We start from the raw sequence: 44,004 nt of genomic DNA, 5'->3' as shown, positions 1-44,004 counted from the left end.
CCAGGGCCTCGCCCTCGACGTCCTCGGCGACGATGAACAGCGGCTTGCCGGCCTGGATGACCTTCTCCAGGAGGGGCAGCAGGTCCTTGACGGACGAGATCTTCGACTCGACGAGCAGGATGTACGCGTCCTCGAGGACGGCCTCCTGGCGCTCCGGGTCGGTGACGAAGTACGCCGACAGGAAGCCCTTGTCGAAGCGCATGCCCTCGGTGAGCTCGAGCTCGAGGCCCAGGGCGTTGCTCTCCTCGACGGTGATGACGCCCTCCTTGCCGACCTTGTCGAGGGCCTCGGCGATGAGGTCGCCGATCGCCTGGTCGGCGGCCGAGATCGCGGCCGTGGCGGCGATCTCCTCCTTGGTCTCGACCTCCTTGGCCTGCGCGAGCAGCTGCTCGGTGACGGCCTCGACGGCCTTCTCGATGCCGCGCTTGAGGGCGATCGGGTTGGCGCCGGCGGCAACGTTGCGCAGGCCCTCACGCACGAGCGCCTGGGCCAGGACGGTGGCGGTGGTGGTGCCGTCGCCCGCGACGTCGTCGGTCTTCTTGGCGACCTCCTTGACCAGCTCGGCGCCGATCTTCTCGAACGGGTCGTCGAGCTCGATCTCCTTGGCGATGGAGACGCCGTCGTTCGTGATCGTCGGCGCGCCCCACTTCTTGTCGAGCACGACGTTGCGGCCCTTGGGACCGAGCGTGACCTTGACGGTGTCGGCGAGGATGTTGAGGCCGCGCTCCATGCTGCGGCGGGCCTCCTCGTCGAAGGCGATGATCTTGGCCATGGGTCTGGCGATCCTTTGTCTGGGGTTCAACGGGTGGCCGTTCGGTGCCCGCGACGGACGGATCGCCGCGCGCGGTCATGTCCCGCGCGCGACGGCCCTCACCTGACGGCCGGTGTTTCTGTCACTCTCCTAGGGAGAGTGCTAAGCCAATGGTTAGCACTCACACCCATCGAGTGCAAGCCACATCGACCCTGCCGGGGCCCGCCGATCAGGCGGACGGGTCGCTGCGCAGCACCACGGTGATGCCGCTAGGTGCCTCGGTCGCCGACATCTCCACGGCGTTGACCTTGATGGTCTGCGCGACGAGCTCGGCGGTCGCCTTGAGCGACTCGCTGCCGTAGAACACGGTCGAGGCGGTGGGCGTCGACGATGTGGCGTTCCCGGCCGTCACCTTGGTGAAGCCGGCGGCGGACAGCTGCTCGCCGACCTTCTTGGCCAACCCGGCGATCTTCGAGCCGTTGAGCACGCTGACCGGCGTGCCCAGCTCGACGGGCGGGGCGGCGGTCGTCGTCGGGGCCGCCGGCGCGGTGGCCTGCGCGCTCCCGGTGGGCTGCGCGCCGTCGGTGGGGCCGGTCGCCTGCGCGGTGGAGGTGCCCGCCACGCCGGGGATGTCCGGCAGCTGCCCCCTGCCCGCGAGGTACGTCACGGCTGCCCACGCCACGAGCGGGACGATGACGATGACGGCGACGAACGGCCACCAGCGGCTCCACGCGGATCGCGGCGCGCGGTGCACCCCGCGCGGGGAGTCCGGGTCCGGCGACGCGTCGAACTCGTCGGGCGGGTAGCTGTAGGAGGCCTTGCTCACGGCGGCAAGGCTAGTGGGTGATCCCAGGCGTTCCGCCGCGCGGCACGACGAACCTCAGAGGTCGACGCCGAGCCGGCGGGCGGTGCGCGCCCGCTGCCGGGACGCGCGCATGCGGCGCAGCCGCTTGACGAGCATGGGGTCGAACGCGAGCGCGGCGGGAGTGTCGATGAGCGCGTTGAGCACCTGGTAGTACCGCGTCGCCGACATGTCGAACAGCTCGCGGATCGCCTGCTCCTTCGCGCCCGCGTACTTCCACCACTGCCGCTCGAAGCCGAGGACCTGCTGGTCGCGCTCGGAGAGCCCGACCTCGTCGGCCGCCTCCACCACGCGCATCGCGACGTCCATCGCGCTCCTCCTCCGGCTCGTTGGCGCCCATCGTAGGCCGCGAATCACAGGCATGTCATTCGCCCCGGCGTGCCGCCACGCGCGCCCCACCCCCGTCGAGCGCCACCCTCGTTCGCCGAGCGCCACCCACCTTTCGGCGGCACTCGGTGGACGAGTGCGGCACTCGGCGAAGGGGCGGCGGGGAGAAGGGGGCACGACGAGGCAGCGGGCGCGGCGGTAGCGTGCGCGCGTGAGCCCCAGCCCGGCGCCCCTGGACCAGCTCGTCGCGCCCGACTGGGCGGCGGCCCTCGCACCGGTGGAGCCGCAGATCCGGGCGGCCGGCGACTTCCTGCGCGCCGAGGTGGCCGCAGGGCGCACCTACCTGCCGGCGGGCGACGCCATCTTCACCGCGTTCCGCCGGCCGATGGCGGGGGTGCGCGTGCTCGTCGTCGGCCAGGACCCGTACCCCACCCCCGGCCACCCGATGGGGCTGAGCTTCTCGGTGCAGCCGCACGTGCGGCCGCTGCCCGGATCGCTCGTCAACATCTTCAAGGAGCTCGTCGCGGACCTCGGCGTGCCGGTGCCGACGAACGGCGACCTCACCCCGTGGGCCGATCGCGGCGTCATGCTGCTCAACAGGGTGCTCACCGTCGGCGCGGGCCAGCCGGCGTCCCACCGCGGGAAGGTCTGGGAGCCGGTGACGGACCGGGCCATCGCGGCGCTCGTCGAGCGCGGCGGGCCCCTCGTCGCGGTGCTGTGGGGCCGGGACGCCCAGACGCTGACGCCGGCCCTCGGGCGGGTCCCGATCGTCGCGAGCGCCCACCCGAGCCCGCTCTCGGCGCACGCGGGCTTCCTCGGGTCACGCCCGTTCTCGACGGTCAACCGGCTGCTCGAGGAGCAGGGCGCGCAGCCCGTGGACTGGTCGCTGCCCTAGCGGTCGGCGCGGCGAGGCATGATGCGGTGGTGACCGAGGCAGCACCGACCACACCCCCCTGGACCAGGTACGTCGCCCTCGGCGACTCGTTCACCGAGGGCCTCTGGGACGCCCCCGACGGGCTCGATGCCCCGATGCGGGGCTGGGCGGACCTGCTGGCCGAACGCCTCTCGGCCCGCCGCACGGCGGCCGGTGCCGCGCCGCTCGAGTACGCCAACCTCGCGATCCGCGGACGCCGCCTCGCCCCGATCGTCGACGACCAGGTGCCGGCGGCCCTCGCGCTCGCACCGGACCTCGTCAGCCTCGTCGGCGGCGGCAACGACCTGCTGCGCCCCGACGGCAACCCGGACCGGCTCGCCGCCCGCCTCGAGGCGGCCGTGGTGCGGCTGCGCGAGGCCGGCGTCGACGTGCTGATGGCGACGGGGTTCGACTCCGCCGACTCGCCGGTGGTGCGGCTGACCCGGGCCAAGGTGGCGATCTACAACACGATGATCTGGTCGATCGCCCGGCGGCAGGGCGCCCACGTCGTCGACCTGTGGGGCATGCGCGCGCTGCACGACTGGCGGATGTGGGCCGAGGACCGGATCCACCTCACCTCCGCCGGGCACGAGCGGGTGGCGCAGGCGGCGCTCGTCGCGCTGGGGCTGGAGCCCGACGCCCCGGGCTGGGACGACCCGCTGACGCCGCTGCCGCCGACACCGTTCACGGACCGGGCACGCGCGAACGCCCGTTGGCTCCGCGTCCACGCGGCGCCGTGGGCGACGCGGCGCGTCCAGCACCGCTCGTCGGGCGACGGCCGCTCGCCGAAGCGCCCGGTGCCGACGCCGGTCGAGCCCGCCTGACCCGAACCCCGGACCTTGGTCCGGACGGCCGGGCGACGATGCGTAATACATTACCTATATGTCACGAACCGACCTGGAGAGCGAGGCCTTCGGCCTCCTCTTCGTCCTCACGCAGCACCTCGGCCGGCGCGCCGACGACGCGCTCGTCCCCTTCGGCCTGACCAGCCGGCAGTGGCTGCTGCTCGCCGTGCTCTCGCGGAGCGCCCAGCCGCCGACGCTGAGCGAGGCCGCCACCGCTTACGGGACCTCCCGGCAGAACGTCAAGCAGATCGCGCTCCAGCTCGCCGCGCGGGGCTACCTGAGCCTCGAACCGGACCCGGCCGACGCCCGCGCGACCCGCCTGGTGCTCAGCGACGCGGTGGCCGCGTTCGACGAGCCGACGGCGGTCGCCGCGCAGCGCGCCCTCCTCGCCGACGTCTTCGCGGCGTTGTCCGACGACGAGCTCGCCGCGCTGGAGTCGGCCGCCCGGACCACCGTGACGCACCTCGCCCGGAGCGCGTCGTGACCGCCGCCACCGTGCCCGCGGCCCTCGCGGCGCCGACGCGGCCGGTCGGGGACGTGCGGGCCATCGGAGCGCGCCGCGTGGTGCGGGTCACCCTCGGCGCCGTGGCCGTGGCACATGGGCTGGTGCACCTCATGGGCGTCTCGGGCTCGGTGGCCGACGAGCAGCTCGGCACCCGCGTCCTGTGGGCAGCCGCCGCGCTCGCGTGGGTCACCGCGGGCCTCGGCCTGGCCACCGGGCGGCGCCGCTGGTGGGTCCTCGGCGCCCCGGCGCTGCTGCTGTCGCAGGCGGCGATCGCGACGAGCTGGGCCGACGCCAAGGCCGGCACCGTGGCCAACGCCGCCCTGCTGGTTGCCGTGCTCCACGGGTACGCCGTCGAGGGGCCGCACAGCCTGCGGGCGCGCTACCGCCGCGAGGCCGGCGAGGCGTGGGCGCAGGCGGGGCCGCGCGGCCTCGTCACGGAGGCGGACCTCGCCGCGCTGCCGCCGCTGGTCGCCGGCTACCTGCGGCGCACGGGCGCGGTCGGCCGGCCGCGGGTCGCCGCGGTGCGCGCCACGTTCTCCGGCCGCATGCGCCAGGGCGAGCGCCGCCCCTGGATGTCGCTGCGGGGCGAGCAGGTCAACACCTACGGCGAGCACGTCACGCGGCGGGCGCTCTTCGACGCGACCCTGCGGGGCGTGGCCATCGACGGGCTGCACGTCATGGCGGACGGGCACGCGACGATGACGATCCGCCCCGCCGGCCTGCTGACCGTCGTCGACGCGTCCGGCCACGAGATGGACCAGGGCGAGACGGTCACCGCGCTGAACGACATGTGCTTCCTGGCACCCGCGGCGCTGCTCGACGCGGACGTCGCGTGGCACGAGACCGGCGGCCGGACCGTCGGCGTCGAGTACCGCCTGGCGGGGCGCACGGTGCGGGCGACCCTCGTGTTCGACGAGGCGGGCGACCTGGTCGACTTCGTCTCCGACGACCGGTTCCGCAGCGCGGGCCCGAGCTTCGTCTCGCAGCGCTGGTCCACGCCGCTCGGCGGCTACCGCGACGTCGCCGGCCGCCGCGTGGCGAGCCAGGGGGACGCGCGGTGGGACGGGCCGGAGGGTCGGTTCCCCTACATCGAGCTGCGCATCGACGCGATCGAGTGGCGATAGCTCAGTCGGCGGCGCCGCGCACCGGCACCCGCGGCGGCCACGCCGGCGCGCCGAGCTCGCGCGAGACGTTGCGGGCGGCCTCCCTGAGGTCGTTGAGGACACCCGCCTCCGGCGGCCACTCGCTCGTCGGCAGCACGACGGCGATCGACGCGACGACCGCTCCGCTGCGGTCCGAGATGGGCGCGGCGACCGATGACTCCCCCAGCACGGCCTCGTCCTCCTCGGTCGCCAGCCCGCGCTCGGCGATCTGCGCCAGCTGGAGCTCCAGGCGCACCGGGTCGGTGATGGTGTCGCCGGTGAGCGGCGGCAGGGGCCCGACGAGCACCTCGTCGGCCAGCCGTGGGTGGTAGGCCAGCAGCACCTTGCCCATCGCGGAGGCGTGCACCGGGATCGTCACGCCGGTCTCGAGCATCTGCTGGCTGCCGTCGGGCCGCCGGTTGTGGTGGATGACGAGCACCTCGTGGAAGAGCTGGGCCCCCAGCCGGGTCGACAGCCCGGTGCGCCTGGCCAGCTCCGCGGTCCACCGCATCGCCCGGGCCCGCACGTCGAGGGTGTCGAGGTAGACGTTGGACAGCTTGAGGAGCGCCGGCCCCAGCATGTAGCGCGTGCCGTTGGGCTCCTTGGCGACGAGGCCGTGCTGCTGCAGCGACTTCACGATGCCGTGCACCGTCGACGGCGAGAGCTCGAGGGTCGTCGCGAGCTCGGAGATGCCGAGGTGGCGGGCCCCCTGGAGCGCGTTGAGCACGCGCGCCGCACGGTCGATCGCCTGGATCACGGATGGCCCTCCCGCAGGGCGGACCGCCTCGGCAGCCTCGCCGCGACGCCCTCGTCTCCTGCGCTTGACACTGCCCTCATCGGATGCGGAGTATTCGACATTGTCGAATGGCGTTCTGTCCAGCAGGACGGGCACACTCGTCACGACGGCCTGTCGAACCGTGCAAGGGAGCACACATGGACGTCCACGGGACCTCCTGGCCCGTGCTCGTCGCGACGCTCGTCTGCACGCCGATGGTCCGCCTCCCTTCCCAGGGCCGGCCCGCCCTTGCCCCGGGTCGCGCTCGCGTTCGGCCTCATCGCACTCACCGGCCCCATCGGGCCACGACAGGAGAAGGTGCTGACGCATGAAGAAGCTGATCAACAACCCGGACGACGTGCTCGCTGACGCGCTCGTCGGCCTCGCGGCGGCCGAGCCGCTGCTCAACGTCGACAAGAAGAACCGGATCGTCTACCGCGCGACCCCGAAGGACCAGGGCAAGGTGGCCCTCATCTCCGGCGGCGGCTCTGGGCACGAGCCGATGCACGGGGGCCTCGTCGGCCTCGGCATGCTCGACGCGGCCTGTGCCGGCGCGGTGTTCACCTCGCCCACCCCGGACCAGATGGAGGAGGCGACCAAGGTCGTCGACCGCGGCGCCGGCGTGCTCCACATCGTCAAGAACTACACCGGCGACGTCATGAACTTCGAGATGGCCGCCGAGCTCGCGGACGCCGCGGGCATCCAGGTCGAGTCGGTCGTCACGCACGACGACGTCGCCGTCGAGGACTCGACGTGGACGGCCGGGCGGCGCGGTGTCGGCCTGACGGTCCTCCTCGAGAAGATCGTCGGCGCCTGCGCCGAGACCGGCGCCGACCTGGCGACCGTCAAGGCGCTGGCGGACAAGGTCTCCGCGTCCGGCCGCTCCATGGGCATGGCCCTGACGAGCTGCACCGTCCCGGCCGCCGGCAAGCCGACGTTCGACATCGCCGAGGACGAGATGGAGATCGGCGTCGGCATCCACGGCGAGCCCGGCCGGCACCGCGAGAAGCTCGCGCCCGCCCACGAGATCGCACAGATGCTCGTCGACCCGATCCTGGCCGACTTCGACTTCACGGGCGCGCCCGCGATCGTCTTCGTCAACGGGCTCGGCGGCACCCCGCTCATCGAGCTCTACCTCATGTACGGCGAGGTGGCCGCCCTCCTGGAGAAGGCCGGCATCACCATCGCCCGCAGCCTCGTCGGGCCGTACATGACGTCGCTGGAGATGGCCGGCACCTCGGTGACGGTCCTGCGGGCGGACGACGAGATCCTCAAGTTCTGGGACGCGCCAGTGGTCACCCCCGGCATGCGGTGGGGTGCCTGACGACGATGGCACAGGACACCGTGGACCTCGCAGCCCTCATCGCCTGGCTCGACTCCTTCCGTGGCTACGTGACGGAGAACCGGGCGTACCTCACCGAGCTCGACTCGGCGATCGGCGACGCCGATCACGGGATCAACATGACCCGTGGCATGGACGCCGTCTTCGCCAAGATCAAGGAGGCGCAGGACGGCGGCACGCCGTTCGCCACCATCGACGACCTCTTCAAGGCCGTGGGGATGACCATGGTCACCTCGGTCGGTGGCGCGAGCGGACCGCTGTACGGGACGTTCTTCCTGCGGATGGGGCGCACGGCGGGGACCGCGGAGACCCTCGACGCCGCCGGGCTCGGTGCCGCGCTGCGGGCCGGGCTCGACGGGGTCGTGGCACGGGGCAAGGCCGAGGCGGGCGACAAGACGATGTTCGACGCCATGTCGCCCGCGCTCGACGCCTACGACGCGGCCGTGGCCGGCGGCGCCGACCCGGCGGCGGCGGCGCAGGCCGCGTCCGCCGCGGCCGACGCCGGCCGGGACGCGACGACGCCGCTCGTGGCCCGCAAGGGTCGCGCGAGCTACCTCGGCGAACGGTCCGCCGGGCACCTCGACCCCGGGGCGACCTCGACGGCGCTGCTGTTCCAGGCCTTGGCCGAGACGCTGGCCGCCTGATGGCGGTCGGGATCGTCGTGGTCTCGCACAGCCCCGCGCTGGCGAGGGCCGTGGTCGACCTCGCGCTCGAGATGACCCCCGCCGGAGGTCCCCCCGTGGCGATCGCCGCGGGGGGCCCCGGTGGGGTCACCGGGACCGACGCGATGGCGGTCAGCGAGGCGATCGGGCGCGTGGGATCGCCGGACGGCGTGCTCGTGCTCATGGACCTCGGCTCGGCGGTGCTGTCGGCCGAGATGGCCCTGGAGTTCCTCGACGACCCGGACGTGCCCGTCCGGCTGACGAGCGCGCCGTTCGTCGAGGGCCTGCTCGCGGCCGTGGTGACGGCCGCCGGCGGTGCGAGCCTCGACGCCGTCGAGCGCGAGGCCCGGGGGGCGCTGGCGCCCAAGGCGACCCACCTCGGGACGCACGACGAGCCCGCGGAGCCCGCCGCACCGGCGCCGGCGGCCACGGTGACGCGCGACCTCACCCTCATCAACCCGGTCGGGATGCACGCGCGCCCGGCCGCCATGCTCGTGTCCGCCCTGGGCGGGCTCGACGCCGCGGTCACGGTGGCGAACCTGCGCACCGGCCGCCCGGCGGCGACCCTGTCCGGCACCACCGCGCTGCTGACGCTCGACGGCCGGCTCGGCGACACGCTGCGCTTCGGCGCCTCGGGCCCCGACGCCGACGAGGCCCTGACGAGGATCGCCGACCTCGTCGGCCGTGGCTTCGACGAGATGGACCTGACCGCCGCAGCTCCGGCGGCGGCACCCGCCCCCGAGGAGGCCGTGCCCGGGGACGTGCACCCGGCGGCGCACGCCGGCGGACCGACGGCCCCCGGCGGCGGCGCCCCCCTCGGCGTCAGCCCCGGCCGCGGCGTGGGGACCGTCGTCCACATGCCCGACCCAGTGACCGAGCCCGCCCCCGGGCCGGCCGTGCCGGACGACCAGCGTGCCGCGGAGGCGGACCGCATCGACCGCTCCGCGTCCGCCGTCGCGGACGAGCTGCGCGGCCGGGCGTCGCGCGTCGACGCCGAGGCGAAGGCGATCCTCGAGGCCAACGCGCTCATCGCCGAGGACAGGGGCGTGCTGGACGACGCCCGTGCCCGCGTCACCGGGCAGGGGCTGGCCGCAGCGCCCGCGGTGTGGCAGGCGTTCACGGCCATCGCCGAGATGTTCGCGGCCGCCGGCGGGGTCATCGCCGGGCGGGTGGCCGACGTGCAGGACGTCCGCAACCGCGTCGTGGCGCACCTGCAAGGGCTGCCGGCCCCGGGCGTGCCGGTGCGCACCGAGCCGTTCGTGCTCGTCGCGCGCGACCTGGCTCCGGCGGACACCGCGTTGCTCGACCCGGCGGTCTGCCGGGCCCTCGTCACCTCGGAGGGCGGCCCGACGAGCCACGCGGCGATCCTCGCGCGGTCCCTCGGGCTGCCGGCGGTCGTCGGCGCCCCGGCGGCGCTCGACATCCCCGAGGGCACGCTCCTGCTGGTCGACGGGGGGACCGGCGAGCTCGTCGTCGACCCGTCGCCGGAGCTCGTCGCCCAGGTGCTCGCCGCGCCCAAGGCGCCGGAGTTCGACGGCGACGGCGTGCTCGCGGACGGCACGCACGTGAAGCTCAAGGCCAACATCGGCGGCACGGCGGACGCGCAGCGCGCCGCGGGCGCGCACGCCCAGGGCGTCGGGCTCTTCCGCACCGAGTTCCTGTTCCTCGACCGAGGCACGCCGCCGACGCTCGACGAGCAGGTCGCCGCCTACCGCGGGGTCCTGGAGGCCTTCCCGCACGACGACGTGGTGATCCGCACGCTGGACGCGGGCGCGGACAAGCCGCTGGCGTTCGTCGGGCCGCAGCACGAGGACAACCCCGCGCTCGGCGTCCGGGGCCTGCGCACGTCGTGGCGGTGGCCGCAGGTGCTCGCCGACCAGCTCGACGCGATCGCCGCGGCCGCGGCCGCCACCGGCACCCGGCCCTGGGTGATGGCGCCGATGGTGTCGACCGTCGCCGAGGCGGCGGACTTCGTCGCGCTCGCCAAGGACCGCGGCATCGCCACGGCGGGCGTCATGGTGGAGACGCCGTCGGCGGCGCTGCTGGCCGACGACCTGCTGAAGGTCGTCGACTTCATCAGCCTCGGCACCAACGACCTGACGCAGTACACGATGGCGGCGGACCGGCTGTCCGGCGAGCTGGCCGCGCTCAACGACCCCTGGCAGCCGGCGGTGCTCCGCCTGCTCGCCCAGGTCGGGGCGGCGGGCCGGCGGGCGGGCGTGCCGGTAGGCGTGTGCGGCGAGGCCGCGGGCGACCCCCTGCTGGCGGTGGTGCTCGTCGGGCTCGGGGTCACCAGCCTGTCGATGGCGCCCGGCCTGCTCGGCGCGGTGGCGGCGCAGCTGGCCGCGCTCGACCGGGCGGCGTGCGAGAGCGCCGCCCATGCGGCGTTGGCGGCCGTCGACCCGGCGGGCGCGCGGGCGGCGGTGCGAGCGGCGCTCGGCCTGTAGCGGCCCCCGGAGCGCCCCCGGCCCTGCGCCGTCAACGGCTCGCGAGCGCATCGTTCGTCGTCGAGGTCGTGGGTTCCGGACACCGGAAGCCCTGCGTTCGGCGACGAACGATGCGCCCGGCGACGAACGATGCGCTCGGCGACGAGCGCTGAGCTCGACGACGACCGGGCGCAGCGGGGATAGCCTGCGCCCGTGCTCCCCGACCAGCTCGACCGCCTGTACTCCGTCTCCCACCCGGCCGTCCACCCGGACGGCTGGGCCGTGGTGTCCGCGACCCGCCCCGACTTCGCCGCCGACGCGTACGTCGGGCAGCTGTGGCGCGTGCCGCTGGACGGCGGCGCGCCCCGGCGGATCACCCGCGGCTTCCGTGACACGGCGCCGAAGGTCTCGCCGGACGGGCGGCTCGTCGGCTTCCTGCGCGCGGCGCCGGGCGGGGTCCCCCAGCTCGCGATCGTGCCCGCCGACGGCGGCGAGCCGCTCGTCGTCACGGACCGGAAGCTCGGCGTGAGGGACTTCGCGTTCACGGAGGACTCCGCCCGGGCGGTCGTCACCTCCGCGGTGCCCGAGGAGGGGCGCCACGGCACGGTGGACGGCGTGCCCGCGCCGGCCGAGGACCCGCGCCACGTCACCACGCTGACGTTCCAGTCGAACGGCCGCGGCTACCCCGCCGACCAGCGCGTCCACGTCTTCGTCGTCGACCTGCCGGACCCGTTGGGCGAGCCGCCGGTCACGCCCGTCGGGCGTGCGGCGAAGGCGGCGAAGGACGCGGCGAAGGCCTCCGGGGTGGCGGACGACGAGCCGCGGCTGGTGCCGGAGGCTCGGCAGCTGACGAGCGGCGACTTCGACCACGCCGAGCCGGTGGTCGTCGGCGGGTCGGTGGTCGTCGTGTCGGCGCGGCACGAGCACCGCGACCTCGACCGGCGGACCGACCTCTATCGGATCGACCTGGCGTCCGGCGACGTGACCCTGCTGACGGACCCCGCGGTGACCGGCACCACGCTGACCGTCGCGTCGCCGGTCGTCGTCGGCGACGACCTGTACTTCCTCGGCGCCGACCTCGGGCCTGACGGCACGGACTTCGTCGCCAAGAACGCGGCCGCCTACCGGGTGCCGGTGGCCGGTGGCCCGGTGGTGCGGCTGACCGACCCCGCGGACGACGACCTGACGCAGCTGGCGGCCGTCGACGACGGCGTGCTCGGCGTGCTCCACACGCAGGGTGCCGGCGTCCCGGTGCGCCTCGCCGGGGACGGTGCCCTCACACCGCTGCCAGTCCCGGAGGGCGCGTCCGTGACGGCCGTCGGCGCCGCCGGCGATCGGGTCGTCGCGGCCGTCGCGACGCCGGTCTCCCCCGGCGAGGTCGCGAGGCTGGACTCGTCAGCCACCGTGCTCACCGACTTCGCCGCCGCGCTGCGCGAGGTGTCCACGCCGGTCCCGGCCCGCGAGCTGGTCTCGACGAGCCCCGACGGCCAGCGGGTGCAGGGCTGGGTGCTGGTGCCGGAGGGCGAGGGCCCCCACCCCGTGCTCCTCACCATCCACGGCGGCCCGTACGCCGCCTACGGCCCGGCGTTCTTCGACGAGGCGCAGGTCTACGTCGCCGCCGGCTACGCCGTCGTGCTCTGCAACCCGCGCGGCTCGGACAGCTACGGCGAGGCCTTCGGCCGGGCGATCCAGGGCGACTTCGGGAACCTCGACAGCGTCGACGTGCTGGCGTTCCTCGACCACGCCCTGGCCACCGTCCCGGGCCTGGACGCGGACCGCGTCGGGGTGATGGGCGGCTCCTACGGCGGCTACCTGACGGCGTGGCTCATCGCCCACGAGCACCGCTTCGCGGCGGCGATCGTCGAACGCGGCTACCTCGACCCGCGCTCGTTCGTCGGCGCCAGCGACATCGGCTGGTTCTTCGCGCCCGCCTACAACACGGCTGACCCGGCACGCATGGACGCCCAGTCGCCGCTGCTGCTGGCCGGCCAGGTCACCACACCGACGCTGGTGCTGCACAGCGAGGACGACCTGCGGTGCCCCATCTCGCAGGCCTTCCGCTACTACACGGAGCTCAAGCTGGCCGGCGTGGACGCCGAGCTGCTCGTCTTCCCGGGCGAGACGCACGAGCTGTCGCGCTCCGGCCGGCCCTGGCACCGCCGGCAGCGCTTCGAGGCGATCCTCGACTGGTGGCGCCGCTACCTGCCGGTCACCGCGTAGACCAGCCGCGCGAACTGGCCCACGGCCGAGGCGGAGACGAGCGTGAGCCGCTCCGACCCGACCCGCCGCGGCAGCAGCGGCGCGCCGCCGGTCAGGGCGACCGGCGCGACCGACAGCGCGACCTCGTCGAGCGCGCCGGCATCGAGGAACTGACCGGCCAGGTCGCCGCCGCCGACCACCCAGACGTCGCCCTCGCCCGCCGCGGCGCGGATGGCGGGCAGCGCCTCGGCCACCGGCCCGGCGACGAACCGCACGTCCGCACCCTCCGGCACCGGCAGCGTGCGCGACGTGAAGACGAACGTCGGCTTGTCCCCGTAGATGGCGCGCCACCGCTCGGGGCGCGCGAGCAGCTCCTCGTGCGCCAGCACCCACTCGTACGTCGTCGAGCCCTCGACGAGCACCGCGGCACCGGACGGGAACAGCCCCTCCTCCGGGGCGTCGCCGCCCGGCACCGCGAAGAGCCAGTCGAGCGAGCCCTGCTCGTCCGCGATCCAACCGTTGAGGCTGGTCGCTGCGTCGAAGATCACCTTCCCCATGCGGTCACCGTAGGCGGCGCCGCCGACACGGCTACGGCACGACGACGGTGATGCCGGCCCCGGCGGTCCCCGACCCCAGGGCGGCCAGGGCGTCGGCCGCCTGGTCGAGGCCGACGACCCGCTCGACCAGGCCGGCGGGGTCCAGGCGGCCGGCGGCCACGTCGGCGAGCATCGCGGGGTACTCGTGCGCCGCCATGCCGTGGCTGCCGTAGACCTCCAGCTCCCAGGCGATCACCCGGTCCATCGGGATCCCGGCGCGCGCGTGCGGGCCCAGCAGCAGTCCCGCCTGGACGTGCCGGCCGCGCCGCCGCAGCCCCAGCACCGAGGCCACGGCGGTGCCCGACGAGCCGAAGGCGTCGAGGGAGACGTGCGCCCCGCCGCCGGTGGCCTGCACGACGAGCTCCGCCACCGCCTCGGGCGCCAGCCCCGCGGGGTCGATCGTCACCGCGGCGCCGAACGACGCCGCCTGCGCACGAGCGCCCGCCGACGGGTCCACGACCACCACGTGGGCGCCCGCCGCGACCGCGACCTGCACCGCCGACAGCCCGACGCCGCCGGCACCGTGCACCGCGACCTCGTCGTGCGCCCGCACGCGGCCGTGCACCGTCAGCGCGCGGTACGCCGTGGCGAACCGGCAGCCCAGCGACGCCGCGACCACGGGCGACATGCCGGCCGGCAGCCGCACGAGGTTGGCGTCCGCGTGGTGCAGCGCGACGAGCTCGGCGAACGACCCCCAGTGCGTGAACCCCGGCTGCTCCTGGTGCGGGCACACCTGCTGCTCGCCGGCGCGGCAGACGTCGCACACGCCGCACGCGCAGACGAACGGCACGGTGACCAGGTCGCCGGCCCGCCAGGAGCGCACCAGCGGTCCGGTCGCCACGACCTCGCCGGCCAGCTCGTGCCCCGGGACGTGCGGCGGTACCACGCCGTCGTCGTGCCCCTGCCAGGCGTGCCAGTCGGAGCGGCAGACGCCGGTCGCCGCGACGCGCACCAGCACGCCGTCGGGCGGGCAGTCGGGGTCGAGCACCTCGCGGACGGCCGGAAGGGCGCCGAACTCGTCGATCACCAGCGCGCGCACGCGGTCGATCCTCGCAGGCTCAGGCCAGAGCCGGTTCCGGCAGCGCAGCCGCGGGCGCCGTCCCGTCGAGGAGCTCCAGCAGCTGCGGCGCCGGGGACGCCCCGGCCCCGGTCACGGCGGAGACCTCCCACTGCGGCGTCGACTCGACCGGCAGCCGCACCGTCGTCAGCCCGACCGCCTGGGGCTTGGCCGTGATCGGCAGCGGCACGAGGGCGACCCCCAGGCCACGGTGGAGCAGGTCGAGCAGCGTGTGGATGTCGTTGACGGTGCACCGCACCCGCCGGTGCACCCCGTGGGCCGCCGCGGCGCGGTCGTTGAGCGAGCGGACCGCCCACGACGGGTCGAAGTCGACGAAGTCCTCGTCGTCGAGGTCCGCCCACTCGACGCGCGACGAGCAGGCCAGGCGATGCTCCGGCGGGGCGAGGAGCACCACCGGGCGGGTCGCGATCGGGGTGCGCGCCAGGCTGCCGAGGTGGTCGCTCGTCGCGACGAAGGCGACGTCCATCGCCCCGGAGCGCACGCGTGCCAGCAGGTCGTAGGAGCCCGCCTGCGTGAAGTCGATCGCCACCTGCGGGTAGCGCCGGTGGAACCGCTCGAGCAGCGACGGCACGTCGAGCACACCGAGGCACTGCTCGGCGCCGACGGTCAGCGTCCCCGACAGGGCGTTCGTCGCCCGCACCACCGCGTCGCGCGCGGCACCGGCCTGCTCGAGCAGCGCCCGCGCGTGCGGCAGCAGCGCCAGCCCGGCGTCGGTCGGCTCGACCCGCCGCGTCGTCCGCGTGAAGAGCGGCACGCCCAGCTCCGCCTCCAGCGCCCGGATCGACGCGGACAGCCCCGACTGGGACACCCCGGTCAGCGCGGCGGCGCGCGTGAACTGCTCCTCGTCGGCCAGGGCGACGAGGTACTCCATCTGCCGCAGGTCCATTGATCGACTCCGCTTCTGGACAGGATGAACCGTAGTTGTTGGACTTCTATGTTAGGACGCGCCTAGCCTCACCGGGAGCGGCCCAGAAGGGCGCGGACGACGACGTGAGGTGCACCGTGCAGCAACGAACCCTGGGAAACCGGCAGGTCAGCGCGATCGGGCTCGGCGGCATGCCGATGTCGATCGAGGGACGGCCCGACGAAGCCCGGTCGATCGCGACGATCCACGCGGCGCTCGACGCGGGCGTGACGCTCATCGACACCGCCAACTCGTACCACCTCCTCGCGGGCGAGGTCGGCCACAACGAGCGGCTCATCGCCAAGGCCCTCACGAGCTACGGCGGCGGCACCGACGAGGTGCTCGTCGCGACCAAGGGCGGCCACCTGCGCCCCGGTGACGGCAGCTGGACCCAGAACGGCGACCCGGCCTACCTCAAGGAGGCGGCCAAGCAGTCGCTCAAGGACCTCGGCGTCGAGGCCATCGGCCTCTACCAGTTCCACCGGCCCGACCCGCGCGTGCCGTGGGCCGACTCCGTGGGCGCCGTCCGCGACCTGCTCGACGAGGGCCTCGTCCAGATGGCCGGCGTCTCCAACGCCAGCGTCGCCCAGATCGACGAGGCGAACGAGATCCTCGGCGGGCGCCTGGTGTCGGTGCAGAACCAGTTCTCCCCCGCCCACCGCTCCACGCTGGACACGCTGCGGCACTGCGCGCAGCTCGGCATCGCGTTCCTGCCCTACAGCCCGCTCGGCGGCATCAGCCGCGCCGGCGGCGTCGGCGACAGGTTCCCCGAGTTCGCGGCCGTCGCGGCGGCGCGCGGCGTCTCCCCGCAACGGGTGGTGCTCGCGTGGGAGCTGTCGCTCGCGCCGGTCGTCATCCCCATCCCGGGCGCCTCGCGCCCCGAGTCGATCGTCGACAGCGCCGCCGCGGCGGACCTCGTGCTGTCCGACGACGAGCTCGCCACCCTCTCCTGATCCGGAAGGACCACCGTGAAGACCTTCACCCTGCCCGGGACCGACCTCGTCGTCCCCGAGGTCGTCCTCGGCCTCATGCGCATCGCGGACAAGACGGACGACGAGATCCGCACGCTCGTCGGCACCGCGGCGGACGCCGGCATCGACTTCGTCGACCTCGCCGACGTCTACGGGCCCGCGCTGCACGAGTGCGAGGCCCGCTACGGCGGCGCGATGAAGCTGACCTCGTCGGCCCGCGAGAAGGTGACGATCCAGACCAAGGCCGGGATCGTCCGCGAGCCGCTGAGCTTCGACTTCTCCTACGAGCACCTGCTCGAGTCGGTGGACGGCTCGCTCAAGGCGCTGCAGACCGACTACATCGACATCCTGCTGCTGCACCGGCCCGACGCCCTCGTGGAGCCGGAGGAGGTCGCCCGGGCGTTCGACGACCTGCAGGCCTCCGGCAAGGTGCGCCACTTCGGCGTCTCGAACCAGAAGCCGAGCCAGATGGAGCTGCTGCGCCGGCACGTCACGCAGCCGATCGTCGCCAACCAGGTCCAGCTGTCCGTCACGCACGCCAACCTGTTCACGCAGGGCACCGCGATCAACATGAACGGCCTCGACCAGTCGGTCGACCGCGACAACGGCACCGTGGACTACTGCCGGCTGCACGACATCGCGCTGCAGGCGTGGTCGCCGTTCCAGGCGGGCTTCTTCGACGGGCCGTTCCTCGGCTCGGACGCCTACCCGGAGCTCAACGCCGTGATCGACCGGCTGGCGGGCCAGTACGGCGTGCCGGCAGAGGCGGTCGCCACCGCGTGGATCCTGCGCCACCCGGCACGGTGGCAGGTGGTGCTGGGCACGACGACCCCGGAGCGCGTCACCGCGGCGGCCGCCGGATCGGACATCACGCTGACCCGCTACGAGTGGTACGAGCTCTACCGCGCGGCCGGGCACATCCTGCCCTGACGGCCGCCGGCGTCGGCCCCGTCCGGCCCGTCTCGAGGAGCGGACGGGGCGCGTCGCTCGATCGAGTGGTTCTCGGGGTGAGATCCCCAAGAGCCCCTCACGGTCGAGCCATCCGACGGCCAAAGATGGGGGCCATGCAGGGGACCCAGCCGGAAGGCCAACAGAGAGATCGAGACGCCTACGTCCACGTCACGGACGCGGACGTCCACGCGGCGCGCGACGCCTGGTGGCGCGCCCAGAGCGAGGACCCCGCCTCCGAACGCACCGCGACTCTCCACGAGTCGTACCGACAGATCGTCCACGCACAGGCGCAGCAGATCGCCGAGGAGTTCCGCGCGGCGCACGCGCGCTGACGCCTCACAGAACTACGAAGGGCCGGGGGGCGCCCCGGCCCTTCGTCATGCCTCGGCGGTCTGCCGCGGCAGCACCTGGACGTCCGGGCCCGGGAAGACAAGGCCTTCGTGGCCGTCGGCGAACCGCACCAGGAACGGCGGGCCGCCGTCCGGGCCACGGGTCTCGACGATCTCGCCCGAACGGTCCTTGGTGTCGATGGTCCGGCCGTGGACGACGAGCCGGTCACCCACTGATGCGTGCATCGTTGCTCACCTCACTTGGACCTCACCACGAGGCTAGCCCGCTCTGCTCGAGTCGGCACCGCTCGGATCGCGACTTCCTGGACGTCCGCCTACGTTGCTGGGCAGGGGCACGACGACGCGGAGGTGGCGGTGTGACGAGCACCCGACGGACCGGCGGCGGGCGCGTGCCGCCGACCGCGGCGTCCGACCGGCGGTCCACCACGAGCACCGAGACCGGCCGGCCCGACGTGCTGCCCGCACACGTGCTGCGGGAGTACGCGCTGATCGCGGACGGTGAGCGGGGAGCCCTGTGCGGGCCGCGTGGCGACATCACCTGGCTCTGCTCACCGCGCTGGCACGACGACGCGGTCTTCTCCCAGATGGTCGGCGGCTCGGGCCTGTACGCGGTGACGCCACGCGACACCTATGTCTGGGGGGGCTCCTACGACGACGGTTCCCTCGTCTGGTGCCACCAGTGGGTGACCTCGGCCGCGGTGGTCGAGTGCCGGGACGCCCTCGCGCAGCCGGCCGACCCGGCGCGCGTCGTCGTCCTGCGCCACGCGGAGGCCCGCCAGGGGGACCTGCACGTCCGGGTCCGCCTCGACCTGCGCGCCCGGTTCGGCGTCGACCCGATGACCGACCTGCGCCGGGACGAGCACGGGGTGTGGACCGGCCGCTCCGGCCCGGTGGCGTTCCGCTGGCAGGGCGCCGCGGAGGCGCGGCCCGACCCGACCGGTGTCCTCGTCATGGACCTCGACCTGCCGCAGGGCGCCGGCCACGACCTGGTGCTGGAGATCGCCGACGCCGGGACGCTGCGGTCGGCGCCCCTGCCCGACGCCGCCACCGCCTGGCGGGCGACCGAGCGCTGGTGGGGCCACGCCGTGCCGCGGTTCCCCTCGTCGGCCGCGCCGCGGGACACGCGCCAGGCCTACGCGGTGATGCGGGGGCTGACGTCGTCGACCGGGGCGATGGTGGCCGCCGCCACGACGAGCCTGCCGGAGCGTGCCAACGCGCGGCGCAACTACGACTACCGCTACGCGTGGATCCGTGACCAGTGCCTCGCGGGCACCGCGGTGGCCGCGGACGGGCCGCACCCGCTGCTGACGTCGGCCGCGCACTTCGTCGGGCAGGCGCTGCGGGAGCACGGCCCGCACCTGGCGCCCGCCTACACCGTCGACGGCGGCACCGTGCCCAAGGAGCAGCTCATCGACGTCGCGGGCTACCCGGGGGCCGACGAGCTGGTGCGCGGGAACTGGGTCACCGACCAGTTCCAGCTCGACACGCTCGGCGAGGCCCTGCAGCTGTTCGCGGCCTGCGCGCGCCACGACGCCCTCGACGAGCACGGCGCAGCTGCCGCGCGCACCGCCGTCGACGTCATGGTCCAGCGCTGGACGGAGCCCGACGCGGGCATCTGGGAGATCCAGCCGGACTGGTGGGCGCACTCGCGCCTGGCGTGCGTGGGGGGCCTGCGGGCGGCGGCAGCGGCCGGCGTCGGCGGCCCGCCCGACGAGCTGGAGCACCTCGCCGGGACGATCCTCGACGAGACCCGCCGCCGCTGCGCGCACCCGTCCGGGCGCTGGCAGCGCAGCCCCCACCACCGGGACACCGACGCCTCGCTGCTGCTCCCCGTCGTGCGCGGCGCGACGCCGGCCGACGACCGGCTGCACCTCGGCACCCTGGCCGAGGTGCTGGACCGGCTGAGCGACGACGGCTACGTGTACCGGTACGCCGTCGACGGCGAGGCGCCCGGCACCGCCGAGGGGGCGTTCCTGCTGTGCGGCTTCATCGTGGCGCTGGCCGAGCTGCAGCAGGGCGACGTCACGTCCGCCTACCGCTTCTTCGAGCGCAACCGGTCCGCCGCCGGCAGCCCTGGGCTGCTGACCGAGGAGGTCGACGTCAGGCAGCGCCAGCTGCGTGGGAACCTGCCGCAGGCCTTCGTGCACGCGCTGCTGCTCGAGACGTCCGTGCGCCTCGGACAGCTCGGCTGACCACCCGCCGGGGCACGAGGCTGCCCGGCGGGTGTCAGGCGGCGACGAGGTCGAAGGCGTTGCCCTCCGGGTCGGACAGGGTCACCGAACGACGCCCACCGCCTTGCACGCCGTACATGCGTCGCGCGCCGAGCCCGACGAGACGGCGGGACTCGCCGTCGAGGTCGGTCGTCGTCAGCTGCAGGTGGAGCGGGGTGCGCAGCACCCGGCCGTCCGGGACGCGGCGGAAGACGAGGTGGGGCACGCCGAAGGCGGAGCCGTCGACGAGCTCGGCGTACTCGGGGGTGGCACCGGGGGCGACCTCGAGGCGCAGCGCGGCACCCCAGAAGTGGGCGGCGAGCTGGGCGTCGAACGCGTCGTACGCGAGGCCGTGGAACGTGGTGGGCATGACGCCTCCAAGGGTCGGGTAGGCCGGCGTCCGCCGGTGGGTCGCTGACGACCGTGACGGATGCGGCTCGGAGGATGCTGTGGCGGCGCCGGGAGAGTCCCGTGCGTCGGGAGGGGCCGCGGCGGCCGCGGGCCCGAGCGGAGGAACCTCCGCTTATGCCGGAAGACTAACCGGAGGATCCTCCGATTGGCAAGACCTTGGCGATCACGAGCTCGCGGATGCGTGGCGCGGCCGGCCGGGTGAGGATCGCCCGGTGACCCCGGCCTGCCGCGAGCCCGCATGAGCATCGGGATCGTCGTCGCGATCGCCGCCCTGGTCGCCGTCCTGGTCGTGGCGATCGCCAGGCCGCGGAACCTCCCGGAGGCCGTCGTCGCGGTCCCCCTCGCCCTCCTGCTCGTGGTCGTGCGCATGCTGCCACCGGCCGACGCGTGGGCGGAGGTGCGCTCCCTCGTCCCCGTGGTCGCCTTTCTCGCGGCGGTGCTCGTGCTGGGCCAGCTCTGCGAGGACGAGGGCCTCTTCGTCGCCGCCGGCGGCTGGATGGCCCGCACGTCGGCCGGCTCCCCGACCCGCCTGCTGACCGCCGTCGTGGCGATCGCCGCGGTGACCACCGCCGTCCTCAGCCTGGACGCGACGGTGGTGCTGCTGACGCCCGTCGTTTTCGCCACCGCGGCGCGGATCGGCGCCCGGGCACGGCCGCACGTGTACGCGTGCACCCACCTGGCGAACTCGGCGTCGCTGCTGCTGCCGGTCTCCAACCTCACCAACCTCCTCGCCTTCCGCGCGACCGGCCTCGGCTTCGCGCGGTTCGCGGGGCTCATGGCGCTGCCCTGGCTGCTCGTCGTCATCGTCGAGCGGGTCGCCGTCGGCCGGTACTTCCGCACGGACCTGGCGGCGGCCGCCGCGGTCGACCCGGGCCGGTCCCCGGCGGTCACCGCGCCGCACGCCACCCAGGCCGCCGCTGGGGGCCGGCCGGCAGCGGCGCCCGGGGTCGCGGCGGTCGTCGTGGGCGCCACGCTGGTCGGCTTCGTCGTCGCCTCGGCCGTGGGGATCGACCCGGCGTGGGTAGCGGCCGCGGGCGCGACGGTCCTCGCGGTCCACTCGATCGCACGGCGCCGGGTCACGGCCGCCGCCCTCGGCCGGTCGCTCAACGTGCCCTTCCTCGCGTTCGTGCTTGCGCTCGGCGTGGTGGTGCGGGCGGTGATCGACAACGGGCTGTCGACGGCCGTCGGTACGCTCGTCCCCGGCGGCTCGTCGCTCGGCGCCCTGCTCGTGGTGGCGCTCGTCGCCGCGCTGCTCGCCAACGTCGTGAACAACCTGCCGGCGATCCTCCTGCTGCTGCCGCTTCTCGCGGGCCACGGCGCCGGGCCCGTCCTCGCCGCGCTGGTCGGCGTCAACGTGGGCCCCAACCTCACGTACGTCGGCTCGCTGGCGACCCTGCTGTGGCGGCGCATCGCCCGGGCGCACGACGCGGATCCCGGGCTGGCGGAGTACCACCTGCTCGGCGCCCTGACGGTGCCGGTCTCGATCGTCGTGGCGACCTCGGCCCTGTGGGCCGGGCTCGCCCTCACCGGAGGAGGATGAGGCGATGGCGGTGCTCGTCTGGGTGGCCGAGGGGACGTGGCCGGCGTGCATCGACGCCGCGGCGCAGTGGGCGCCGCCGACGTCGGAGGTCGTGCTCCTCGTCACCGAGGGGACCCACGGTGCCGACGCGGCGCACACCGCGTTCGCCGGGATGCTCGGCCGGGGACGGCCCGAGCGCGACCCCGGCGCGCGGATCGCGGCGATGGGCGCCGCCGCCACCGAGGAGATGCTCGAGGCCGCGGCCGGACGCCTCGGTCGCGCCAGCACGGCCAGGACGCTCTCGGGCCGCCCAGAGCGGGCGCTGGTCGAGGCGGCGGCGGCCGCCGAGCTGCTGGTGCTGGCGCGGGACGGTGAGCTCGAGCGCCTCGGGCCGCACAGCCTGGGTCCCGTCACACGCTTCGTCGTCGACCATGCGCCGTGCCCGATCCTGCTCGTCTGGCCGCGCCGCCCCACCACCACGGCGCTGCCGCCGCCGCCACCGGGGCCGCCACCGAGTCGGCCCTGAGACCGCCGTCCGCGACGAGGCGACGGGCGAGCCGGTCAGTGGCCGATCAGGGCGGCGAGCCGGCTGGTGACCCGGCGACGATCAGGGGCCAAGGCTGGTCAGCCGCCGAAGAGGCGGCGCCAGAACCCCCGCCTCTCCTCGACGACGGGGCCGACCTGGGGGCCGGCTCCCTCGGACCGCACCGGCGCGGGCGCCGACGGTGCGCCGCCGAGCTCGTCGCGCACCCGCGCGAGGAGGTCGTGCACGGCGTCCTGCGCATAGCCCTCGCGGAACTTCGTCGTCGTGAACGCCGGCGCCTCGAGGTCCCCGAGCGTCACCGGCCGGTCCGCGGGCGCGCCGCCCTCCCGGGCTCGCAGCGTGGCGACGACGCGGTCCAGGAAGTCGTCGACCTCGTCCTGGTCGTACCCCTCGGTGAACTTCGTCGACTGGAACTTCGCGGCGAGCACCTCGTCGGCCGTGATCATGGGCGACATCGTGCCGCACGGCGTCGCGTCGGGGTGGCCGGACACCCGGCCCGTCACGAACGGGCGAGGATCCCCACCACCTCGTCGTGCGTGAGCCGCACGGGGTTGCCCGCCATGCTGCTCGCCGCGAGCGCGGCGTCCGCGACCGCGCCGTGTTCGTCGGGTGGCAGGCCCAGCGCCGCCAGCGGGCGCACGCCGAGCGAGGACACCGTGTCCGCGATCCACCGCGCGCAGTCCTCGACCTCGGCGTCCGGGTTTCCGGTGAGCAGCCGGGCGGCCTCGGCGTACCGGTCCAGCGCCACGGCGCCGGGGTCGCGCTGCCGCAGCGCCCGCACGTTCGTCGCGACGGTCGCCGTCAGCACCGCGGCGCACACCTCCCCGTGCGGCGCGCCGAGCCGGCCGCCGAGGGGCGCGGCCAGGCCGTGCACGGCGCCGAGCCGGGCGTTGGCCAGGGCCATCCCCGAGAGCAGCGCCGCCAGGCTCATGTCGGTGCGGGCGTCGAGGTCGTCGCCGTGCCGGAAGGCGGTGTGCAGGCTGCGGCCGGCGCGGGCGAGGCCCTCGCGGGCGAGGGCGTCGGTCAGCGGGTTCGCCCGCGGCGTGACGAGCGCCTCGAGGCACTGCGTCAGCGCGTCCAGGCCGGAGGACGCGGTGACCGCCGGCGGGCACGTCAGCGTGAGCGCGGGGTCGACGACCGCGACCGTCGGCAGCATCGCCGGCGAGCGGAGGCTCGCCTTGACGCCGTGCTCGGGCGAGAGGAGCGGTGCGTTGGCGGTCGCCTCGGCGCCGGTGCCGGCGGTGGTCGGCACCGCGACGACCGGCACGGGCGCCGCGGTCAGGGGCAGGCCGCGGCCGATGACCTCGAGGTGGTCGAGCACGTCGGCCTCGTCGCGCAGCAGCACGGCCACCGCCTTGGCGAGGTCGACGACCGAGGCGCCACCCCAGCCCACGACCACGTCCGGCCGCGCCTCCCGGGCAGCGGCGAGCGCGGCGCGCACACCCTCGACGGTCGGCTCGCCGCTCCACCGCCACACGGTCGTCTCGTCGGGTAGCCCGGCCAGCCCGGGCGCGCCCTCCTCGCCGTGCCTGGCGAGCACGACGAAGACCCGCCTGCCCAGCTCGGACGCGATCCGCGGCACCTGCTCCGAGGCCCCGGCACCGACGACGATCCGTCCGGCTGTCGCGAAGGTGAACACGACGACCTCCCTACGACGACGCTGTCGGCACCCATCCTTCCGTGCCCGCGCCGGCGCGCGACCTGCGCCGGCCCGCTACCGGCGCCGGCCTGCTACCGGCGCCGCGTGCGCCACCGCGAGGTGGCCGCGAACGCCGCGCGTGCCGGGGGCCGGCTCGTCGGCCCGCCGGGGCGCCGGTGGCAGCGCCCGTCGGCCCAGGGGCAGGACCACCACGGCCCGCTCGCCCCGCGCGGCCGCTCCCCCAGGGGTGTCAGGCTGCCCGCGGGCAGCACCGGCAGGGCAGACCACATCGAAGACCCCCGTCCGTCGCGTGCGTTCCGCACCGACGCTAACGGCGGGCGCCGACACCGCGCCCGGCCTTTTCTTCGTGATGTAGGGTTACATCATGTCGCACCGGACGCAGGTGATCCTCGAGGACCGGCAGTACGCACGATTGCTGGCCGAGTCCGAGCGCACCGGCGTCGGCCTGGGGGAGCTGGTACGTCGCGCGGTGGACCGCACGTACGGGCTGCCCGACGACGACGCCGTGGTCCGCGCCCTCGACCTGAGCTTCGGCACGTGGGCGGAGGTCGAGCTCGACGGCGAGGCGTACGTCGAGTCGATGCGGCACGGCCTCGGCGCCCGGCTGGCACCTCGGTGACCGTCGTCGTCGACACCTCGGTCCTCGTCGACCACCTGCGCGGCGACGCGAGGGCCCGGAAAGTGCTCCTCGCCGCACGAGAGGACGGCGACGACCTGGCGGCGTCGGTCCTGACGCGCACCGAGCTGCTGGCGGGCGTGCGGTCGCGCGAGCGACGAGAGCTCGAGGCGCTCTTCACGGTGCTGCGCTGGGTCGACGTCGACCGCGAGATCGCCGATCGCGCCGGCGGGCTCGCCAACCGCTACCTGGCATCGCACCGCGACATCGACACCGTCGACTACGTCATCGCCGCCACGGCGGAGGCGCTCGGCGCCCACCTGCTGACGAAGAACGTCAAGCACTTCCCGATGATCGCCGGCCTCCGCCCGCCCTACTGACGCGGCCGCGCGGTCAGGACGCCAGGTGGAACGTGCTGGCGAAGCGTCCGAGGAGGCCGCGGCGGCCGCCGAGCACCTCGACGACGCCGGCGGCGATCGCGTCGTCCGGGGTGAGCTCGCCGGAGATCAGCCGGTGGATGCCGGGGCCGGCGACGAAGGACAGGTCGGCCGGCGCCTCGCCGCGCGTCACGTCGAGCGTCGGCCCATCGACGCGGATGAGCAGCTCCGCGTGGTCGAACCGGCCGGCGTAGGCGGTCGCCGGCAGGGTCTGCGCCACCTGCGGCCGGAAGGCCGTGCGCAGCGCCACCGTCATCGAGTCGGGCGTGATGACCTGCTCCTCCCGCGGCTCGCCCATCGCCTTGAACCCCCACGCGCCGAGCGCGAGCACGACCGGCTCCAGCTCGCGGCCGTAGGGCGTCAGCTCGTAGACGATGACCCGAGAGCGCGGCACCCGGCGGATGACGCCGGCCGCCTGCAGCTCCTTGAGCCGCGCCGCCAGGATGTTGCTCGGGATGCGGGGCAGCCCCGCGGCGAGGTCCCCGTAGCGGCGCGGCCCGACGAGCAGGTCGCGGACGATGAGCAGGGCCCAGCGCTCGCCGACGAGCTCCAGCGCCCGTGTGACGCCGCAGTACTGCCCGTACTCGCGAGCGGCCATCGACCTCAGGCCTGCTGGTTCATGAAGGCCTCGGGCCCCTGGGCGGCAGCGACCGGGTCCATGTAGCCGAACTCGAGCACGTTGCCGTCGGGGTCGGTGAGCTGCCGCTGGTACATGAAGCCGAGGTCGGTCGGCTCCTTCGCCTCCGAGCCACCCGCGGCGAGGCCCGCCGTGACGGCCTCGTCGACCGCCGCGCGGGTGTCGAGGAAGATCGCCGTCGCGGCCGACACGGTGACCGAGGGGTCGCCGATCGGCCGGTCGCTGAAGGTCTGGAAGTACTCGCGCGTCAGGATCATGAAGTAGCTGTGGTCGTCCTCGACCACGACGCACGCGGCGTTGTGGTCCGAGAACAGCGGGTTGATGGTGAACCCGAGCGCCGTGTAGAACGCCTTCGCGCGCTCCAGGTCGGTCACCGGCAGGTTGACGAACATCGCGGTCATGTCGGGCTCACCTTCGTCGGTCGTTCAGCGGACGACGACCACGCTTGCAAAAAACAAGTGGGACTGTCAAGACCCGACGTCACGTCGTCTTCCTAGACTCCGTCCGTGGATCCGATCCAGCCGCTGGTGGGGCGTTCGCGCGAGGCGGAGTTCCTCGCGGGCGTCCTGACGGGCGAGCGACGCACCGTGCTGGTCAACGGCGAGGCCGGCGTCGGCAAGACGACCCTGCTGGCCCGTCTCTGCGATGACGCAGGCGGCCAGGGGTGGCGCGTGCTGCGGTCGTCGTGCGTCGAGGCCGAGCAGCCCTACCCGTACGCCGGCCTTCATCAGGTCCTCACGGCGCTCGACGAGCACACCGGCGGGCTCAGCGACCACCAACGCGTGGCACTGGACGTGGCCGTCGGGCGGGGAGGGGGCGAGCCCCTGGCGATCCTCGCGCTCGGCACCGCCCTGCTCGACCTGCTGGCCGCCGCTGGTTCTATCGCCCCCTGCCTGGTGGTGATTGACGACGTGCACTGGCTCGACGAGGTCAGCGCGGCCGTGCTGGCGTTCGTCGCCCGGCGCCTGAGCGACCGCCCTGCGGCGCTGGTCCTCGCCGTGCGGACCGGCGAGCCCTCGAGCCTGGACACGACCGGCATCGAACGGCTGGACGTGGGTCCGCTCGAGGCCGGGAACGCCGCCCGTCTGCTGGACCTGGCGCACCCGGAGCTCCCGGCGTCCCACAGGGAGGGGGTGCTTGCCCGCGCGGCGGGGAACCCCCTCGCGCTGCTGGAGCTGGCGCGCTGGTTCGAGACCTCGGGAGCGGTGTCCCTCGAGCTTCCCCTCCCGCGACGCCTCGAGCAGATGTACCTGCGCCGGCTGGCGGGCCTGCCGCAGGCGGAGGTGGCCGACCTGCTGCTCATGGCGCTCGACGGGGCGATGGCCTCCGACGGCAGCAACGAGTTCCAGCCCGCCGCCGTGGAGTCGGCCCGCGCGGCCGGCCTCGTCGACGTCGCCACCGCCACGGGGAGGGTCGCGTTCCGCCATCCGCTCGTGCGCTCGGCGGTGGTGCAGCTCGCGTCGCCGAACCAGGTGCGCGCCGCGCACGCGCGGCTCGCCGAGCGCCACGCCCACGACCCGTTGCGGCACGCCCACCACCTCGCGGCCGCGACGCTGGACCCCGACGAGGACGTGGCTCGCGTCCTCGAGAACGCCGCCCGGGGCGCCACCCGCCGCGGTGGCGCCCCGGAGGCGGTCAACCTGCTGACGCGAGCCTCCGAGCTGAGCCCCGGTGAGGCCGACCGGGACCGGCGGCTGGCCGACGCGGCCTTCGTCGCCGGCCAGGCCGGCATGCTCGAGGTCGCGGAGGCGCTGCTCAACCGGTCGGACCGGCAGGCCGGCGACCTCACCGCACCGGCGTCGATCCTCAACTCCGCCTACGTGGTGTTCTACCGCGACGGGGCCGTGGGCCCCGCCCATCGCATGCTGCTCGAGGCCCTGCGCCACCGGCGGCAGGATTTCGACCCGGACACCCTCGTCCGCACCGTGAACGCGCTGCTGTCGATCAGCATGTTCTCCGCGTCCGCCGCCCTGTGGCAGGCGACCGAGCGGGTCCTGGACGACCTGGCCGAGGACCTGCCGGAGGAGACGTTCCTCTTCCGCGACACCTGGGGCGACCTGCTGTCCCATGCCGCCGGCGCGGGCGAGCGCCTGGCCGGCTCGTTCGCAGCGGTCAGCAGTGAGCCGTGGGACATCATGCGCCTGGCGATCTCGGCCTACTTCCTGGACGTCCTTGCCGAGTACCGCCACGTGGTGAAGCGGATGGTCGACCGCGAGGGAGACACCGGCGCGATCACGAACGTCATGACGATCCTCCATCTGGGCGTTCTCGACCTCACCGCCAAGGGTCGGTGGGACGAGGCGGAAGCCGCGCTCGAGCGCGGGCTCGACCTCAGCACGCGTCACGGGTACGCGCTCTTCACCTACGAGTACCTGGCCTTCCAGGCCGAGCTGCTCGCCCGGCGAGGCGAGATCGCACGGGCACGGGAGATCGCACTCGATGTCGATCGATGGGCCCGGCCCCGTGGGCTGGGGCTGCTCCTCCAGCACGTCGAGGCCGCCGGCCTCATCGCGTGCATCACGGACGGCCGGTACGAGACGGCGTGGACGTACGCCAACGGCCTCGCCTCGCCGGGCGCGTTCACGCCCTACGCCCACGAGTCGTACCGGAGCGTGCTGGACTTCGTCGACGCAGCGCTCGCGACCGGCCGGGCCGACGACGCCCGGCGGCACGCCTTGGCCGCCCAAGAACGCGGTGTCGCAGCCGTGTCGCCCCGGATGTCCATGGTTGCGACCGCGGCGCTGGCCATGACGGACGCCACGGACGCCGCCGGGGAGCTGTTCGAGCAGGCCACGAGCTCGCCGGCGGCGCACGCCTACCCGTTCGAGGCCGCCCGCATCCGGCTGGCGCACGGGATGTGGCTGCGGCGGCGCCACGCGACTGCCGACGCCCGGGTGGCGCTGGCGCAGGCGGTCGACACCTTCGAGTCCCTCGGCGCCCTGATGTGGGCTCGGCGGGCGCGGCACGAGCTGGAGCTGGCCGGCGCCGCCACCTCGGACGTGCCCGACGGCGTCTCGAGCCTGACGGCGCAGGAGCGGCTCATCGCGGAGCTCGCCGCCACGGGACTGAGCAACAAGCAGATCGGCGCACGCCTCTTCCTCTCGCCCCGCACCGTGGGCACGCACCTCTACCGGATCTTCCCGAAGCTCGGGATCGCCTCTCGGGCATCCTTGCGCGACGCGCTGTCGACCGCCGACCTTCGACCGGAGGGCAGCCACGACCGGACATGACCTGTGACGTCACCACATACGTCATCAGGCGGATCCGCGACGCGGCTGTGCGGGCAACGCTGACGTCCCTCGGCGCGAGCCGCGCGCCAGCGGCTCGCGGAGCGCGTCCGGGGCGTCGCGGCGACGTCGTCGCGCGAAGGGAGCTGCCGTGAGCACACCACCGACGGTCCGTGGGGGGTACCCCGGCGGCGGCAGCACCCCGCTCGTCGGCCATCTGCAGCAGCTGCTGGTGGACCTGACCGAGCTGCATTCCCAGCTGACGCAGCTCCACCGCAACGTCGTCGGCGCCGGGTCCCGCAGCGTCGACCTCCGGCTCGACGAGGTCGCGGACGACGCACGTCGTCTCGCCGACGAGGTGGCCGATCGCCTCCGCGCCGTCGGGGGCGCACCGGACGCTCGCAGCAGCACCGTCGCCGGCGACACGACGGTCCCCGGCGTCCCGTCCGGCAGGATCTCGGCCCGGGACGCGCTCGCGTACGGCGCCGGGGCGCTCGGCGCCGCGGCCGCGACGGCGCGCCGGACCAGTGCCGTCGCGCACCGCGACGACCCGAGCAGCGCCGATCTCGTGCACCGGATCGTCGTCGATCTCGAGCGGCACGCACGGGTGCTGGCGGCGGGGACGGCCTAACCGCTCCGCTCGGGCGTGGCGCGCGCGGACGACATACGTCACGTCATTTGACGCATGCCCCACCGCCCCCGGCCTCCATACGTTCCTTCCCAAGGACGCCGCCGGCCCCGGGCCGGATCCACCCAGCCCCCGCCGGGCGGAGCGCGTCGACCCGACCGAAACCTCTGGAGACCTGATGAAGACCACCCGACGCCGCATCGCGCGGCGCACGACGATCACCGCCCTCCTGTCCTCCCTCGCCCTGGTGGGCGTGAGCGCCGCGGCCGACAGCGCTGCTGCCAGCTCCGCCGAGCCCAAGCCCACCGTCGTGCTGGTGCACGGCGCCTGGGCCGATGCCAGCGGCTTCGAGAAGGTGGAGGCCGGCCTGCGCCGCGCCGGCTACCCGGTGCTGGAGTTCGCCGACCCGCTGCGCTCGCTGCCGGACGACTCGGCGACGCTCGCCACCTTCCTCAGGGTGCGCACGCAGGGTCCCGTGATCCTCGTCGGCCACTCCTACGGCGGCGCCGTGATCACGAACGCGGCCACCTCCGACCCGGACGTCAAGGCGCTCGTCTACATCGACGCGTTCGTCCCGGCGCAGGGCGAGACCCTCAACGACCTCATCAACATCAACGGCCCGATCGACCCCACCGCGCTGTTCGACTTCGCGCCGTACGCCGGCGGCCCGGCCGGGGACGTCGACCTGTACCTCAAGGGCTCGGTCTTCTCCACCGTGTTCGCCAACGGACTGCCCAAGCCGGAGCAGGACCGCCTGTACGCCGCACAGCGGCCCCTCGCCGCCTCGGCGCTCGACGAGCCGTCGGGCACGCCGGCCTGGTCGACGATCCCGTCCTGGTACGTCGAGGGCACGCAGGACCACATCATCCCGGCCGCCCTTCAGGAGTACATGGCGAAGCGAGCCGGATCGCACGTGACCACCGTCGACGCCGGCCACCTGTCCTTCATCGCGCGGCCGGACGTCGTGGTCAGCACGATCCTGCAGGCCGCCCGCGCCACGCACTGACGCACCCGCGAGCGGCCCGGACCGGCCTGGTCCGGGCCGCTCAGGCGCCGGCGAGGCCGCCGAGCAGCGCGAACGCCCGGTCGACGTGCCGCTGCAGCGGGGTGCCCGGGGCCGCCCGCCAGGTCCGGATCGCGTGCGCGAGCACGCCCCACTCCGTGAGGGCGACGAGGTCCGCCTCGTCGGCGGGGGCGCCGCGCTCGACGAGCAGGCCGGCGACGAGCGCGACGAGGTTGGCCTCCTTCGCCGCCGCGCGCTCGCGCAGGGCGGGCGTCGTCGCGACGATCGCGGCGAGGCGGTTCCCTGCCCGCCCGCTCTCCTCGAGCGACGGCACGATGAGGTCGATCGCGCGACGCATGGCCGGCCACGGGGCAACCTCGTCGGGCACCGCCGCGAGCGCCTCGGTCACCCACCCCGTCAGCCGACGCTCGCCCTCGAAGAGCACCTCGCGCTTGTCGGGGAAGTGCCGGAAGTAGGTGCGCTCGGTCACGCCGGCGCGGGCGGCGATCTCGGCCGTGGTCACCGCGTCGAACCCATGCTCGAGGTAGAGCTCGAGCGCCGCCTGCTCCAGGCGTGCGCGCGCTTCCTTCCCGCTCCGCGGCATGGGACGAGCCTAGCGGGTAGCGACAGTCGCTGTCGCTACGTGTTAATGTCGGTGACTGACACTACGGACGGCAGGCACCAGCGAGGGAGAGCGTCATGGGCGCGGTCACGTCACGGGTCATCCGGTTCCACGAGCTCGGCGAGCCCCTGGACGTGCTGCGCGATGAGCTGGCCGAGATCCCCGACCCGGGTGCGGGCGCGGTCCGGGTCCGGGTCGCCGCGACCGGCCTGAACCCCGCCGACTGGGAGCTCTGCCGCGGTTTCATGCCGGGCCCCCTGCCACGCGGCATCGGGTACGACGTCGCCGGCACGGTCGAGGCCATCGGTGCCGGGGTCGAGGACGTCGGCCTCGGCGACCTCGTCTTCGGCGTCTCGCAGTACGCCGCGCAGCCGAGCGCCGGGGCGGCCGACCACGCCCTCCTGACCCTGTGGTTCGCCGTCCCGGCGGGGCTGGACGCGGTCCACGCGGCCGTGCTGCCGATGGTGGTGCAGACGGCACACTGGACCCTCGACCTCATGGACGTTCGTCCAGGCGAGACCGTGCTCGTCCACGGCGCGGGCGGCATGGTCGGGTACGCCGCCGTGCAGATCGCGCTGCGTCGCGGCGCCCGCGTCATCGCCACCGCGGGGCCGACGTTCGCGCCGGACCTCGCAGCGCTCGGGGCCATCGTGACTCAGTACGGCGAGGGCATGGTCGATCGCGTCCGGTCGCTCGCGGAGGGACCGGTCGACCACGTGCTCGACGTGTCCCGGCCCAATGCGGGAGCCGTCGCGGCGCTCGTGGAGATCGCCGGCGACCCGAGGCGCGTCGTCACGATCAGCAACCACGACGAGGCCCGCAGCAACGGTGCCCGCGTCAACATCGACGAGCTGCGGGCCACGGGTCGCTTCCCGAGCTCCGACATGCTGGCGGACTACGCGAGCCTCGCCGCCACCGGCGAGTTCACCCTCCCGATCGCGCGGACGTTCCCGCTCGCGCAGTGGCACGCCGCCGCGGAGCTCAGCCTGTCGGGAGCGCCGCACGGCAAGGTCGTGCTCGTCCCGTAGCCCGCCGACGGCACGCCTCCCAGCCGGGCCTGCGGGCCGCCGCGGCCGGCCCGCTCCTGGTGCTCCGGCAACAGCCGCGCACCGGCGCAGCGTCGCGCCGGCCGCTGGGCGGGCGCCGCATCGACCGGCTACCGCGACCGGAACAGGTTCCCGGGGTCGTAGGCCGCCTTCACCGCGGCGAGCCGCTGCAGCGTGGCGGCCGGGTAGGCGCGCTCGGCCGCATCCGGCAGCGCGCGCAGGAAGTTGACGTAGCCGTACGGCCCGTCGCTCAGCGCGGCGCTGAGGTCGTCCACCGCGGGGGCGGCGAGCTCCGCCGTCGCCTGGTCCGGGGCCAGCGCTGAGACCACCGTCATCAACCGCCGGTCGCGGTGCGCGAACGCGGTGGCGTCGGGCGCCACGCGCGCGATCGCGCCGCCCATGGGGCGCAGGTTGACCACCACCTGGCGACCGGACGTCACGGCGTCGACGGCCCGCGCCGCGCGGTCGGGCCCGAACTCGTCGGCGAACCCCGCCCCGGTCACCACCCCGAAGCCCTTGAACCCGAACGGCCCCAGCACGGCCGTGTACGGCACCTGCGCCACGCGCTCCAGGAGCGTCGGCGCCATGTCGCGGACCTCACCGACCAGGCGCTCGCCGTCCGCGGGGTTCCCCGAGTGCACCAGCAGCGCCATGATCACCGGACGCCCGTGCAGCTCGGGCGGGAGGAACGGCACCGGCGGCGCCACCATGACGTTGACCATCGAGGCCAGCTCGTCGGCGGCCTCGCTCAGGTGCCCGACGAGCGCCGCGAGCAGTCCCGCGTCCGGCTCGAAGAAGAGCATGCCCTGGGTGATCGACGCCACCTCGTGCAGCCGGAAGCGCAGCTCGGTCACCACCCCGAGGCCGCCGCCGCCACCGCGCAGCGCCCAGAACAGGTCCGGCTCGTGCTCGTCGTCCACCACCAGGAGCCGTCCGTCAGCCGTGACGACGTCCGCGCCGAGCAGGTCGTCGACCGTCAGGCCGTACCGCCGGCTGAGGAAGCCGATGCCACCCCCGAGCGTCAGGCCGGCGACGCCCACGGAGCCGGTGTCGCCGAACCCGGTCGCCAGGCCGTGCTCCGCGGCGACGGTCGTGTAGCGCCCCGCCGTCACGCCGCCCCCGGCACGTCCGGTGCGGGCGTCGGCGTCGATGTGCACCGTATCCAGGCCGCCCAGGTCGAGGACCACCCCGCCGTGGACCAGCGAGCGTCGCGAGTACGAGTGGCCGCCCGCCCGGACCGCCACCGGGAGCCCGGCCTCGGCGGCCAGGGGGAGGACCTGCGCCACCTCCGCGGCGTCGCGCGGCCGCACGACGACGGCGGGTGCGACCTCCCCCGGGTCGAAGGCGACCAGCGCCCCGGGGTCGAAGCCCGGTCCCGGGGTCGTCACCCGTCCGGGGGCGAGCGTGGCGAGGGCGGCGAGCAGTCCGTTGGCGTCCGTCACCGGGCCATCCTGTGGCGGATGAGGCGGGTCGGCCACCGGATATCGCCTCGTGCCCGGCCCCGTCCGTGACCTGGCGAGCCTCGGGAGCACCGGCCGCGGCCCGCCACCGCCAGCCCGTTCACCAGGCCACGGGCCCGTGACGGTCGACGAACGCGCCCGTCGGCCCGTCGGGGCCGATCGTCGCCATGCGCACGATCGCATCGGTGCCCTCCTCGACGCTCTGCGTGCCACGGTGACCGTTGAGGTCGGTCGAGGTGTAGCCCGGGTCGACGGCGTTGATCCGCATGCGCGGGTACGCCTTGGCGTACTGCGTGGTCAGCATGTTGACCGCGGTCTTGGACGACGAGTAGGCGAGCCCGATCAGCGTGGACTCGAACCGGTTCGGGTCGGTGGTCACGCCGAGCGAGCCCATGCCGCTGCTGACGTTCACAACGACCGGAGCGGTGCTCTGTTCGAGCAGCGGCAGGAACGCGTGCGTGACGCGCACGACGCCGAACACGTTCGTGTCGTAGACCCGGAGCAGGTCCGCCGCGGTGGTCTCGCCGACCGGCGTGAACCCTCCGGAGATGCCGGCGTTGTTGACCAGGACGTCGAGGTGGTCGACCCGGCTGGCCGCCGCCTCGACGGAGGCGTCGTCGGTCACGTCGAGCAGGACCGCCGTCGCGCCAAGCTCGGCCGCGACCCGCTCCCCGCGTTCCAGGTCGCGCGCGCCGAGGTAGACGGTGTGACCGAGCTCGACGAGCCGTCGGGCGGTCTCGCGGCCCAGGCCCTTGGTGGCACCGGTGATGAGTGTTGTCGTCATGCCGTCGAGCCTGCGGGGAGCCGCGGGCGGCAACCAGCGACCGGTCGTCCTGGTACTCCCCGTACCAGGACGACCGCCGGCACCGCGAGGGACACTGCCTCGGTGGACACCGACCTGGGCAGCGCGCTGCGTCGCTGGCGTGACCGGATGACTCCCGAGGACGTCGGTCTGCCCGTGCACGGGGCGCGACGGGCGCCCGGCCTGCGCCGCGAGGAGCTGGCCGTGCTTGCCGGTGTCTCCGTCGAGTACGTCATCCGGCTCGAGCAGGGACGCGCCCAGTCGCCGTCCGCGCAGGTGCTCGGCTCGCTCGCGCGGGCCCTGCGGTTGACGGCCGACGAGCGTGACCACCTGTTCCGGCTCGCCGGTCAGTCCGTACCCACGAGCGGCCGGATCCGGGCCCACCTGACGCCCGGCGTGCAGCGACTGCTGCGATCGCTCGACGACACGCCGATCGCCGTGTTCGACGCGGCATGGACGCTCGTCGCGTGGACCTCGTTGTGGGCTGCGCTCTTGGGAGAGCCGGCCGATGGGCGTGACCGGAACCTGGCGTGGGCGCACTTCACCGGCCGGCCGAGCCGGGTTGTGCGCCGGCCGGCCGACACCGCGGCGTTCGAGGCTGAGATGGTCGGCGACCTGCGGTCGGCGGTCGCGCGGTTCCCCGACGACACTGAGCTGCACGAGCTCGTCGACCGTCTGCGCGGGGCGAGTGCTCGGTTCGAGGAGCTCTGGTCCGGCGGAAACGTGACCGTCCGGAGCGCCGACCGCAAGACGATCGCGCATCCCGAGGTCGGCGAGCTGACGGTCGACTGCGACGTGCTGACGGTCGAGGGTGCGGACCTTCGGGTCGTGGCGTACTCCGCCGAACCCGGCACCGAGGACGCCGAGCGACTCGCGCTCGTGCGGGTGGTCGGGCTGCAGACGATGTCGCGCTGAAGGCGTGACACCCCGGTGGTCACGACGGTGCAGACCGCTCAACGACCGCAACAAGACGGACCCAGGACGGCTACCTGGGCGTGCGCTCGCACGAGGATGGCCGCTGCCAGACCGCGCCGCACCCGACGGTGGAGCAGCACAGGCGGGTTCCTCGGCACCTGGGGACTGTTCGCCTTCGGGGAGTCGGTCGTGGCACCGCCGCGAACGACCTCACCAGCCCACGGAGCCGCACCGGCTACAGTCGGCTCCGGATGGTGCCCGGGATGACACGGAGCTTGTCCCGTGGCTTCCCCGAGCTATTCCACTCATCACCCGGGCCTCTAGCTCAACTGGCAGAGCAGCGGACTTTTAATCCGCGGGTTGAGGGTTCGAGCCCCTCGGGGCCCACCAAGCCAGAGTGCCGCGCCCCCGGATCATCCCGGCCGGTGCCGCGTCGGGTCCTCGTGCAGCACGTAGAACAGCGAGTACGGCGTGCCTTCGGGGTCGGGCGCACGTGCCGCGTACTCCTCCAGCAGGGCCTGCACCCGGGCGCGGAGCTCCTGGTGGCCGGCGTCGTCCAGCCGGAGGCCGAGGCGCGCCATGTGCACCTGCTCCGGGTGCTCGACCAGCGCGAACTCCTCGAGGAACGTGTCGAGGAGCACCTGCGTCTGCCGGGGACCGGCGGCGGCCCGCCACGACTTGCGGGTCGCCCGGTAGGGCACCTCGCGGGCGCCGCGCGCGCCCCGGCGCACCGGCTCGGCGACAAGGAAACCCCGCTCGACGAGGGTGCGGACGTGGTGCAGCACCGTCGCCGGGTTCTTGCCCAGCCGCTCGGCGATCTCCCGGTTGGTCAGCGCCTCGTCGAGGCAGAGACGCAGGATCCGCAGGCGCAGCGTGGAGGCGAGCGCCCGGGCGTCCGCGTCGCGCTCGACGACGTCATCCACTGCGTCGGTCCCCGCTGCGGCGACGTCAGCGTCCCGCTCCACGGCGGCGTCGCCGTCCCGCGCGGCCGCGTCGTGCGCCACCTCGGCCTCCTTCACTGATTGACGTTTCTCAATCACTCGCTCATCCTAGAGCGATGCGATCCGCGACCCCGCCCCGCCGGCGCTCTCTGGTCCACCATGCCGACTTCCGTCGGTTGTGGGCCGGCGACGCGCTCGGTCAGCTCGGTGCGCAGCTCACGATGCTCGCGCTGCCAGTGTTCGCCGTGCAGCACCTGGACGCCACCGAGTGGCAGATGGGCGCGCTCACCGCGGCGGAGACCGCGGCGTTCCTCGTCATCGGCCTGCCGGCGGGCGCGTGGGTGGACCGGATGCGCAAGCGGAACGTCCTGGTCGTCGCCGACCTCGTCCGCGGGAGCGTCCTGACGGTCGTGGTGATCGCGGCGCTCACGGGCCACGCCTCCGTCCCGATGCTCATCGTGGCCGGCCTCGTCGTCTCCTGCGCCTCGGTCTTCTTCGACGTCGCCCACCAGAGCTACGTCCCCGGGCTCGTCGGGCTCGAGCACGTCGTCGAGGGCAACTCCAAGCTGCAGGCCACGCAGTCCGTCGCGGCGGTTGCCGCCCCCGCGGTGGGCGGCGCGCTGCTCCGCGTCGTGGCGGCCCCGGTCCTCATCGCCGTCAACGTGGTGACCTACCTCGCGTCGGCGCTCCTCGTCCGGCGGATCCGCCACCGCGAGGAGCCGCCGGCCCCCGAGTCCCGGCGTCCACTCCGCACGGAGATCGGAGAGGGCCTGCGGTTCGTCGTCCAGCAGCCGCTCCTGCGGCGGATCGTCGCGTGCACCAGCATCGGCAACCTCGCGTCGTCCATGGCGGCGGCCATGATCGTCATCTTCGCGCTGCGTGACCTGGGGCTGGACGCGGCCGCCTACGGCACGGTGGTCTCGGCCGGCGCCATCGGCGGCATCGTGGGGGCCGTCACCGCCGACCGGCTCGCCCGCTGGGTCGGCGAGGGGCGGATCATCGCGCTCTCCGCGCTGATGTTCGTGCCGGCGACGGCGCTGACCCCGCTGGCCGCGACGTTCACGTGGCCGCCGCAGGTGACCCTGCTGGCCGGCGGAGCACTGCTCTCGTTCGCCGTGGTCGTCTACAACGTCACGCAGGTGAGCTTCCGCCAGCGGCTGTGCCCGCCGCCGCTGCTCGGCCGCATGAACGCATCCGTGCGGTTCCTCGTCTGGGGGACCATGCCGCTCGGCGGCCTGCTGGGCGGGTGGGCAGGGACGCACCTCGGTGTGCTGCCGACGCTGTGGCTCGCCGTGGCCGGCTCCGCCCTCGGCGCGCTCCCGGTGCTGCTCTCGCCGCTCGTCCGCATGCGCGACCTCCCCGGGACGCCGCCCTCGGCACCTGCCGAGAACCTCGTCCCCGAGGACGCCGCGACGAGCTGACCGGCCGGCTCAGCCGGCCCGTTCCTCCGGCTCGGTCCGCTCGAGGAGCAGCCGGACCCCGCCGCGGGCCAGCATGACGGTGACGATGAGCGCCGTCACGACGAAGAACCCCCCGAGCCGGACGGCGCCACCGAACACAACGGCCGTCAGCTCGAGCACGAGGAACTTGCTGCCCGGCAGCACGAGCAGGAGGGTGACGACCCCGACCACGCGGCCCGCGAGGCTCGTCGCGCTCCGCAGCCGTCCCACGACCGCCTTCTTGACGGCCAGCACGATCTCCAGGACCACCTTGAGGAGGATCGCGGTGAGCAGCGCGAGCACGAAGCTCTCGGAGATCACCTCCGGGAAGAGCTGGATGAACAGGCCCAGCACGACCAGGTAGGCGAGCACGTCGGCCAGGTCCGTGGCGCGCAGTCGCACGCAGGCAGCGTACGGGGACGCTCCCAAGCGCGCGCGGGCGGTGGCCGACCGGACGCCGCGGCGCGGCCCGACCGAGCACTGCCATGTCGGTTTCTCGCTAGCCAGCGTCCTGCCGCAGGGCGCAGGATCGAACCCGTGCCCACCTGGATGCCCGACGAGGCCGCGTGCCGGACCGCCGTCCGATCCCGCGACGCGCGGTTCGACGGCTGGTTCTTCCTCGCCGTGACCAGCACCGGGATCTACTGTCGGCCGTCCTGCCCGGCGAGGACCCCGCGCGACGACAGGATGCGGTTCTTCCCCTCGTCCGCCGCCGCACAGGCCGCGGGGTACCGCGCCTGCCTGCGCTGCCGGCCCGACGCCAGCCCTGGGTCGCCGGCGTGGGACGTCCGCGGCGACGTCGTGGCACGGGCGATGCGGCTGATCGACGACGGGCTCGTCGACCGCGCGGGCGTGCCAGGCCTGGCGGCGGCGCTCGGCTACAGCACGCGCCAGCTGGAGCGCGTGCTGACCGACGAGCTGGGCGCCGGGCCCCTGGCGCTGGCCAGGGCGCGGCGGGCACAGACCGCGCGGACCCTCGTCGAGCGCACGACGATGCCGATGACCGACGTCGCCTACGCGGCCGGCTACGCGTCCATCCGAGCCTTCAACGACGCGGTCGTCGCCACCTACGCGCTGTCCCCCACCGAGCTGCGCGGCCGCGCGTCGCGGCACGACGAGCCCCACCCCGGCCTCGTCGCGCTGCGCCTGGCGTACCGGGCGCCACTGGAGCCGTCCAACCTGCTGGGCCACCTCGTCGCCACGGCCGTGCCGGGGGTCGAGGAGTACCGCGACGGCGCGTACCGCACGACGGTCCGCCTGCCGCACGCGTGGGGCATCGTCACGGTGCACCGGCCGGACGGCGCGGCGTTCCCGGTGACGCTGCGGCTCGCCGACGTCCGGGACTTGCCTGCGGCGGTCAGCCGGACCCGGCGGATGCTCGACCTGGACGCCGACCCGGTCGCCGTCGACGCCGCGCTGGCCGCCGACGAGAGGCTGCGCCCGCTCGTCGTGCGTACGCCCGGCCGCCGGGTGCCGCGGACGGCGGACCCCGAGGCGATGGCGCTGCGCGCCGTCATCGGCCAGCAGGTGTCGACGCAGGCCGCCCGCACCCACGCCGGCCGGCTCGTCGCCACGCTCGGCACCCCGGTCGACGACCCCGACGGCGGCCTGACCCACCTCTTCCCGCGGGCCGCCGACCTGCTGGCCGACGAGGCGGCGACCGCGGCGTCCCTCGCGATGCCGGCCACCCGCCGTCGCACCCTGTTCGCCCTGGCCGGCGCCCTGGCGGACGGCCGCATCGCCCTCGACGCCGGCGCCGGCCGGGACGAGGCCCGCGCCGCGCTCGCCGCGCTGCCCGGCATCGGGCCGTGGACCGTCGGCACCGTCGCCATGCGCGCGCTCGGCGACCCGGACGCGTTCATCGCCGGCGACCTCGGCGTGCGGCTCGCGGCGGAGCGGCTCGGCCTGCCCACCAGCCCCGCGGGCCTCGAGAAGGCCTCGCTGGCATGGGCACCTTGGCGCGCCTACGCCGTGCAGCACCTGTGGGCCACCGGCGCCCACCCCGTCAACTCGCTCCCGGAAAGCCCCGAACCACAGGAGACCATCGCATGAGGCACACCACCATCGACTCCCCGCTGGGGCCGCTGACGCTCGTCGCGGACGGCGACGCGCTCGTCGGCCTGTACATGACCGGCCAGGCCTACCGTCCGGCCGACGAGCGCTTCGGCGCCCTCGCGCCCGACGACGACCCGACCCTCACGGCCGCGGCCGAGGAGCTCCGCCAGTACTTCGCCGGCGAGCGCACCTCGTTCTCGGTGCCGCTTCACCCGGCCGGCACCGAGTTCCAGCACGCGGTCTGGGACGCCATCGCCTCCATCCCCTACGGCGAGACGTCGAGCTACGCCGAGCTGGCCCAGCAGATCGGGCGCCCGACGGCGGTCCGCGCGGTCGGTGCGGCGGTCGGGCGCAACCCGCTGACGGTCATCGTGCCGTGCCACCGGGTGATCGGCTCGGGCGGTGCGCTGACCGGCTACGCCGGCGGCCTCGAGCGCAAGCGCACGCTGCTCACGCTCGAGGCGAAGGGGTAGGCCTCACGCGGGGAAGGCCGGGGCCGTCACCGTGCCCAGGCACCGCTGCCACTCGGCCGCCGCGGGCGCCGTCGCGGTCGCGACGAACGTCTCGACGAGGGGGATCAGGCAGCCGTCGATGACGCCGTGGCCCGCGCCTGGCGCGGTGACGAACGTCGCGTTCGGCATCGTCGCGGCGGCCGCCGCGACGTTCGCCGGCGGGTCGGCGGGGTCGGCCGTGCCGTTGACGAAGAGCACCGGCACGTCCGTGGCCACCGGCCCGGCCACCCCCTCGTCGTGCGGCCAGAGCGCGCACAGGCGCTCCTGCCAGGCCGCGTCCGCCGCGGTCATCGCGGTGAACGACGAGGGTGGCTGGGCCGCCACCGCGGCCGGGTCGATCGCCGCCCACTCGTCGCTGCACCGCACCGTCAGCTGCTGCGCCGACACCGGCTCGCTGGTCCGCGACGGGGCGTCCTGCGGCACCATCCCCCGCTTCGCCAGGACGTCCGCCCACTCGCCGCGGACGAACGCGGCGAGGTCGCCGGGGAGCAGCACGGCCGTCTCCGGCCGCGCCAGGTAGCCGTCGATGACGCCGCCGAGGAAGCCACGCAGATCGATGGTCGCGGTACGCCCGGAGATGTCGACCGTCACCGGCGCCGAGGTGAGGCGCTCGACGAGCGTGCGCAGGTCGCGTGCGGGGTCGTACGCCGGGCCGCACACCGGGTCGGCCTCGCAGCGGGCGACGAGCTCGTCGAACGAGTGCTGGGCCGCCGACGGCACCTGCTGCCAGAGGCGGACGTCGAGCAACGAGCCCGACTCGAGGACGGCCGTGCGGACGTGCTCGGGGTGAGCCTGCAGGTAGGCCAGGCCCATCGACACCCCGTACGAGGCGCCGTACAGGTCGATCCGGTCGTACCCGAGCGCCTGCCGGGCGCGGTCGAGGTCCGCGACCGCGCTCGTCGTCGTGTCGTGCCGCGGGTCCCGCGCGAGGCGCGACAGGCAGCCACCCACCGCGTCCCGGTAGGCGGCCTCGTCGGCGGGCGCCCCCGGCAGCGGGAGGTCGCACGTCTGCGCCTCGGGGCCGGTCCCGCGCTGCTCGACGAAGACGAGATCGCGGTCCCACCCGGTCCGCTGCAGGTTGTCGTAGGGCCACTGGGCGCTCTCGATGGCCGACCCCCCGAACCCGGCGAGGTAGACGAGCGGATCGGGCGCCGCCTTCCCGCTGCGCGCGGGCACGACGAGGACGCGTAGCGTCATCTGCTCGCCCCCGGGCTGCGTCCAGTCCAGCGGCACCTGGAACGTGCCGCACCGCTCGGGATGGTCCGGCCCCTCGGCCGCCGGCCCGCACGAGCCGAGATCGATCCGCCCGACGTCACGCCCGTCGCCTCGCGAGCACCCTGCCGGCGTCAGCGCCGCCGCTCCGACGAGCACCGCCACCACCACCGCGCGCCGCCACGCGGGCCCCGTCGCGCCCATCGCACTCGCCTCCCGGGAGGGTGAGCCGCTGCACGGAGCCTGCCGAGCCGGCAGGCGCGGCGACAGGGCCGAAAGTCCGACATCTCGGACACGTCGGGCGGGAGGAGCCGGGCCGGCGGGTCCACATGGTGAGATTCTCCCGGCCGGACTGCGAGAGCGAAACCTCATCGTGACCTGACGGTTACTCAGCGGTACGCCGACGGTGGTGTCCTGTAGCGTCGCGCCCCCTCGAGGACGCGGCCGCCGCTCACCACGCGCGCCCTGCGCGCGCCTGCGGCACCCACCGAACGACTGACGGAATGAGGTGGCGGATGTTCTCCGCAACGAGCCGGCGCGCGCTGGCGATCACCGCGGGCCTGGCGACGAGCGTGCTGCTCGTCGCCGCCTGCAGCAACGGCGGGACGAGCGGGACCAGCCCGACGGGAGGGACGACGACCGGCAGCGCGGGCGGCGGCGGCAAGACCGCCGACACGCTGCTCATCGGCACCACCGACAAGATCACGACGATCGACCCCGCCGGCGAGTACGACAACGGCTCGTTCGCCGTGATCAACCAGGTCTTCCCGTTCGTCCTCAACACCCCCTACGGCAGCCCGGACGTCAAGCCGGACATCGCCGCGTCGGCGTCGTTCACGGACCCGAACACGTACACGGTGAAGCTCAAGCCGGGGCTCAAGTTCGCCAACGGTGACGACCTGACCTCGACCGACGTCAAGTTCTCGTTCGACCGGGTGCAGGCGATCGGCGCCAACGGCGCCGACGGCGGCAACGGGCCCTCGTCGCTCCTGTCGAACCTCGCCTCGACCGACGCGCCCGACCCGACGACCGTCGTCTTCCACCTCAAGGCGGCGAACGACCAGACGTTCCCGCAGGTGCTGTCGAGCCCGGCCGGCCCGATCGTCGACCACAAGGTCTTCCCGGCCGACAAGCTGCTGGCCGACGCCGACATCGTCAAGGCCAACCCCTTCGCCGGCCCGTACACGATCACCGACTACACGGTGAACCAGCTGATCACGTACAAGGCGAACCCCGCCTACCAGGGCATCTACGGCGCCCCGAAGACCCCGAACATCAACGTCACCTACTACGCCGACGCCTCCAACCTCAAGCTGGCCGTGCAGCAGGGCGAGGTCGACGTGGCGTTCCGCTCGCTGTCCGCCACGGACATCGCCGACCTGCGCAACGACAAGAACCTCCAGGTGGTCGACGGCCCCGGCGGCGAGATCCGCTACATCGTCTTCAACTTCGACACGCAGCCCTACGGCGCCAAGACCCCGCAGGCCGACCCCGCGAAGGCCCTGGCCGTGCGCCAGGCCGTGGCCGACCTCGTGGACCGCAAGGCGATCGCCGACCAGGTCTACAAGAACACGTACACCCCGCTGTACTCGTACGTCCCCGCCGGCCTGACCGGCGCGAACGACGCCCTCAAGGGCCTGTACGGCGACGGCAACGGCGGCCCGAGCACCGACAAGGCGAAGGCGGCCCTGACGGCGGCCGGCGTCACCACCCCGGTGACGCTCAACCTGCAGTACGCCACGGCGCACTACGGCCCGTCGTCCGCCGACGAGTACGCGCTCGTCAAGGACCAGCTGGAGTCCAGCGGCCTGTTCAAGGTCAACCTCCAGACGACCGAGTGGACGCAGTACTCCAAGGACCGCACCACGGACGTCTACCCCGCCTACCAGCTCGGCTGGTTCCCGGACTACTCGGACGCCGACAACTACCTGACGCCGTTCTTCCTGTCGGCGACGTCGTTCCTGCACAACCACTACTCGAACCCGCAGGTCGACTCGCTCATCCAGCAGGAGGCGACGACCACGGACCCGACCGCGCGGGCCACGATCATCGGCCAGGCGCAGGACGCGGTGGCCAAGGACCTGTCGACGATCCCGCTCCTGCAGGGCTCGCAGGTCGCCGTCGTCGCGCAGGGTGTCCAGGGCACGAAGGACACGCTCGACGCGTCCTTCAAGTTCCGCTACGGCGCCCTCTCCAAGCAGGGCTGACGCAGCTGGCTGACGGGGGCGGCCTCCCCTTCCGGGAGGCCGCCCCTAGGCTTGCGCACGCAGCACATCGAGCGAGGTACACGTGACCATCACCAACGACCTGGCCGCCGACGCGGTCGCGCCCGCCCCTGCGGACGACTCCCGCGGCAGGAAGGGAGGCGGCGCCCTGGGTCGGTACCTGCTCGTCAGGTTCCTGCTCATCTTCCCGACGGTGTTCATCCTCGTCACCGTCGTCTTCGTCCTCATGCGGGCGACCGGCGACCCCATCACGGCCGCCCTCGGCGGGCGCCTGCCCCCCGAGC

Annotated in this window: 44 protein-coding genes, 1 tRNA gene and 1 pseudogene (1 of these 46 only partly in view); 27 read left to right on the top strand and 19 right to left on the bottom strand. The window is 74.4% G+C overall.

Features of this window, described 5'->3' with window-relative positions:
- The 3 genes from groEL to BGO37_RS10260 form a co-directional block, all read right to left on the bottom strand.
- Window positions 1-772 (bottom strand): chaperonin GroEL (gene groEL / locus BGO37_RS10270; RefSeq protein ID WP_291754544.1); only part of this gene is annotated, 772 nt, incomplete at its 3' end.
- A gap of 208 nt (window positions 773-980) precedes the next feature.
- A complete protein-coding gene (locus tag BGO37_RS10265) occupies window positions 981-1,577 on the bottom strand; it encodes a LytR C-terminal domain-containing protein (RefSeq protein ID WP_291754542.1) in 597 nt (198 codons plus the stop codon).
- Between the two features lie 54 nt (window positions 1,578-1,631).
- Window positions 1,632-1,922 (bottom strand): DUF3263 domain-containing protein, encoded by a 291-nt coding sequence (locus tag BGO37_RS10260; RefSeq protein WP_291754541.1) that lies wholly within the window; start codon window positions 1,920-1,922, stop codon window positions 1,632-1,634.
- Window positions 1,923-2,151: 229 nt separating this feature from the next.
- On the opposite strand from BGO37_RS10260, the gene BGO37_RS10255 reads away from it, so the two are divergent.
- Genes BGO37_RS10255 through BGO37_RS10240 form a run of 4 tightly spaced genes read left to right on the top strand, consistent with a single transcriptional unit; the run spans window position 2,152 to window position 5,327 of the window.
- Window positions 2,152-2,835, top strand: a complete 684-nt coding sequence (locus tag BGO37_RS10255) for a uracil-DNA glycosylase (RefSeq protein ID WP_291754540.1) — start codon at window positions 2,152-2,154, stop codon at window positions 2,833-2,835.
- A 29-nt stretch (window positions 2,836-2,864) separates the two neighbouring features.
- Window positions 2,865-3,677, top strand: coding sequence for an SGNH/GDSL hydrolase family protein (locus BGO37_RS10250; protein ID WP_291754538.1), 813 nt, complete (start codon window positions 2,865-2,867; stop codon window positions 3,675-3,677).
- 58 nt (window positions 3,678-3,735) lie between these two features.
- Window positions 3,736-4,182 carry a MarR family transcriptional regulator gene (locus BGO37_RS10245; protein ID WP_291754537.1) on the top strand — a complete coding sequence of 149 codons (447 nt, stop codon included), beginning with the start codon at window positions 3,736-3,738 and terminating at the stop codon, window positions 4,180-4,182.
- Complete coding sequence (locus BGO37_RS10240; protein WP_291754536.1) at window positions 4,179-5,327, top strand: DUF6544 family protein; 1,149 nt, start codon at window positions 4,179-4,181, stop codon at window positions 5,325-5,327. The genes BGO37_RS10245 and BGO37_RS10240 overlap by 4 nt, the downstream gene beginning before the upstream one ends.
- A 1-nt stretch (window position 5,328) precedes the next feature.
- Here the strand turns inward: BGO37_RS10240 and BGO37_RS10235 are convergent, their stop codons facing one another.
- On the bottom strand, window positions 5,329-6,102 hold the full coding sequence (locus tag BGO37_RS10235) for an IclR family transcriptional regulator (RefSeq protein WP_291754535.1): 774 nt from the start codon (window positions 6,100-6,102) through the stop codon (window positions 5,329-5,331).
- 346 nt (window positions 6,103-6,448) lie between these two features.
- On the opposite strand from BGO37_RS10235, the gene dhaK reads away from it, so the two are divergent.
- The 4 genes from dhaK to BGO37_RS10215 all read left to right on the top strand — a co-directional run bounded on the left by dhaK (window position 6,449) and on the right by BGO37_RS10215 (window position 12,770).
- On the top strand, window positions 6,449-7,444 hold the full coding sequence (gene dhaK, locus BGO37_RS10230) for a dihydroxyacetone kinase subunit DhaK (RefSeq protein WP_291754515.1): 996 nt from the start codon (window positions 6,449-6,451) through the stop codon (window positions 7,442-7,444).
- A gap of 5 nt (window positions 7,445-7,449) precedes the next feature.
- Window positions 7,450-8,106 (top strand): dihydroxyacetone kinase subunit DhaL, encoded by a 657-nt coding sequence (gene dhaL, locus BGO37_RS10225; RefSeq protein ID WP_291754514.1) that lies wholly within the window; start codon window positions 7,450-7,452, stop codon window positions 8,104-8,106.
- Entirely contained in the window at window positions 8,106-10,571 is a 2,466-nt protein-coding gene (gene ptsP, locus BGO37_RS10220; RefSeq protein ID WP_291754513.1) for a phosphoenolpyruvate--protein phosphotransferase, read from the top strand. The genes dhaL and ptsP overlap by 1 nt, the downstream gene beginning before the upstream one ends.
- 192 nt (window positions 10,572-10,763) lie before the next feature.
- Window positions 10,764-12,770 carry a S9 family peptidase gene (locus BGO37_RS10215; protein ID WP_291754512.1) on the top strand — a complete coding sequence of 669 codons (2,007 nt, stop codon included), beginning with the start codon at window positions 10,764-10,766 and terminating at the stop codon, window positions 12,768-12,770.
- On the opposite strand, the gene BGO37_RS10210 is transcribed toward BGO37_RS10215, so the two are convergent.
- The 3 genes from BGO37_RS10210 to BGO37_RS10200 are packed head-to-tail and all read right to left on the bottom strand — an operon-like array spanning window position 12,749 to window position 15,309.
- On the bottom strand, window positions 12,749-13,306 hold the full coding sequence (locus tag BGO37_RS10210; protein WP_291754510.1) for a dihydrofolate reductase family protein: 558 nt from the start codon (window positions 13,304-13,306) through the stop codon (window positions 12,749-12,751). The two genes, BGO37_RS10215 and BGO37_RS10210, sit on opposite strands and share 22 nt — an antisense overlap.
- 31 nt (window positions 13,307-13,337) lie before the next feature.
- Complete coding sequence (locus tag BGO37_RS10205; protein WP_291754509.1) at window positions 13,338-14,384, bottom strand: alcohol dehydrogenase catalytic domain-containing protein; 1,047 nt, start codon at window positions 14,382-14,384, stop codon at window positions 13,338-13,340.
- A gap of 19 nt (window positions 14,385-14,403) precedes the next feature.
- Entirely contained in the window at window positions 14,404-15,309 is a 906-nt protein-coding gene (locus BGO37_RS10200; protein ID WP_291754508.1) for a LysR family transcriptional regulator, read from the bottom strand.
- Window positions 15,310-15,425: 116 nt separating this feature from the next.
- Between BGO37_RS10200 and BGO37_RS10195 the strand changes: the two genes are divergently transcribed.
- The 3 genes from BGO37_RS10195 to BGO37_RS10185 all read left to right on the top strand — a co-directional run bounded on the left by BGO37_RS10195 (window position 15,426) and on the right by BGO37_RS10185 (window position 17,581).
- Window positions 15,426-16,280: an aldo/keto reductase gene (locus tag BGO37_RS10195; RefSeq protein ID WP_291754506.1), complete on the top strand. Its 855-nt coding sequence runs from the start codon at window positions 15,426-15,428 to the stop codon at window positions 16,278-16,280.
- Between the two features lie 15 nt (window positions 16,281-16,295).
- Complete coding sequence (locus tag BGO37_RS10190) at window positions 16,296-17,228, top strand: aldo/keto reductase family oxidoreductase (RefSeq protein ID WP_291754505.1); 933 nt, start codon at window positions 16,296-16,298, stop codon at window positions 17,226-17,228.
- A 134-nt stretch (window positions 17,229-17,362) separates the two neighbouring features.
- Window positions 17,363-17,581 (top strand): hypothetical protein, encoded by a 219-nt coding sequence (locus BGO37_RS10185; RefSeq protein ID WP_291754504.1) that lies wholly within the window; start codon window positions 17,363-17,365, stop codon window positions 17,579-17,581.
- Window positions 17,582-17,626: 45 nt separating this feature from the next.
- Here the strand turns inward: BGO37_RS10185 and BGO37_RS10180 are convergent, their stop codons facing one another.
- The gene (locus BGO37_RS10180; protein WP_291754503.1) at window positions 17,627-17,824 is read right to left on the bottom strand and encodes a DUF1918 domain-containing protein; all 198 of its coding nucleotides are present in this window, start codon (window positions 17,822-17,824) and stop codon (window positions 17,627-17,629) included.
- A gap of 131 nt (window positions 17,825-17,955) precedes the next feature.
- On the opposite strand from BGO37_RS10180, the gene BGO37_RS10175 reads away from it, so the two are divergent.
- On the top strand, window positions 17,956-19,791 hold the full coding sequence (locus tag BGO37_RS10175; protein WP_291754499.1) for a glycoside hydrolase family 15 protein: 1,836 nt from the start codon (window positions 17,956-17,958) through the stop codon (window positions 19,789-19,791).
- Window positions 19,792-19,825: 34 nt separating this feature from the next.
- Here BGO37_RS10175 and BGO37_RS10170 read toward each other — a convergent pair whose 3' ends face one another.
- Complete coding sequence (locus BGO37_RS10170) at window positions 19,826-20,179, bottom strand: VOC family protein (protein WP_291754497.1); 354 nt, start codon at window positions 20,177-20,179, stop codon at window positions 19,826-19,828.
- A gap of 279 nt (window positions 20,180-20,458) precedes the next feature.
- Between BGO37_RS10170 and BGO37_RS10165 the strand changes: the two genes are divergently transcribed.
- The gene (locus tag BGO37_RS10165) at window positions 20,459-21,760 is read left to right on the top strand and encodes an SLC13 family permease (protein WP_291754495.1); all 1,302 of its coding nucleotides are present in this window, start codon (window positions 20,459-20,461) and stop codon (window positions 21,758-21,760) included.
- Between the two features lie 4 nt (window positions 21,761-21,764).
- Window positions 21,765-22,265 carry a universal stress protein gene (locus BGO37_RS10160; RefSeq protein WP_291754493.1) on the top strand — a complete coding sequence of 167 codons (501 nt, stop codon included), beginning with the start codon at window positions 21,765-21,767 and terminating at the stop codon, window positions 22,263-22,265.
- Window positions 22,266-22,615: 350 nt separating this feature from the next.
- On the opposite strand, the pseudogene BGO37_RS10155 reads toward BGO37_RS10160, so the two are convergent.
- Window positions 22,616-22,729 (bottom strand): annotated as a pseudogene (locus BGO37_RS10155) (DivIVA domain-containing protein); the annotation flags it as partial.
- 53 nt (window positions 22,730-22,782) lie between these two features.
- A complete protein-coding gene (locus BGO37_RS10150; protein ID WP_291754490.1) occupies window positions 22,783-23,922 on the bottom strand; it encodes an iron-containing alcohol dehydrogenase in 1,140 nt (379 codons plus the stop codon).
- A gap of 385 nt (window positions 23,923-24,307) precedes the next feature.
- Here BGO37_RS10150 and BGO37_RS10145 point away from each other — a divergent pair, with 385 nt between their 5' ends.
- Window positions 24,308-24,562, top strand: coding sequence for a hypothetical protein (locus BGO37_RS10145; protein ID WP_291754489.1), 255 nt, complete (start codon window positions 24,308-24,310; stop codon window positions 24,560-24,562).
- Complete coding sequence (locus tag BGO37_RS10140) at window positions 24,559-24,939, top strand: type II toxin-antitoxin system VapC family toxin (RefSeq protein ID WP_291754487.1); 381 nt, start codon at window positions 24,559-24,561, stop codon at window positions 24,937-24,939. Before BGO37_RS10145 ends, BGO37_RS10140 begins: the two co-directional genes overlap by 4 nt.
- Window positions 24,940-24,952: 13 nt before the next feature.
- On the opposite strand, the gene BGO37_RS10135 is transcribed toward BGO37_RS10140, so the two are convergent.
- Window positions 24,953-25,594, bottom strand: a complete 642-nt coding sequence (locus BGO37_RS10135; protein WP_291754485.1) for a helix-turn-helix domain-containing protein — start codon at window positions 25,592-25,594, stop codon at window positions 24,953-24,955.
- A gap of 5 nt (window positions 25,595-25,599) precedes the next feature.
- A complete protein-coding gene (locus BGO37_RS10130) occupies window positions 25,600-26,034 on the bottom strand; it encodes a VOC family protein (protein WP_291754483.1) in 435 nt (144 codons plus the stop codon).
- 105 nt (window positions 26,035-26,139) lie between these two features.
- Here BGO37_RS10130 and BGO37_RS10125 point away from each other — a divergent pair, with 105 nt between their 5' ends.
- From BGO37_RS10125 to BGO37_RS10115, 3 genes are all read left to right on the top strand, one after another.
- Window positions 26,140-28,863, top strand: coding sequence for a helix-turn-helix transcriptional regulator (locus BGO37_RS10125; RefSeq protein WP_291754481.1), 2,724 nt, complete (start codon window positions 26,140-26,142; stop codon window positions 28,861-28,863).
- A 148-nt stretch (window positions 28,864-29,011) separates the two neighbouring features.
- Window positions 29,012-29,491 (top strand): ferritin-like domain-containing protein, encoded by a 480-nt coding sequence (locus tag BGO37_RS10120; protein ID WP_291754480.1) that lies wholly within the window; start codon window positions 29,012-29,014, stop codon window positions 29,489-29,491.
- Window positions 29,492-29,666: 175 nt separating this feature from the next.
- Window positions 29,667-30,494, top strand: coding sequence for an alpha/beta hydrolase (locus BGO37_RS10115; protein ID WP_291754479.1), 828 nt, complete (start codon window positions 29,667-29,669; stop codon window positions 30,492-30,494).
- Window positions 30,495-30,534: 40 nt separating this feature from the next.
- Here BGO37_RS10115 and BGO37_RS10110 read toward each other — a convergent pair whose 3' ends face one another.
- Window positions 30,535-31,095, bottom strand: a complete 561-nt coding sequence (locus BGO37_RS10110; protein ID WP_291754477.1) for a TetR/AcrR family transcriptional regulator — start codon at window positions 31,093-31,095, stop codon at window positions 30,535-30,537.
- A 95-nt stretch (window positions 31,096-31,190) separates the two neighbouring features.
- Here BGO37_RS10110 and BGO37_RS10105 point away from each other — a divergent pair, with 95 nt between their 5' ends.
- Window positions 31,191-32,141: an NADP-dependent oxidoreductase gene (locus BGO37_RS10105; protein WP_291754476.1), complete on the top strand. Its 951-nt coding sequence runs from the start codon at window positions 31,191-31,193 to the stop codon at window positions 32,139-32,141.
- Window positions 32,142-32,269: 128 nt separating this feature from the next.
- Here BGO37_RS10105 and BGO37_RS10100 read toward each other — a convergent pair whose 3' ends face one another.
- Entirely contained in the window at window positions 32,270-33,601 is a 1,332-nt protein-coding gene (locus tag BGO37_RS10100) for an FAD-binding oxidoreductase (RefSeq protein ID WP_291754475.1), read from the bottom strand.
- Window positions 33,602-33,719: 118 nt separating this feature from the next.
- Window positions 33,720-34,403, bottom strand: coding sequence for an SDR family NAD(P)-dependent oxidoreductase (locus BGO37_RS10095; RefSeq protein WP_291754472.1), 684 nt, complete (start codon window positions 34,401-34,403; stop codon window positions 33,720-33,722).
- A 102-nt stretch (window positions 34,404-34,505) separates the two neighbouring features.
- Between BGO37_RS10095 and BGO37_RS10090 the strand changes: the two genes are divergently transcribed.
- Together BGO37_RS10090 and BGO37_RS10085 are read left to right on the top strand one after the other, a co-directional pair.
- Window positions 34,506-35,336 carry a helix-turn-helix transcriptional regulator gene (locus BGO37_RS10090; RefSeq protein ID WP_291754471.1) on the top strand — a complete coding sequence of 277 codons (831 nt, stop codon included), beginning with the start codon at window positions 34,506-34,508 and terminating at the stop codon, window positions 35,334-35,336.
- 314 nt (window positions 35,337-35,650) lie between these two features.
- Window positions 35,651-35,726, top strand: a tRNA-Lys gene (locus BGO37_RS10085).
- 23 nt (window positions 35,727-35,749) lie between these two features.
- Here the strand turns inward: BGO37_RS10085 and BGO37_RS10080 are convergent.
- Window positions 35,750-36,340 (bottom strand): winged helix-turn-helix transcriptional regulator, encoded by a 591-nt coding sequence (locus BGO37_RS10080; protein ID WP_367188100.1) that lies wholly within the window; start codon window positions 36,338-36,340, stop codon window positions 35,750-35,752.
- A 53-nt stretch (window positions 36,341-36,393) separates the two neighbouring features.
- On the opposite strand from BGO37_RS10080, the gene BGO37_RS10075 reads away from it, so the two are divergent.
- The gene (locus BGO37_RS10075) at window positions 36,394-37,698 is read left to right on the top strand and encodes an MFS transporter (RefSeq protein WP_291754469.1); all 1,305 of its coding nucleotides are present in this window, start codon (window positions 36,394-36,396) and stop codon (window positions 37,696-37,698) included.
- 9 nt (window positions 37,699-37,707) lie between these two features.
- On the opposite strand, the gene BGO37_RS10070 is transcribed toward BGO37_RS10075, so the two are convergent.
- Entirely contained in the window at window positions 37,708-38,118 is a 411-nt protein-coding gene (locus tag BGO37_RS10070) for a hypothetical protein (protein ID WP_291754468.1), read from the bottom strand.
- A 135-nt stretch (window positions 38,119-38,253) separates the two neighbouring features.
- Between BGO37_RS10070 and BGO37_RS10065 the strand changes: the two genes are divergently transcribed.
- Together BGO37_RS10065 and BGO37_RS10060 are read left to right on the top strand one after the other, a co-directional pair.
- The gene (locus BGO37_RS10065) at window positions 38,254-39,768 is read left to right on the top strand and encodes an AlkA N-terminal domain-containing protein (RefSeq protein WP_291754467.1); all 1,515 of its coding nucleotides are present in this window, start codon (window positions 38,254-38,256) and stop codon (window positions 39,766-39,768) included.
- Window positions 39,765-40,244, top strand: coding sequence for a methylated-DNA--[protein]-cysteine S-methyltransferase (locus tag BGO37_RS10060; RefSeq protein WP_291754466.1), 480 nt, complete (start codon window positions 39,765-39,767; stop codon window positions 40,242-40,244). The genes BGO37_RS10065 and BGO37_RS10060 overlap by 4 nt, the downstream gene beginning before the upstream one ends.
- Window positions 40,245-40,247: 3 nt before the next feature.
- Here BGO37_RS10060 and BGO37_RS10055 read toward each other — a convergent pair whose 3' ends face one another.
- A complete protein-coding gene (locus tag BGO37_RS10055) occupies window positions 40,248-41,699 on the bottom strand; it encodes an alpha/beta fold hydrolase (protein WP_291754464.1) in 1,452 nt (483 codons plus the stop codon).
- 311 nt (window positions 41,700-42,010) lie between these two features.
- On the opposite strand from BGO37_RS10055, the gene BGO37_RS10050 reads away from it, so the two are divergent.
- Window positions 42,011-43,702: an ABC transporter substrate-binding protein gene (locus tag BGO37_RS10050; RefSeq protein ID WP_291754463.1), complete on the top strand. Its 1,692-nt coding sequence runs from the start codon at window positions 42,011-42,013 to the stop codon at window positions 43,700-43,702.
- A 100-nt stretch (window positions 43,703-43,802) separates the two neighbouring features.
- Window positions 43,803-44,004 carry the 5' end (the start) of an ABC transporter permease gene (locus tag BGO37_RS10045; RefSeq protein WP_291754571.1) on the top strand. Its footprint extends 878 nt past the window's final position, so only the first 202 of its 1,080 coding nucleotides appear in the window; its start codon is at window positions 43,803-43,805; its stop codon lies off the right edge, out of view.

The sequence above is a fragment of the Cellulomonas sp. 73-92 genome (genome assembly GCF_001898175.1).
Lineage (GTDB): Bacteria > Actinomycetota > Actinomycetes > Actinomycetales > Cellulomonadaceae > Cellulomonas.
Note: the sequence above shows the minus strand (reverse complement) of the source record. Positions and strands in the feature narration are given on the sequence as shown.

What these genes read in the sequence shown, in the direction of transcription:
- ptsP (WP_291754513.1), top strand. Translation starts at nt 8,106, where the DNA reads ATGGCGGTCGGGATCGTCGTGGTCTCGCACAGCCCCGCGCTGGCGAGG.
- BGO37_RS10210 (WP_291754510.1), bottom strand. Translation starts at nt 13,306, where the DNA reads ATGGGGAAGGTGATCTTCGACGCAGCGACCAGCCTCAACGGTTGGATC.
- BGO37_RS10260 (WP_291754541.1), bottom strand. Translation starts at nt 1,922, where the DNA reads ATGGACGTCGCGATGCGCGTGGTGGAGGCGGCCGACGAGGTCGGGCTC.
- BGO37_RS10050 (WP_291754463.1), top strand. Translation starts at nt 42,011, where the DNA reads ATGTTCTCCGCAACGAGCCGGCGCGCGCTGGCGATCACCGCGGGCCTG.
- BGO37_RS10185 (WP_291754504.1), top strand. Translation starts at nt 17,363, where the DNA reads ATGCAGGGGACCCAGCCGGAAGGCCAACAGAGAGATCGAGACGCCTAC.
- BGO37_RS10245 (WP_291754537.1), top strand. Translation starts at nt 3,736, where the DNA reads ATGTCACGAACCGACCTGGAGAGCGAGGCCTTCGGCCTCCTCTTCGTC.
- BGO37_RS10095 (WP_291754472.1), bottom strand. Translation starts at nt 34,403, where the DNA reads ATGACGACAACACTCATCACCGGTGCCACCAAGGGCCTGGGCCGCGAG.
- BGO37_RS10130 (WP_291754483.1), bottom strand. Translation starts at nt 26,034, where the DNA reads ATGACCGCGATGTTCGTCAACCTGCCGGTGACCGACCTGGAGCGCGCG.
- BGO37_RS10160 (WP_291754493.1), top strand. Translation starts at nt 21,765, where the DNA reads ATGGCGGTGCTCGTCTGGGTGGCCGAGGGGACGTGGCCGGCGTGCATC.
- BGO37_RS10105 (WP_291754476.1), top strand. Translation starts at nt 31,191, where the DNA reads ATGGGCGCGGTCACGTCACGGGTCATCCGGTTCCACGAGCTCGGCGAG.
- BGO37_RS10135 (WP_291754485.1), bottom strand. Translation starts at nt 25,594, where the DNA reads ATGGCCGCTCGCGAGTACGGGCAGTACTGCGGCGTCACACGGGCGCTG.
- BGO37_RS10110 (WP_291754477.1), bottom strand. Translation starts at nt 31,095, where the DNA reads ATGCCGCGGAGCGGGAAGGAAGCGCGCGCACGCCTGGAGCAGGCGGCG.
- BGO37_RS10180 (WP_291754503.1), bottom strand. Translation starts at nt 17,824, where the DNA reads ATGCACGCATCAGTGGGTGACCGGCTCGTCGTCCACGGCCGGACCATC.
- BGO37_RS10170 (WP_291754497.1), bottom strand. Translation starts at nt 20,179, where the DNA reads ATGCCCACCACGTTCCACGGCCTCGCGTACGACGCGTTCGACGCCCAG.
- BGO37_RS10145 (WP_291754489.1), top strand. Translation starts at nt 24,308, where the DNA reads ATGTCGCACCGGACGCAGGTGATCCTCGAGGACCGGCAGTACGCACGA.
- BGO37_RS10115 (WP_291754479.1), top strand. Translation starts at nt 29,667, where the DNA reads ATGAAGACCACCCGACGCCGCATCGCGCGGCGCACGACGATCACCGCC.
- BGO37_RS10075 (WP_291754469.1), top strand. Translation starts at nt 36,394, where the DNA reads ATGCGATCCGCGACCCCGCCCCGCCGGCGCTCTCTGGTCCACCATGCC.
- BGO37_RS10165 (WP_291754495.1), top strand. Translation starts at nt 20,459, where the DNA reads ATGAGCATCGGGATCGTCGTCGCGATCGCCGCCCTGGTCGCCGTCCTG.
- BGO37_RS10200 (WP_291754508.1), bottom strand. Translation starts at nt 15,309, where the DNA reads ATGGACCTGCGGCAGATGGAGTACCTCGTCGCCCTGGCCGACGAGGAG.
- dhaL (WP_291754514.1), top strand. Translation starts at nt 7,450, where the DNA reads ATGGCACAGGACACCGTGGACCTCGCAGCCCTCATCGCCTGGCTCGAC.
- dhaK (WP_291754515.1), top strand. Translation starts at nt 6,449, where the DNA reads ATGAAGAAGCTGATCAACAACCCGGACGACGTGCTCGCTGACGCGCTC.
- BGO37_RS10055 (WP_291754464.1), bottom strand. Translation starts at nt 41,699, where the DNA reads ATGGGCGCGACGGGGCCCGCGTGGCGGCGCGCGGTGGTGGTGGCGGTG.
- BGO37_RS10060 (WP_291754466.1), top strand. Translation starts at nt 39,765, where the DNA reads ATGAGGCACACCACCATCGACTCCCCGCTGGGGCCGCTGACGCTCGTC.